Consider the following 55,663-nt stretch of genomic DNA (forward strand, 5'->3'; position numbering starts at 1 on the left):
TGGTTATGCCAGGCGACAACATCCAGTTGGAGATTGAGCTGCACACTCCAGTTGCGATGGAAAAGGGACTGCGCTTCGCGATTCGCGAAGGCGGCAGGACAGTCGGCGCGGGCGCCATCAGCGAGATTATCGCTTAAGAACAGGGAACAAAGATTGGGAAACGGGGTTAGGGCACTAACCCTTGTTTCCTGATTAGTCGGTCAAGTTTGGTTAGTCGCGACGGTGCAGAGGTTCACACTGTACGCGGGAAAGATTGAAGCACATGGTAGGACAGAGAATTCGAATTCGGCTGAAGGCATACGACTACCGGGTACTGGATACCTCGACAGGCGAAATCGTCGAGACTGCCAAGCGCACCGGAGCACAGGTCGCGGGCCCGATTCCGCTCCCGACGGTCAAGAACAAGTATTGCGTGCTGCGTTCGCCGCACGTCGACAAGAAGTCTCGCGAAGCTTTTGAGATCCGGACGCACAAGCGCCTGATCGATATTCTCGAACCCACCCAGCAGACCGTGGACGCGCTGATGAAGCTCGATCTGCCAGCCGGTGTGGATGTTGAGATCAAGGCCTTCGAGAAGTAAGAATTGCCATCCAGGCACATCCGCTTTGCGGGTAGGCCGAGGATGAAAGATGAATCCGGCGCTTAATAGGCGCTACTCACTCCGGCAGTGCCGGGTCTGGGCCATCATAGGTAAGGCCAGCCTCGCATGATGAGGAAAGGAAAATATGTCAGTCACTGGAATTTTAGGTAAAAAAATCGGCATGACACAGGTCTTCGATGAGAAGGGCGATGTGCACCCGATTACCGTTCTGCAGGCTGGTCCCTGCGTGATTACGCAGCTCAAGACCGCCGCACGCGATGGCTATGAGGCCGCGCAGATTGGCTTTGTTGAGTTCGTCAAGGCAAACCGCGTCACCAAGCCGTTGGCTGGTCACTTCGCCAAGGCAGATGCGCCACCGGTTCGCGAGATTCGCGAAGTTGGTTTGCTGGCTGTGGGCGAGGGTGAGGAAGTTGCCAAGGCGGGAGACCGCGTGTTGGTTGATATTTTCTCGGACGACAAGTTTGTGGATGTGATTGGTACTTCCAAGGGCCGTGGTTTTGCGGGCGTTGTTCGCCGTCACGGTTTCGGCGGCGGTCCCAAGTCGCACGGGCACATGTTCCAGGTGCAGGGCTCCATCGGTGCATCGAGCTTCCCGTCGCGTGTGTTTCCTGGGCAGCGTATGCCGGGTCACTTCGGCGTGGATCAGGTCACGGTGCGCAACCTGCGCATTCGCGGCATCGATGTCGAAGAGAACCTGATCATGGTTGAGGGTGCTGTACCGGGTCCTCGTGATGGATATGTGTTGATTTCGAAGGCCAAGGCTCCGCCGCGCGAGCGTCGTGGTTTCGCTGGAGCCGGCACTGTCGATCCGTTGAAGGCTTCCAAGAAGGCAATGGGAAGCAAGAAGAAGTAAGACTAGCCGTCCAGGCAAGTCGAGAAGTTTGAAACGAGATTTGACCCGGCAGCCAAAGTATTGCTGGGGAAAGAAGAAGACGATGGCAAACGTGGATGTAGTCAATCTGAACGGGGACAAAGTGGGCACCGTGGAGCTGGCCGACGAGGTATTCGCGGCCGACCAGGTGAACGAAGCTCTCCTGTGGGAAGCGGTCAAGCACTATCGCGCAGCGATACGTCAGGGCACCGCGGCCACCAAGAATCGCAAGCTGGTTGCAGGTTCGGGCAAGAAGCTTTGGAAGCAGAAGGGAACTGGCCGTGCACGTGTCGGTTCTGTGCGTTCACCTCTCTGGCGCCATGGCGGTACGGTTCACGGACCTCAGCCACGCAGCTATGATTACGCGTTCCCGCGCAAGAAGCTGCTGGGTGCTCTGCGCTCGGCTCTGGCTTCAAAGCTGGCGGACGGCAAGCTGACGATCGTTGATTCCCTGGAGATCAAGGAAGCAAAGACCAAGCTTTACCGTTCGGCCCTCGATAAGCTCGGTGCAAACCGCACCACGCTGATCGTCGAGAGCGGCAAGACGCTGACGGAGGCTCTGTTCCTGGGCGTTCGCAACCTGGATCGTGTTGAGCTGATGCTGAACAACGAAGTGCATCCCTATGATCTGCTGCGCTACGAGCGGGCGATCTTCTCGAAGGATGCTATTGAGCTGCTGGGCGAGTCGCTGAAGAAGACTGTTTCGAAGCGCAAGCTGGCTGCTGCACAGAAGGAGGTCGCATAATGCCGACACTCTACGAAGTTATTCGCCGCCCTCTCATTACTGAGAAGGGTCTGCAAGTGAAAGAGACTGAGGGGACGCTGGTATTCGACGTCGCTCCTGAGGCCAGCAAGACGGAAGTGAAGCAGGCGGTTGAGGCTCTCTTCAAGGTGAAGGTAGCTGCAGTTCGCACTGCGAACGTGCTCGGCAAGGAACGTCGCCGCGGCAAGTTCTCCGGATACAAGCCGGACTGGAAGAAGGCGTATGTTCGTCTGAAGTCTGGCGAAAAGATGCCGGAGTACGTGAACAACTACTAGCTTCCAGTTGCTGGGTGTTCAGAAAGAATTATCGGGGATGAGTTCGAGGCCCCGGAGAAACGTAAGCCTTGGGAACGGGATCTGAAAAGATCGCGGGCCTGGAAGGCCAGGGAAACAGACGATGGCAATCAAAACATACAGACCGATTACGCCGACGCTTCGCTTCAAGACTACGCTGGTGAACGATGACATCACCACGAATGTGCCGCACAAGGCGCTGGTCGTTACGCGGCCTCGCACTGGTGGACGGCGCAATCAGGGCGACCTGACGATGCGTCATCACGGTGGCGGACACAAGCGTCAGCTACGTTTGATCGACTTCAAGCGAGACAAGTACGGCATCCCTGGAACCGTTGCGACGATCGAATATGATCCCAACCGTTCTTCGCGGATTGCGCTGATTCATTACCTGGATGGCGAGAAGCGTTACATCATTCAGCCAGTTGGTTTGAAGGTTGGACAGAAGATCATGAGCGGCCCAGAGGCTGACATTCTGATCGGCAATGCGTTGCCGCTGAAGAATATCCCTTCGGGTACGGTGGTTCACAACATCGAGCTTCGTCCCGGCAAGGGCGCGCAGATGGCTCGTTCGGCAGGCGCGCAGGCGCAGCTGGTAGCGAAGGAAGGCGATTACGCTCTTCTGAAGCTGCCCTCCGGCGAGACCCGCAAGGTTCTGGTGGAGTGCATGGCGACGATTGGCCAGGTTGGCAATACGGACCATGAGAATGTTTCGATCGGCAAGGCCGGACGTAACCGCTGGAAGGGCATTCGCCCCAGCAACCGTGGTGTATCGATGAACCCTGTGGATCACCCGCATGGTGGTGGTGAGGGCAAGACCTCGGGCGGCCGTCATCCGGTCACTCCGTGGGGCCAGCCGACACGTGGCTACAAGACGCGTAACAACAAGCGGACCGACGCATTCATCGTCAGCCGCCGGCAGAAATAAGGCTAAGGGAGCTACGATTTATGGCACGTTCGACGAAAAAAGGTCCCTTTGTGGACGAGCATTTGATCAAGAAGGTGGAAGTTCTGAATGCCGCCAACGACAAAAAGGTCATCAAGACCTGGTCGCGCCGCTCTACGATCTTCCCCGAATTCATCGGTCACACCGTTGCCGTGCATAACGGTCGCAAGTTCATCCCGGTCTATGTGACGGAGAACATGGTGGGACACAAGTTTGGCGAATTTTCTCCGACCCGTACCTTCAAGGGGCACACCCAGAAGTCGTCTGAGTCGGGCGCCAAGGCCCGGTAGTTCAGGGACCAGGCATCAGGAAATAGGGATTAGCAAAGGCGGGCAGGTCGCTTAAGAGCGCCGGGTTCGCCGGAGACTGAAAGGCAGAGCAATGGCAGTCCAGACAAAAGCAGTCGAGACAAAAGAATTCCGGGCCGAGGCAAGGTTCCAGCGCGTATCGCCGCAGAAGGCGCGGTTGGTGCTGAATCTGGTCAAGGGACTGGGAGTTCAGAGGGCGCTGGAAACACTCGCCTTTACCAAGAAGCGGATCGCTCCGGTGATTCACAAGGTGCTGACCTCGGCACTGGACAATGCGAAGTATCTGTCCGATGAGCGTGGTCTGGATCTGGATGTTGACAACCTGTACGTCAAGCTGGCGATAGCGAACGAGGGACCGCGCATGAAGCGCATCCGTCCTGCGCCTATGGGCCGTGCGTTCCGGTATCAACGTCGCCTGACGCACATCATTGTTTCGGTTGCCGAGCGTGTTGAAGAAGGCGCGGAAGTGACCAAGGTTGATGTAACGCCGGCGAAGGCCAAAAAGGCCGCCAGCAAGACGGCAGCCAAGAAGGCGTCAACCAAGACAGGCAGCAAGACCAAGTCGGCCGCGTAGGCCGGAAGGATTTAAGAGGCAAAGTATGGGACAGAAAGTTCATCCTTATGGATTCCGGCTCGGAGTCAACAAGCCATGGCGCTCGCGCTGGTTTGCCACGCGCGATTACGCGAAGTTGCTGGTCGAAGATGTCAAGCTCAAGGCTGAGTTGAAGGACAAGCTGAAGGCTGCCGGCGTCAGCTCGGTAGAGATTGAGCGTCCAGGCAACAAGCTACGGTTTATCATCCGCACTGCGCGTCCGGGTATTGTTATCGGCCGCAAGGGTTCGGAGATTGAGAAGCTCAAGGGCGAGTTGGCGAAGCGCACCAATCGGGATGTCTTCATCGACATTCTCGAGGTGAACAAGCCGGAGCTGGATGCCCAGTTGGTTTCCGAGAATATCGCGTTGCAGCTTGAGAAGCGCGTTGGCTTCCGCCGCGCGATGCGCAAGAGCGTTGATTCGGCGCTGCGTTTCGGTTGCAAGGGAATCAAGGTTCGCGTTTCGGGCCGTTTGAACGGGAACGAAATCGCGCGTTCCGAGTGGTATTTGCAGGGACGTCTGCCGCTGCACACGTTGCGCGCGGACATCGATTACGGCTTCTCCGAGGCGCACACGACCTATGGAATCATTGGCGTGAAGACCTGGATTTACCGTGGCGATATCTACGAGCAGAAGCGTCGCCAGCCGGTTGTTGCGGGTGCGGGTGCTTTTCAGCTGTAGCCTGCCAACTTCTGGTCTCCAGCTACTAGTTGGAGGAACGGAAGTGAGACGGAAGAGTAAGAGCTAGAAGCTACTAGCTAAGGGCTAGTAGCTGTTTAACGAGGATTTCGCTATGTTGATGCCAAAGAAGGTCAAGTTTCGCAAGCAGCAGAAGGGCAAGATGCGCGGCAAGGCATGGCGCGGTTCGACCCTCTCGTTTGGCGAGTATGGGCTGAAGGTCATGGAATGCGGTTACATTACCGACCGTCAGATCGAAGCCAGCCGTATCGCAATGACGCGCTTTATCAAGCGTGGCGGCAAGGTCTGGCTGCGTCTGTTCCCGGACAAGCCGATCACCAAGAAGCCGGCCGAAGTTCGAATGGGTTCCGGTAAGGGTGCGTTGGATCACTGGGCGGCAGTTGTTCGTCCGGGCAAGATCCTCTTCGAGATGGAGGGAGTTACTCCTGAAATCGCGATGGAAGCGATGCGCCTGGCAGCCAACAAGCTGCCGTTGAAGACCCGCTTCGTGCAGCGTCCTGCGGTGATCAAGAACGCCCCGGCGGAAGTCGAGACGGGTACGGAAGCTGCGCAGTAAGAGTTTTGAGATTGAGGCGATCGGGGCTCGGATAGGGCTGGGACGCTGGAGAGAAGACGATGGAATTAGCAAAGATTCGTAACCTGAGCGACGAGGAATTGAAGACGACGGGAGTGCAGACTTCCGAGCAACTCTTCCGCATCCGCTTTCAGGCCAAGCTGGGGCAGAACGAAGGCATTCGCAAGCTGCGTGAGCTGCGCAAGGATGTCGCCCGCATCAAGACGATCGCCAAGGAACGCGAGCTTGGGATTCAGCGGGAAGTACCTGAGGCCAAGGCCAAGAAGGCTGCCGCTCCGGTGAAGGCCAAGAAGACAACGAAGTCGAAGAAGGAGGCCAAGTAAGTTATGGCGGCCACTAAAGAAGTTTCGCAGACAGTAGCATCGAGCACGCCGACGGCCACTCCCGCGGTTCCAGCTGAAGTTGGAGCACGCCGCAACGAGAAGGTTGGCAATGTGGTTTCGACCAAGATGCAGAAGACCATTGTGGTCGAGGTCGAGATGCGCAAGGCGCACCCGAAGTACAAGCGTATTGTGAAGAGCAACAAGAAGTTCTATGCCCATGACGAGCAGAATTCGGCGCGTGTCGGCGATGTTGTTCGCATTCGCGAAAGCCGTCCGCTGAGCAAGCTGAAGCGCTGGTCACTGGAAGAGATTGTTCGTCGCTCTTCGCTGGGTCAGTTGGAAGACGCAGCTCCGAAGGCTAGCTAAGTCTGAACAGGATTGAGCCCGATCGGTTTGTCTGAGGGACAAGTCTGAATCGGGGGAAGGAGTTGAGCAAATGGCAGTACAAATGAGAACGATGCTTGCGGTTGCCGATAATTCAGGCGCGCGCAAGTTGCAGGTAATCCTTCCCCTGGGTGGTTCTTCCGGCAAGAAGGCTGGTCTGGGCGATGTAGTTACGGCTGCGGTGAAGGAATCTTCCCCGGACGGAACAGTCAAGAAGGGTAAGGTCGTCAAGGCGGTAATTGTGCGTACGCGCAAGGAGTATCGCCGCCGGGATGGAACGTATATCCGCTTCGATGAGAATGCAGCAGTGCTGATCAACGAGTCGGGCGAGCCGGTTGGTACGCGTGTTTTCGGGCCGGTTGCCCGTGAGTTGCGCGAGAAGAAGTTTCTGAAGATTGTTTCGCTGGCTCCTGAAGTTATCTAACTTCTGCTGACTGGCAAGACGGGTGAGAGAGAAATGGCTGGATTGAATATTCATCGTAACGACAAGGTTCAGGTGCTTACCGGCGCCGATGCTGGCAAGCAGGGTCGCGTCCTTCGGGTATTCCCGGACAAGGACAAGGTTCTTGTTGAGCATGTGCGCATTGTCAAGAAGACTGTCAGTTCGAAGTCGGGCAAGAACACCAAGGGCGGCATTGCTGAGCAGGAATCCCCGCTTCACGTTTCGAACGTGGCGCTGGTATGCGTGAGCTGCGGCAAGACGACCCGTGTGGCCTTCAAGGTTGAAGGCGGCGTCAAGGTTCGCGTTTGCAAGAAGTGCGGCGCTGAGCAGCCTACCAAGTCGAAGTAGTTTTTGTAGTTGATCCCGGCCAGGGATGTTGCAAAGTCCGCTGGCCAATCACTTCCGTAACGGTATACGGCGAGTCGGAGACGATGAGCTACTCCGCAGACCGGAAGAAAGAGAGCAGAAGGAAATGGCAGAACGTACACCGGCAAGATTGAAAGAGAAGTACAACAAAGAGATTCGTGTTGCGCTCCAGAAGGAGCTTGGCCTGGACAACATCATGGCCGTGCCGAAGATCGAAAAGATTGTAATCAACATGGGTCTGGGCGAAGCTACCCAGAACACCAAGCTGCTTGACCCTCTGGTCGCCGATCTGGGAATGATCGCTGGACAGAAGCCGGTCACGACGAAGTCGAAGAAGTCGATCGCCGCATTCAAGGTGCGCGCGGGCATGTCGATTGGCGCCATGGTTACACTGCGCCAGGATGCCATGTACGAATTTCTGGACCGCCTGATCTCGACGGCTCTGCCGCGAGTACGCGATTTTCGCGGCGTGTCCACCAAGAGTTTTGATGGCCGTGGTAACTACACGCTCGGCCTGCGCGATCAGTTGATCTTCCCGGAGATTGATTACTCCAAGGTAGAGAAGCTGAAGGGCATGAACATCACCATCGTGACCACCGCCCACGATGACAACTCGGCACGCGCGCTGCTTCGGCAGTTCGGAATGCCTTTCCGTCAGGGCGCGTAAGAGCGAACCGGAAGAAACAAGGGGAACTATGGCAACCACTGCAAAACGAGTGAAAGATGCGCGCAAGCCCAAGTTTGCCTGCCGCCAACATAACCGCTGCCAGCTCTGCGGACGTCCTCGGGCGTTCCTACGCAAGTTTGGCATCTGCCGTCTATGCTTCCGCGGCCTGGCGCACAGGGGAGAGATTCCTGGCGTTGTGAAGTCGAGCTGGTAGTACTGGCCGCACGGGCGAATCCTTTGGATGGCCCAGCGGCGGTATCTGCCAAAGCATGTTTTTGAACGAAGAGAGTTTCTAGCCCGCGAGCTAGTGAACATTCCTGCTGGTTCTCTACTGGATAAGTGGAGCGAACGGGGAATGAAGGAGAAGGAATGAGTCTGACTGACCCAGTTGCAGATTTTCTGGCGCGCATCCGGAATGCTATCCGCGCACGCCACCAGAAGCTGGATGTTCCAGCTTCGAAGTTGAAGGCTGAGATTGCCCGCATCCTCAAAGAAGAGGGCTATATCTCGAACTACAAGACCCAGGAAGAAGAAGGCAAGCAGGTTCTGCGCGTGTACTTGAAGTATGGCGCGGGTTCTGAAGCTGCTATCCGCGATCTGGCTCGCATTTCGCGTCCCGGCTGCCGCGTTTATATCGGCCGCGATGAGATCAAGCGCGTCCAGGGTGGATTGGGCATCTCCATCATGACGACCCCTAAGGGTGTCATGACCGGTCGCCAGGCACGCCGTGAAGGCGTTGGCGGCGAGATCCTCTGCGAAGTCTGGTAGCACCTGCCGTGCGGGCCTCAGCCTTTGGCGGGGTCCAAATGGAATTTGTTTGATTTGTAAGTGAGAGCGGATGCTCTCAGGCTGCAGTGGAACTTCCTGGCGAATAGCTTTGAAGGGACTCGCAAGCCGTTAAGGATAAGTAATGTCGCGTATTGGCAAGAAACCGATTCCGTTGCCTGCTGGTGTGAAGTACACCATCAGTGGCAACACTGTGCTGGTTGAAGGACCGAAGGGCAAAGTTTCCGCTTTGATCGCTCCTGGCATTCAACTGGAGACCGTTGATGGCGTATTGAATGTGACGCGTGAGAGCGATAAGGCTGCTGCGTTTCACGGCCTGACCCGCGCCTTGGTTTTCAACGCGGTTCATGGTGTGACTGCTGGCTGGACGAAGGATCTGGACATCGTCGGCATTGGTTACCGTGCTGAGTTGAAGAGCAAGGCGATGGTAGTATTCACGCTTGGCTATTCGCACCCGATCGAGTTCCCACTGCCCACGGGCATTGAAGTAACGATCGATCCGAAGCAGACGCACTTGACGATCTCGGGCATTGACCGGCAGAAGGTTGGCCAGGTTGCAGCCGATATGCGTTCGCTGCGCAAGCCGGATCCGTACAAGAACAAGGGCGTTCGCTATACCGGCGAGAAGCTGAAGAAGAAGGCCGGCAAGTCAGGTTCCAAGTAGTCTTAGCCGGACGGGCTTCTGGGTTCCTAACGGAACCCAGAAGCCAGAACAAATTACCGAACGGATCTGCATGGCGGCTCCGCTGATAGGAAGAAACGACAATGATTGCAAAGACAGAACGAAATCAGGTACGCGGACGGGTTCACTTCCGCATTCGGCAGAAGATCTCCGGTACGGCGCAGCGGCCACGTCTGAACGTATATCGCTCGCTGAACCACATCTATGCGCAGGTAATCGACGACGCAACCGGCACCACACTGGCTTCGGCTTCCACATTGGCTGGCAAGATCAATGCAGGCGGCAACATTGCCGCAGCCAAGGAAGTGGGCAAGCTGGTCGCGGAGCAGGCGATCGAAAAGGGCGTCAAGAAGGTTGTGTTTGACCGTGGCGGCTACCTGTACCACGGACGCATCAAGGCGCTGGCCGATGCCGCGCGTGAAGCAGGTCTGGACTTCTAAGCATTTAGGTCAAAAGGGCCGGAAGGCCGTCTCACGGATTCGGAAGGAAACGGAAGAACAATGGCATTTACAAAGAAACTCGACGCCAACCATTTCAAGCTGACCGATCAGGTTGTGGCGATCAACCGCGTAACGAAGGTAGTCAAGGGCGGCAAAAACATGTCGTTCGCGGCTCTCGTTGTGGTGGGCGACGCGACTGCCGGAGTGGTGGGCTATGGTTCGGGCAAGGCCAAGGAAGTTCCCCAGGCGATTCGCAAGGGAATTGAGTCGGCCAAGAAGAATCTGGTCAAGATCAACCTGACCGAGACGACGATTCCGCACCAGGTTCTGGGCCGTTTTGGCTCTGGACATGTGCTGCTGAAGCCGGCTCCTGAAGGTACGGGCGTGATTGCCGGTGGCGCAGTGCGCGCGGTAATGACCTCGGCAGGCGTGCAGAACGTGCTGACGAAGTCGCTCGGCACGGCGAATCCGCACAACGTGATCAAGGCCACCTTTGATGCACTGACCCAGCTCCGTGACAAGGCTGAAGTTGCCTTGATGCGCGGCAAGACGGTTGAGGAGCTTTAATCATGGCAGACGTTAAGAAGATTCGTATTGAGTATTACCGGTCGGCGATTTCGACCCCGTTCAAGCACAAGCGGGTCATCACTGGCCTGGGCTTTACGCGGCTCAATCAGATTGTTGAGCGCGTTGATAATGAGTCGGTTCGCGGCATGGTGAAGACTGTTCCGCATCTGGTTCGCATTCTCGAAGACTAATTCGAGTAGACTAAACATACGCCCCGGCCAATGGTCGGGGCTATTACGCGAGTCGGCAGCAACTTTCAGTGCCGGCGCATGAGCGAGGAAATCATGGCAAAGAATCTTTCAAATCTCCGCGCGCCCAAGAAGGCAAACACTGGGCGCAAGCGTGTCGGTCGCGGTATGGGATCCGGCATGGGTAAGACTTCAACCCGCGGCCACAAGGGCCAGGGTTCGCGTTCGGGCTCCAGCCTGATGCGTGGCTTTGAGGGCGGCCAGATGCCGTTGCATCGCCGTCTTCCCAAGCGTGGATTTACCAACATCTTCCGCGTTGAATACACCGTCATCAACCTGACCCGCATTGCCGATCTGGCTGCCGAGCGTGGCATCTCCGAGATCGCGCTTGAGGATTACAAGAAGCTTGGTCTGGCCGGTAACAAGAAGGCTTTGATCAAGATTCTGGGTACGGGCGAATTGACCACGGCTATCTCGATTACGGCGCACCGGTTCTCGAAGACTGCGGCTGAGAAGATTGAAAAGGCTGGCGGCAAGGCGATCGTGGCTGGTGGAGTTACTGTTACGGCGGCGGAGTAATTCCGCCCCGCGCTTTTGCGCGTTTAAGGACAGGCAGGGCCTCCGGGGAATAGGATGGTTCTGCCAGCAAATTTGGGGCAAGACGGGCAGTTCGGCCTGCGGAGTGGATCCTTAAGCTATGTTTGAAAAGTTCCTCAATATCTTCCGGGTTCCCGATCTGCGTAAGCGGATTGGTTTCACACTGGGCCTGCTGGCAATTTACCGCCTGGGCGCGTTTTTGCCGACTCCAGGTGTGAACAGCAAGTTGCTGGAGCAGTTCTTCCACACGCAGGGCGGATCGGCCCTCGGCCTGCTGGATATGTTCTCAGGCGGTAACCTTCGCCGGTTTACGATCTTCGCGCTGGGCATCATGCCGTATATCACGGCGTCGATCATCTTCCAGTTGTTGACGGTGGTTTATGAGCCGTTGGCTCGCCTTCAAAAAGAAGGCGAACTGGGACGTCGCAAGATCACCCAGTGGACGCGTTATCTCACGGTTATCCTCGCGGCTTTCCAGTCGATTGCAATTGCTTTCGGATTGACCAGCCAGGGCATGGTGATCATCTCCGGACCGGCGTTTATCTTGCTGACGGTTCTGACCTTGACGACAGGTACGGCCTTCATCATGTGGCTGGGTGAGCAGATCACCGATCGCGGTATCGGCAACGGCATGAGCCTGTTGATCTTTACGGGTATCGTGGTTGGTCTGCCGCGTGGCATTGCGGACATTGTCGACAAGGTAAAGACCAATGCCTGGGGCACGTTTACGGGCGTTGCGGTTCTGCTGCTGCTGGCGGCGATGGTGGCCCTGGTGGCTTTCATCGTATTCGTCGAGCGGTCGGAGCGTCGGATACCGGTGCAGTCGGCTCGCCGTATTGTCGGCCGCAAGATGATGGGTGGACTTAGTTCGCACCTGCCGCTGAAGGTGAATTCAGGCGGTGTAATGCCGGTCATCTTTGCCAGTTCGATTCTGTCGGCTCCGCTGTTGTTCAGCCAGGTGGGTTTTGTTCAGTCGAACAAAGTGCTGTCGAACATCATGGCCGGTCTGCAGCCTGGCGAGCCGTGGTACGAGTTCCTGTACATGGCGGCGATCATCTTCTTCGCCTACTTCTACATCTCGATCGTTTTCCGTCCCGATGACATTGCGGACAACATGCGCAAGAGCGGTTCATTTATTCCGGGTATTCGTCCTGGACGCCGCACTTCGGACTACATCAACGACATTCTGACCCGCATTACGTTGGTCGGCGCTGTTTACCTGATCCTGATCTCGCTGGTGCCGACGTTCCTTCTTTCCGGCTTCCATCTGAATCATCTCTGGCTGGTGGGCGGTATCTTTGAGCATCTGCCGGCGTGGGTCACCAACGGTCTGCACATGAACTTCTACTTCGGTGGAACCTCACTGCTGATCGTGGTTGGCGTGGCGATGGATACAGCTAACCAGATTGAGTCGCAGTTGATTATGCGGCACTATGACGGATTCTCACCGCGTTCGGGTCGTGTTCGCGGAAGGAAGACCTGGTAATGGGTACGGCAGTTTCTTCAGCCGCAGGGGATAGCGGGGAAGTGGTGCATCCTGGCCACCCGGTTGTCCCTGGCCCGATCCTGCTGCTGGGTGCTCCTGGAGTTGGCAAGGGAACGCAAGCCAAGGAGCTGGTGAAGCTCTGGGGAATTCCCCAGATTTCCACTGGCGACCTGCTTCGATCGCATCGCGACCGTGGCACGGAACTAGGCAAGCTGGCGAATGAACTGATGCTTCAGGGCAAGCTGGTTCCGGACACGCTGGTCAACGACATGGTGGCGGCACGATTGGTGGAGCCGGATACCAGGAATGGATTCATCCTGGACGGGTTTCCACGGACGATTCCACAGGCGCAGTGGCTGGACAATTGGTTGGCGGAACACTGTAATGCCCTGCCGGTAGTTGCAGTTAGCATTCAGGTGGACTATACTCGATTACTGCGTCGTATTACTGGACGCCGCAACTGCCCCGTCTGCCAGACGATCTATAACATCTACCTGCAACCCCCTCGTATTGAAGGAGTTTGCGACGTAGAAGGCGCGACTCTGGTACAGCGAAGCGACGATACGGAAATGTGCTTCGATGGGCGTATGCGTACCTATGACACCCTGACTGCCCCGGTGATCGAGCATTATCGCGGATTGAGCAGGTTTGCCGAGGTCAATGGAGATCAGCCGGTAGCCGATGTGGCCGCTGGCATTGTGTCTTCTGTCGAGCGATTGCGGGCTTAACCTTTCAGGTTAAAACCCGGATTGTGTCGGCAGTTTGTGTGTTTTAAGAAGTTTTGTTGATTTGTGCAGTCGGGGAAGTGGGATTGTGGCCGTAATTCTGAAGTCAGCACGGGAAGTAGAGCACATGCGTCGCGCAGGCAAGGTCGTTCGCCTCGTGCTGGATCATGTGCGTGATCATGTGAAGCCCGGAGCTACGACTCAGGACCTGGAAAACGCAGCCGAAGCCAAGATGAACGAGCTCGGCGCGAAGGCTGCTTTCAAGGGTTATCACGGGTTTCCGGCGATCCTGTGCACCTCGATCAACAGTGAAGTGGTGCATGGAATTCCCTCCAAGAAGCGCGTACTGAAGGAAGGCGATATCGTCTCCATCGACTGCGGCGCGATTGTGGACGGGTTCTATGGCGATTCGGCGATCACGGTTCCGGTAGGTGAAAAGATCGACGAGAAGACGCTTCGCCTGCTGAGCGCGACCCAGGCTTCTTTGCGGGCGGCAATCGAGACGGTCAAGCCGGGTGCAACGCTGGGCGATATCGGCGCGGCGGTGCAGGAAGTTGTCGAGGCTGAAGGATTTTCGGTTGTTCGGGATTTTGTCGGACACGGGATTGGAACTCGGATGCACGAAGATCCGCAGGTTCCCAACTATGGCCAGCGCGGACGTGGTATGAAGCTGCGCGAGGGCATGGTGATTGCGATTGAGCCGATGGTGAACGCGGGCAAGCCGGGCGTTGAAGTATTGAAAGATGGCTGGACTGCTGTGACGGAAGACGGCAGTATGAGCGCTCATTTTGAGCATACGGTGGCTGTGACGGCTACCGGGGCGATGATCTTAACCGAGTAGCTGGCCGGTAATCGGCAAGCGATTTGGTACAACAGGCGGGACTGAACTGAGGTCCGGCGGAAGCGGAAACAGGGTTTGTCGAAGGAAGACGCGATTGAGGTAATGGCAGTAGTTGTTGAGACGCTGCCCAATGCCATGTTCAAGGTCAAGCTGGAGAATGACCACCAGGTGCTGGCTCACGTTTCAGGCCGGATGCGCAAGAACTTCATCCGCATTCTGCCCGGTGACCGCGTGGCGGTTGAACTGAGTCCGTATGACTTGAACCGCGGACGAATTGTGTACCGCTATAAATGAGTTTTTCGTGCTTTGGTCCGATACTGGCCCGGGCGCGAGGAAGAGGGAAGTAAAGCAATGAAGGTTCGTGCGTCAGTCAAGAAGATTTGTGACAAGTGCAAGGTCATCCACCGGCATGGCAAGGTGCGCGTGATCTGCGAAGTCGCAAAGCATAAGCAGCGTCAGGGATAGTTTGTCCTGATCAAGCGGAAACCTCCAACGGGTAGAAGTATTCAGGCCCAGGGGCGAGTTAGCCGAGTTGCAAGACTCATGAAGGCTTGCGATGAACCCCGGAGAGATTTTCGAGTAATCCAGTGCAGACCGGATAGATGCCGGAGCACACAACACATTTCCTGCAAGGGAAATACGAAGGAAGCACATGGCACGTATTGCTGGCGTCGATCTGCCCCGCAACAAGCAGGCACGAATCGCGCTCACGTACATTTTCGGGATCGGTAATCCCCGTGCAGCCAGGATCCTTGTCAAGGCCAACGTTGATGGCTTTAAGAAGGTTCAGGATCTGGGCGAGGACGAGGTTAACCGCATTCGTCAGGTAATTGAAGATGAAGGCAATATCGAAGGCGACCTGCGCAAGGACGTCTCGATGCACATCAAGCGCCTGATGGACATCCAAAGCTATCGCGGAACGCGCCACAAGCGTTCGCTGCCGGTTCATGGCCAGCGTACCCGCACCAACGCTCGCACCCGTAAAGGTCCTCGCAAGGGCACCGTTGCCGGCAAGAAGAAGGTGACGAAGTAATGGCAAAGCAACAGGCTAGCGCCGCTGGAAAAGCGAGCAAGAACAAGAAGTTTAAAAAGCGTGAGCGAAAGAATGTTCCATTTGGTCTTGTGTACATTCAAGCCACGTTCAACAACACCATCGTCACGATCACCGATCCAGTCGGCAACACGCTGAGCTGGAAGAGCTCGGGATCGCTGGGCTTCCGCGGTTCGCGTAAGGGCACTCCCTTCGCGGCTCAGCAGGCTGCTCAGAACGCTGCGAATGCGGCTCGCGATCATGGTTTGCGTGCAGTGGACGTTCGCGTCTCTGGTCCGGGTTCGGGCCGTGAGTCGGCGATTCGCGCACTGGCTGCGGCTGGTATCGATGTCCGCTCGATCAGGGACGTTACGCCGGTGCCGCATAACGGCTGCCGTCCGCCGAAGCGCCGTCGCGTCTAAGGTAAGAATCAGGTTTCAGGGATCGGGGTTCAGTCAGATATTTCTGAGCCCTGATCTCTGACACCTCTAACAATGGATCGCGACGAAGCGCAGCCAGCGTGTAAAGCGATCGACATCTGAAGCAGGAGAGATTCATGGCACGTTACACCGGCCCCGTATGCCGCCTTTGCCGTCGCGAAGGCACCAAGCTTTTTCTGAAAGGCACCAAGTGCCTCAGCGACAAGTGCCCCATCGAGAAGCGCAACTTTGCTCCTGGCCAGCACGGTCAGAGCCGCAAGGCCAAGATTGTTGGTTACGGCCTGCAATTGCGTGAGAAGCAGAAGGCCAAGCGCATCTACTTCACGCTCGAGAGCCAGTTCCGGGCTTATTATGAGAAGGCGAGCAAGCATACCGGCGTTACCGGTGAGTTTCTCATTCAGCAGCTCGAGCGTCGCCTCGACAACGTTGCGTTCCGTCTCGGGTTTGCGATTTCGCGTCGCCAGGCTCGCCAGATTGTTCGTCACGGACATGTGGAAGTCAACGGCCGCAAGGTGAACATCCCTTCGTTCCAAGTGGGCGTTGGGGACACGATTGCGATTCGCGAGAATGCGAAGAAGCTGGTGGTTGTGGAAGCGGCCCGTGATTACGCGGCGCAGAACCACACGCCGACATGGTTGCAGATTGATTTCGAGAATCTGACGGGCAAGGTTGTTTCATTGCCGAAGCGCGAAGAGGTTTCGCTGCCGGTCAACGAACAGCTCATCGTCGAACTGTACTCGAAGTAGCTTTGTGGTATCCCATCCTTTGTGCAAAATGCGCACGAAGGATGGGGTACCGAAGATTTGTTTTGTTACCAGTTTTTTTAAACGTAGTACAGGTTTTTCAAAACGCAGTAAAGGTAGCTGGCTCTGCCAATTACTTCAAATCAAACCGCAGGAGAACTTGCGCGGCCGTTGCAAAATGCATCGCGACGATTGCCACGCGGGAAGAGTGAATACGCTATGTTGTGGAGAGGATTTCAAAAGCCGAAGCGCCTGGCAGTCGATGCTGAAACGCTTACCGAGAAGTTTGGAAAGTTCAGTGCACAGCCCTTTGAGCGTGGTTTTGGTACCACGATCGGCAATGCGCTGCGCCGTACATTGCTGAGCTCGATTGAGGGAGCTGCCGTGACCGCCGTCCGTATCGAGGACGTGCTGCACGAGTTCCAATCGATTGGCGGAGTGGTGGAAGACGCAACCGACATCATCCTGAACTTGAAGCAGATTCCTTTCAAGTTGAATGGTGATGGGCCGAAGGCTCTGTATCTGCGCGCGGATCAGCCAGGTGTTGTTACCTCGGGCATGATCGAAGCAGACGGAGATGTCGAGATTCTGGATAAGAATGTCTACATCGCTACTGTTTCCGAAGGTGGCCGTCTGGATATGGAGATGCGTCTGAAGCGTGGACGCGGCTACATCTCTGCCGACAAGAACTTTGACGCGGATCTCGGTATTGGTTTTATCCCGGTCGATTCGGTCCACTCGCCTGTTCGCCGCGTGAACTATCTCGTGGAAGCTGCGCGTCTGGGACAGATTACCGACTACGACAAGCTCACTCTCGAAGTGTGGACGAACGGCGCGGTTCTGCCGGCGGACGCACTCGGCCTGGCTGCGAAGCTGCTCAAGGATCACATGAGCATCTTCATCAACTTTGAAGAAGAGATTGATGCAGAAGCTCACGGCGAAGCAGGCGGCATGCTGCTCCGCAATGACAATCTGAATCGTTCGGTTGAAGAACTTGAGCTTTCTGTGCGCAGCTACAACTGCCTGAAGAACGCCAACATTCAGACCATCGGCGAACTGGTACAGAAGACCGAAGCCGAGATGCTCAAGACCAAGAACTTTGGCCGCAAGAGCTTGAACGAGATCAAGGAAATCCTGGCGCAGATGGGTCTTTCGCTGGGGATGAAGATCGACGAGAACGGCAATGCTGTTCCCGGACCGACCAGCATTCTTCCTGCTGCTGCCCTGGCTGCTGGTTTCAGCCGCTTTGACGACGAGGATGAGTTGTTGGATTCCGTGGATATGCAACTGCCTACGGAAACAGAGAACTTCTAAACGAGGATGGCGGGCATTGGCTCTCGAGCCGATTCCCGCCGTTTGAGTTTGCAATACGGGTTTGTTTTTACGGGTTTAGCCGCGGCAGGCTTTGACGTTACGAGATGCGCGGCGATATTGAAATTTTGGAAAGAGAGTAACACGTCATGCGCCATCGCAATGCAGGATTTAAACTCGGACGCAACACCAGCCACCGCCGTGCGCTTCTGCGCAACCTGGTCACGTCCGTCATTATCGAAGATCGCGTCGAGACGACCATTGCGAAGGCGAAGGCTGTTCGCCCGCTGGTCGAGAAGATGATTACCCTGGGCAAGAAGGGCGATCTGCACTCGCGCCGCCAGGCACTGGCTTTCCTGATGACGGATGTCTCGGTCAAGCGGCTTTTCGACACCGTGGCTCCTCGCTACGGCGATCGTCAGGGCGGCTATCTGCGCATCGTCAAGACTGGCTTCCAAAAGGGCGATGGAGCCGAGAAGGCTTTCATCGAACTGCTGGGTGCTGAGAAGCAGCTGGACGAGAAGCGGCAGAAGCGTGCCGACCTCAAAGCCAAGAAGCGCGCCGAGCTTGAAGAAGCCATGGAAAAGCAGAAGAATGAAGCTGGCGCGGACGACGCAGCCGCTTAAGGTACTGCATAGCCTTTAGCTGATTTTGAGTTAGAAACTGGGACGGGCAAGATCATCTCTTGGAAGATGATCTCGCCCGTCTTTTTATGTTTGGGTTCAATGAAATTGACCAGCCGTACTGGCCGTAACTCAGTGCATTGCACCCTAACTCAATGCATGGCTCCGCCGCCTGCACCTGCGCCGGGCCTGTTTTTGTTTAGCAGGAAGGCGAAGAAGATCATGCCGATGGACATCCAGAAGAGCATCTTGTAGACGTCCTGATAGCCCAGCATGGCTGCCTGCTGCTGTAGCTGCCCGTAGATGCTGCCGGTGGCCATTGGGCTGCTGTTAGCCTTGCCGAAGCTCTGTGCCAGTGCCGCGCCCAGGTCTGCGGTGTGTTGTGCATACGGAATATTGAGGTTGCTCATGTGGTTTTGCAGCAGGGCCTCGTGGTGCAGGGAGCGGTTGGTGACGATGGCTCCGGTGACGGCGATGAAGATACTGCCGCCGATGTTACGCACGAAGTTGATAAGGCCGGCAACCTGGTTGCTCTGCTCTTTTGGGATGCCGACGTAAGCGGCGGTCGTAATCGGAATAAAGCAGAACGGGATCGGTGCGAGTTGAATGACACGCAGCAGGCTCGCATTGCCGAAGCTCATGTCGAGGCTTAGCTGGGTGGTGGTGAACCAGAAGGAAAATGCGAAGAAGCAGAAGCCGATTGCCGCGATGTTCCGTGCGGCAAATTTGCCTGTGGCCCAGCCGGCAAAGGGCATGACGACTACGAGGGAGAATCCGCCAGCGGTGAGTGCCTTGCCTGCATTGGTTGCGGTGTAGCCGAGCAACTGCTGAAGAAATTGCGGTTGCAGCACGGTGCTGGCGTTGAGTACTCCGCCGACCAGCATCATTAGAAAACAACAGATCGCGAAGTTCTTGTACTTGAAGATGCGGAGGTTGATGAGCGGGTCTTTTTTGCGCAGCTCCCAGACGATCAATCCGACAATGCCAACGACAAACAGAACGAGGAATGTGCGGATGAAGTTGGAGGCGAACCAGTCGTTTTCTTCGCCCTTATCCAACATGACCTGCAGGCCGCCCATGGCGAGAGTGAGGAAGGCCAGGCCCATGTAGTCCATGTTGTAGAGGTGCTTTTTGTCGGGCTTGATCCACGGTGGATCGTCGACGAGGCGGGTGACGAGAAAATAGGCGAGGATGCCGACGGGGATGTTGATATAGAAGATCCAGCGCCAGGAATAGCTGTCGGTGATCCAGCCGCCGAGGGACGGGCCGATCGATGGCGCGAGAACGGCAACGAGGCCGTAGAGAGCGAAGGCCTGGCCGCGTTTGTGCTCTTCGAAAGAGTCGGCCATGATGGCCTGTGCCATCGGTTGCAATCCGCCGCCGCCTGCGCCCTGCAATACGCGACACAAGAGCAGAATGGGCAGGGATGGAGCGATGCCGCAGAGGAAGCTGGCGATGGTGAAGATGGTGATGCAGAGCAGGAAGAAGTTCTTCCTGCCCATGAGATTCGAGGCCCATCCGCCGAGTGGAAGCACGATGGCGTTGGCTACCAGGTAGCTGGTGAGAACCCATGTGCCTTCATTGAAGCTGGCGCCGAGATTGCCCGCGATGTGGGGCAGGGCAACGTTGGCGATTGAGGTATCGAGCACTTCCATGAAGGCCGCAAGGGCGACGGTCATGGCAATCAGCCAGGGATTGGCACGAGGCTTCCACCGGGCGGGATTCGAGGCGGATGCGGAAGGGTTGTTGACTGTTTTGGTCTGAGCTGGCGAGTTGGGGATTGAATCCCCGGGACTCAGTGCTCCGGCGGAACTACCCATGCATCTCCCCTTTTAAGGTTGAACTTTGCAGAATTACCCCAGAATTGGGCGGGTGAAAGCTGGCGCATCAGGTTCTTGTATGCAGATGGTGGAAAGGGCCGCAGGGATGCATTAATCCTGCAATCAATACTGTGCAAACCCAGTGCTGTTCAAACCAGTGCGAACCAGATCCATGTGATCGGACGTCTATTCAGCGCGCTTGCGCAGGCATAGCCAGACGATCAACTGAACGACGGCGGCTCCGGTGCAGTCCAACAGTACATCCTTGGGAGTGCCTGTGCGGTTTGGCAGGAAGCTTTGGTGGAATTCGTCAGCCGATGCGACGACGAGGGTGCCGAGCATGGCGAGTCCGTGGGCTTGGCGCTGGCGGCGTATGGCTCCGGCGGTGATGCGGCTTACCGAGACGATGCGTGCAGAGACATGGCTGGAGGTGGCGCGCAGGGTCATGCGAAAGGCGCGGAACCAGGCGATGGAGAGTGTTCCATAGCCGAGGAAATGGCCAGTCTTGCGGATGTAGAAATGCCGAATCTCCCACTCGTCCGCGGAAAATTTACGGTTCAGGATGAATTCGAAGAAATGTTGAAGTGGGCCCGACGTATGGTCGGCGCCAAAAACGATGGTCGATTCGGTTGCAATGACGAGTATGCATAGAAGCACAGGAATCCATGCGCTCAACCACAATCCAATTCGGCTTCGCTCCCGGCGCGGGGCCGTACTACTCAACATGATAGTTGGGAGCCTCGCGGGTGATGATCACGTCGTGAACGTGACTCTCGCGCAAGCCAGCGCCGGTGATGCGCACAAATTTCGCATTTTCCTGGAGTTCGGTGATGCTGTTGCAGCCCAGGTAGCCCATGCCGGAGCGGAGTCCGCCGACGAGCTGGAGAACCATGCCTTCGAGAGGTCCGCGATAAGGAACACGGCCCTCGATGCCCTCGGGGACGAACTTGGCGAGGCGATTCTGGCTGCTGCGCTCGCGCTGGACGACATTCTCGACATTTGCGGAAGAGGATTCGGCTTCGTCGGGGCTCTGGAAGTAGCGTTCGCTGGAGCCGAGCGCCATAGCGGTGAGTGAGCCCATTCCGCGATAGGACTTGAAGGAGCGGCCCTGATAGAGGATGGTTTCGCCCGGGCTTTCGTCCACGCCTGCGAAGAGTGAGCCGATCATGACCGAGCTGGCGCCAGCGGCAATGGCCTTGGTGACTTCGCCGGAGTATTTGATACCGCCGTCGGCGATGACCGGGATGCCGTGTTCTTTGGCGGCGCGATAGGCTTCGGCAACCGCGGTAACCTGGGGCATTCCGGCTCCGGTAACCATGCGGGTGGTGCAAATCGAGCCTGGCCCGAAGCCGACCTTGATGGCGTCTGCGCCTGCGTCGATGAGGGCGAGTGCGCCGTCATAGGTGGCGACGTTGCCAGCGAGGAGGCCGATGTTGGGGAAGGCTTTCTTGACTTCGCGAACGGCTTCAAGAACGCGGCTGGAGTGGCCGTGGGCAGAGTCGATGGCGAGGACGTCGGCGCGGGCGCGGACAAGTTCTGCGGCGCGTTCGAGGAAGTCTCCGGTGGCTCCGATGGCTCCGCCGACGCGCAGACGGCCCTTGGAATCCTTGCTGGCGTTGGGGTATTTGAGCTTTTTCTGGATGTCCTTGACGGTGATGAGGCCCTTGAGCTCGTACTGATCGTTGACGACCAGGAGCTTTTCAACGCGGTGCTTATGCAGGATGAGTTCTGCTTCTTCCAGCGTTGTGCCAACTGGGACGGTGATCAGATCGGTCTTGGTCATCACGTCGCCGATGGGGACATCGGTGCGGGTTTCAAAGCGCAGGTCGCGGTTGGTAAGGATGCCGACGAGGCGCTTGCCGCGAGTGACGGGTACGCCGGAAATTTTATAGCGGCGCATGACTTCGAGGGCGGCAGCGATGGGCTGATCGGGCTCGATGGTGACGGGGTCAACGATCATGCCGCTTTCCGAGCGCTTTACTTTGTCGATTTCCCCGGCCTGGTCGGTGATCGACAGATTGCGATGCACGATGCCGATTCCACCCTGCTGGGCCATGGCAATCGCCATACGGGACTCAGTCACCGTGTCCATGGCAGCCGAGATCAGCGGGGTATTGAGGGTAATCGACTTGGTGAGCTGGGTCTGCGTGCTTACCTGGGTGGGCACAACGTCCGAATGAGCAGGCACGAGCAGGACATCGTCAAAGGTCAAGGCTTCGGGTAACGGGAAAGTCAGCATAGGATTCAGATGCTCCTGGGGACTCGGAGGCTTCAAAGCGAATGCTTTTGGCTTCGGAATGGCAAGAGCTTCTGGTTATTGTAGCGGAGTGGTCAAGCGGGGTGGTTGAGGTTCGGTTAAGTGGTTGTGGAAAGAACGGTGATTCGTGCGGCGATGTGCTCGCGGAGTACGCGAATTGCATTCGTGACGATCATTCGGTCGGGAGTTGCTGAAAGGGGCGGGAACTCATAGCGGTAAACCACGCCGAAACGTGTCAGCTTTCGCAACGGTATGCCTAAATCTGGAATTGGTCCGTCAATCAGCTCCACCGCTTTCGCGAGTTTTGTCAGATTATGCGTCAGTTCGAACTCTACCCCGAGTTGAGCGAGGAGTGCCTTCAAAAGTTTCTCTGCGGCCTGTTGTGCATGAAAGCCAAAGACCGCATCTGGAGCAAGGGGCCAGTTAAAGACAAGTTCATCCTCGGCTGCCTTATGCAGCAGCGTTTGCGCTTTGTCCGCGATTCGATTGCTCATACACCAGCTTTCCCTCCCGCAGAATCAGAGAGAAGATGCTGTTGATGGAGTCGCGGAAATCGCTGACAGTGCTTTCGGTAGCCATGACAAGATCGATGGACAGGGGTATCTCGTCGAGAGCTTCGAGCAGTTTCTCCTCTGTTTCGCCCGCTGTCTGGGAGGAACTGTCGGGAAGAAAAACCGCGATGTCCAGGTCGCTGTCGATAGAGGCTTTGCCGCTCGGCCAGGAACCGAAAAGAAAGATTCGTGACGGCCTGGCGATCTCGATGGCCAGGCGAATCGCTTTGTCGACTTTTTCCTGGGTCGGACGCCAGCTTTCCTGGAAGGCATCGTATTGCTGTTGGGCGGCGATCATCGCAATCTCCACTGATAGCGTAGCTGAATCGTACTGCGGCAGCCAATTAAATTGGGGCGCGGGTGATTGAGTTCCCAATTTGGTCTTTGACTTCGAGGGGATTCACCCTGCCTAAGTTGGGATAAGAGTGCGAAATTGCTCTCTTTTTATAGGTTATCCGCCAAGGATGGATAGATGGTCTTGCTCAGATAGCTTGAAAGGCAGACAGTGCGTTGAATTTCCGGGAGTTTGGACGTATTCTATGAGAGCAGACGAATTTGTCCGTCCTTGTTGCTGTGGGTATGCCGGCTGGCGGAGAGATGAGTGGGCTTACAGCCCACTTTTTCTTTGGGGCAAACTTTCTGGGCGGGTGGTACCGAGTGGCCCGCGTGAGTTTTCCTTTATCGGTTTGAATGCAGGCGAAGTGAATGTCTAGGGTGCCGGTAAGCAGGCGCTTGAGCATAAGAAGTGGCGATGGCATTGAAGTTGGACGAAATTCGGAAGGTTGCCGACCGCGTGGCTGGGTCGCTGGGACTGGACGTGGTGGACGTAGAGCTCACCGGTTCAGCGAAAAGCTGTGTTCTCTGCGTCTATCTGGAGAAGAATGCCGCAGGGCGAGCAGAGATGGTTGCCCAGGTTGTGGCGGGTTCTATCGAAGCGGAAGCGGTGCCGGAGCGGTTTGCCAAGGGCGAGCTGGATTTGAATCAGCTATCGTGGCTTACGCATGAAGATTGCGCCAGTTTCAGCCGGGATTTTGGAACGCTGCTGGATGTTGAAGATCTGGGGCCGGATGGAGAGTACACGCTTGAGGCGAGTTCTCCGGGATTGGATCGGAAACTGACGGCACGCGTGGATTTTGAACGGTTCAAGGGGTCCCTGGTAAAGATCCAGACTTTTGAGCCGATTGCCAACAACCGTCACTGGCAGGGCCGCCTGACGGCTTGCGGGCAGGACGCTTTGACGCTTGATCTGACGGCGGCAAAACAGAACAGCAAGGCGCGAAAGACCGGCGTGAGTACGGTCGAGATAGGCCTAAGCAATATCGAAAAGGCCCAACTGGTTCCGGAGTTTTAAGAGGAGCCGTTCCAAAGTTTGCTTTCGGCAATTTTTAGTTCCGAGAGCTTATCCCAAACCAGCCGCAGGCCGCAGATATTACTCGCGGACCGAGGTCGGCAAACAGAAGCCAAGGCAGGAAAGTACAAGCTATGTCGAGCGCGTTGTATCAAAGCATTGAAGCTCTGAGCCGTGAGAAGAGCATTGATCCCGGAATCGTTGTGTCAGCCGTTGAGGAAGCTATTGCCCTCGCTACCCGCAAGTACTACAAGACGCAGGAAAACATGCGCGGGGAACTGAACAAAGAGACTGGCGAGATCAATGTTTATGCCTACAAAACGGTGATGGGCGCGGAAGACGAGATTGAAGATCCCGTCAACCAGATCACGCTGGAAGAGGCGCAGGCGATGGCGCAGGGCGCAGAGCTTGAGCCGGGCAGCGAGATTCGGTTGTACAAGGACACGCGTCCGTTGGGACGTATTGCCGCGCAGTTGGCGAAGCAGGTCATCTTTCAGAAGGTGCGCGAAGCGGAGCGCGACACTGTGTTCAACGAGTACGCGCATCGCGAAAAGGAAGTGCTTTCCGCAGCCGTGAAGCGGATTGAGGGCCAGGACATCATCATCGACCTGGGCAAGGCTGAAGCACGTATGCCGAAGCGCGAGCAGTCGCGTCTGGAGTCCTTTTCAGTGGGCGAGCGGATTCGCGTCGTTCTGCTGAAGGTGGACCGTGCGGCCAAGGGGCCCCAGGTTGTGGTTTCGCGGGCCGCTCCAGAGCTGGTTTCAAACTTGTTCCAGTCGGAAGTGCCGGAGATTTACGACAACACGGTTGTCATTCGTGCCATTGCGCGCGAGGCTGGTGAGCGCACCAAGATTGCCGTCATGAGCCGCGATAAGGACGTCGATCCTGTCGGCGCCTGCGTGGGCATGAAGGGTATGCGCGTGCAGTCGATCATCCGCGAGCTGCGCGGCGAGAAGATCGACATCATCGAATACAACGAGGAGATTACGACTTTTGCGGAAAAGGCTTTGCAGCCGGCCAAGGTCAGCCGTGTTTCGATTGTGGATCTGGCGGACAAGCAACTGGAAGTGATCGTGGATGACACGCAGCTTTCGCTGGCGATCGGCAAAAAGGGGCAGAATGTGCGCCTTGCTGCCAAGCTGCTGGGCTGGAAGATCGACATCAAGAGCGAGGAAGAGAAGCGTCAGGAAGTAGAGCAGCAGATGACGGGCTTCTCCGGCGGCCCTTCGACGCCGATTGAAGCAGTTACGGAGCTGGGCGAGACGATTATCCAGAAGCTGGTGGCGGCGGGTATTACGACTGTCGAGAGCCTGGCGGATATGACTCCTGAGCAGTTGGAAGAGATTCCGGGCATTGGCGAAAAGACGCTGGAGCGCATCAGCGTGGCTGTTCGGCATTACTTTGGCCAGTACGAGGATGGGGAAGCGAATCCGAATGGAGCCGATAGCGCGGCATCCGCAGCCTCGCCTGCCGATGAAGAATCTTCTTCTGCCGGAGCAAAAGCTGTGGAAGTGGATGAGCCGGGAACTCCGGATGAGCCTGTTGAGGAAGCGACAGCAGAACTGGATTCCGATTCGAAGGAAACGGATGCCGATTCCGAGACGCGGGAAGTTGAGAATGCGGCGGATGCAGAACGGACGCATCCTGTTGAGGCGGAAGATGTTGAGCCTATCTCGACTGCAGATCTGACGGGGTTGTCTTCGGAAGCAGAGACGGAAGCCGCCTCTGAAGTTACCGATGAATCCAGCGCTGAAGAGCCTGCCCCGGCAGCGAAACCAAAGAAGGCTGCGAAGAAGAAAGCGGCCAAAGCAGTAGAAGAATCGGGCGAAGAGTCCGCAGAAACGCCAGAAATTGAGACAGCAGAGTAGTATGAGGCGCTCTGTACAGATGGAATCAGAGGATAATAGCAATAGGCATTGTCGTAATTGCCACGAGGTTGCTATGACCAGTTAACCGGCAGTGGGTAAGACAACGAAAAGAGGCGGATGAGTAAGGTTCGAATTAACGATCTGGCGCGGGAACTGGAAGTAAAGAGCAAGCAGATTCTCGATGCTCTCGCGGCTATGAATTTGGCGGATGGCAAGACTCACTCCAGCTCCATCGAGGCGGGTGAGGCAGAGCGCGTTCGCGGATATTTTGAGCGTGGATCGCGATCGGGTGGTTCCGGCGCGTCTTCGAGCTCGCGGAACGACGAGAACAAGCCCAAAATCGATCTTTCCAATATCTCCAAGCCTGGGGATGTGTTGAAGGCGATTCTGGCGCGGAAGCAGGAAGCGGAGCACCAGGCGCAGTATGGCCATCGGCCTCCTCCGGCTGCGGTAGTGGTGAAGCCACCCGCGACTTCTACTGCGTCTCCTTCTGCTACGCCTCCGGCAGCGACCGTGGTCCCTGCGCCTCGTGTTGTGACTCCGGCGTCGGTTGCAGCGGCACGACCAGAGCCGCGCAGGATTGTGCCTCAGCCACGCCAGGCGCCTCCGATTATCCAACCGCCGGTTGTTGTAACTCCAGCGATTTCGACGCGTCCGCCATCGGGCCCGGTGATTGCTCGTCCTGCGACAAGCGCGCAGGCTGGAACGACGGTAGTACGTCCGGCAGTTGCTGTTGCGCCTCCTCCGGCAGCGGTGGTGGTCAAAGCTCCGGTTGCGCCTGCTTCGACGCCAGCACCGGTGGCTACGGCTGCTACAGCTACGGTTGTGGTTGCTCCTCCGCCTGCGAAGGTGATCACGCCGGAGCCTGAGGTGAAGACTGCGCCTGTGGTTGCAGAGCCTGCGCAGCCTGTAGTTGCGGCTTCCGCTACTCCATCTACTCCCGTTGTGCCCTCTCCTGCGGTCACTGCGTCGACGGCTGAGCCGGTGGCGGCATCCACACCTGTTGCTGCGGCATCTGTTACTGCGGCACCGGTTGTTGCCGAGTCTGCTGCTCCTGTAGTCGTTGCTCCGACGCCTGAGCCGGTTGCGGAAGTTGCTGTTGTCACACCTCCCGCGCCTCCTGCACCTCCCGCGGCGCCTGCAGTCCCTGTTCGCAAAGTGGTTATGCCGCAGACCGGACCTCGTCCGGTGTACAAGGCTCCGCCACCGCCGCCACCTTCGGCTGCACCAGCCGCTGGCGCTGCCGGTGCGAACGCTGCTGGAATTCAGCGTGGCAGACCAATCTTCGATCGTCGGCCTCAGAGTGGACCGAGCAGTGGCCCGGGTGGATATCAGCAGCGTCCACAGGGCGGCGGTTTTGCTCCTGGCGGCTTCCAGAATCAAGGGGCTCCGGGACAGTTCCCGGGTGGTCCTCGCCCCAAGCATCCAACGCGTCCTGGCTTTGCCGGTTCGGCTGGTCCTGGCGGTCCGGGTGCACGTCCTGGATTTGGTGCGCGCCCTGGATTTGGCGCTCCCCGTCCGGGTGGATTTGGCGGCGCTCCTGGCTCTGCACCACCTCCGGGTGAGGCACCACGCGCTCCGCGTCCTTCGGGACCGCCGCGTGGCCGTGGGCGTCAGCAATATCCGAAGACTAAAGAAGGCCCGATGAAGGGCTTTACGCCGCCGCCTCGTTTTGGTGGCGCGTACATGGGCAACGAGCCGCCACCGATCACGCGTGAAATCACCGTGACCGAGGGAATCAGCGTAAAGGATCTGGCTGAGAAGCTGGAGATTCGCGCCAAGGATCTCGTCGGCACGTTGCTGATGCGTGGTGTATTCGTTACGGTCAACCAGTCGCTCGATGCGGAGATGGTGAAGGATGTTGCGGCACGCTTTGGCGCTGGCGCAACCGTCATCAGCTACGAAGATGAAATTGCGAATCAGGCTATCGAAGAGATCCTGGAAAGCGACAACATCGATGAGCTGGAGGTTTCGCGTTCGCCTGTGGTTACCGTCATGGGCCATGTCGATCACGGTAAGACTTCATTGCTCGACGCGATTCGCGAGACGGATGTAGCTTCCGGTGAGGCTGGCGGCATTACGCAGCACATCGGTGCGTACAAGGTTAAGTTCACCAAGGAAGGCTCTCCGGCTTCTGGCCGAGAGATCGTCTTCCTCGATACTCCGGGTCACGAGGCGTTTACACGCATGCGTGCTCGCGGAGCCAAGGTGACGGATCTCGTCGTAATCGTGGTTGCTGCGGATGACGGTCCGATGCCTCAGACCATCGAAGCTATCGATCACGCCAAGGCTGCCGGTGTACCGATTATCGTGGCGATCAACAAGATTGACCGTCCTGAAGCCGATGCGGAAAAAGTACAGAAGCAGCTTGCCGATCGTGGACTTGTTCCGGAAGAGTGGGGCGGCGATACGGTGTATGTGAAGGTCTCGGCCAAGAAGAAGATTGGTTTGGATCAGCTTCTCGAAATGATCTGCCTGGTCTCCGACGTGCAGAGTCTCAAGTCCACGCCTGGCCGCAAGGCTGTGGGTACGGTGCTTGAGGCCAAGCTGGATCGTGGCCGTGGTGCCGTGGCGACTGTGCTTGTTCAGAACGGTACTCTGCGGGTCAATGAAAGCTTCATCGTCGGCAACACGTTTGGTAAGGTTCGCGCGATGTTTGACGATCGCGGACGGGCTATTACCGAGGCTGGTCCTTCGACTCCGATCGAGGTACTGGGCCTGGAAGGTATGCCGGATTCCGGCGATACGTTCCTGGTGGTTGCGGATCGCGACAAGGCCAAGGGCATTGCGCAGTACCGCAAGATGAAGGAGCGGGAATCGCAGCTTGCGAAGAGCAGCCGCGTTTCTCTGGAAGGCCTGGCCGAACAGATTCGTACGGCTGGCGTCAAGGATCTTCCGCTCATCATCAAGGGCGACGTTACGGGCTCGGTCGAGGTCATTGCCGACTCGCTGGTTCGCATGTCGACAGAGAAGGTTCGCATCAAGGTTATCCACTCCGGTGTGGGTGCGATTACCGAGAGCGATATCCTGCTGGCGTCGGCGTCGAATGCAATCATCATTGGCTTCAACGTGCGGCCTGAGCGTAAATCGGCTGAGCTGGCGACACAGGAGAATGTTGAAATTCGCCTGCACTCGATCATCTACGAATTGCAGGACGAGATTCGCAAGGCCATGCTTGGCTTGCTCGATCCGACCTTCAAGGAGAACTTCCTGGGACGCGCGGAAATCATCAATGTCATGCGCATTCCCAAAGTGGGCACGATTGCTGGTTGCCGCGTAACGGATGGTGTTCTTCGCCGGGATGCGGAAGTCAAGATCATGCGTGGTGGCGAGCAGATTCACAAGGGCAAGATTGGCTCGCTTCGCCGCTTCAAGGACGATGTGAAGGAAGTTACGAACGGCATGGAGTGCGGTGTCGGCATAGCGAACTTCAGCGACCTGAAAGAAGGCGATGTGATCGAGGCCTTTACCACCGAGCGGATGGCCAACGACTTGGGAGCACTGGCAACGACCGTTGCCGCTGCCGCCAAGGAAGCGAAGGAAGCCGCAGCCGCCAATGCAGCCAAGGAGCAGTTGGCAGCCAAGTAAACCTGATCCAGACAAACAGAACGGCCCGCTTCTCATTCACTCCTGAATTGAGAAGCGGGCCGTTTCACTTTTGAGGGCAGGCGTCAGCTTTTTGACGCGTTGGGTGACCTGGGAAAGAAGCTGGTGATGGAACTGATGATGCTGTGAATGCCGTCTGCCCCGCCGGCGAGCAGGGTCGTCGTGATAACTACGTCAAAGTTGCGGAAGAATGCCTGCTGGCCCGGATCGACTACCTTGCCAAGGACGTCGCGAAGCGTATCCGGGTGGGCAACGAACGGCCACAGCGCGCGGACCCCGGCGATGCTGGCGCAGAGGCTCAGGAACAGGCCAATGGCGAAAGCATATTGCTGTGTCTTGCCGCGGTATTCGTCCAATGCCTCGGTAGCAGCTTGCAGGTCGGTGGCGTTGATGGCGTTTTGTAGCGGAGTGGTCGGATCGTTGGGGCGGCCTTTGATGGCGGTGACGATGCGATCCAGCTTATTGGCCTCAGTGTCGCGCCATGGACTGATGAGAATCTCAACAGCTCGCTCTATGAAGGTTGCCGCGAGAATGAGCGGGGACATGCGCGTGAGCAGTTGGTCGGGCGCGAGGGCAAGCTCGATGCCATTCCATTTCTGGAACCAGGCAAAAACGGCAAATCCCAGTGCTGAGATTATGAAGCCTAGAAGAAGTGGGCGAGCGCCTAACCTGGAAAAATTCATTGTGTCGATCCTCGTGCTGATTCCGGTGCCAATCCCTGCGTCGAGCCTAGCCGGAACGATACCTTGGAAGACCATGCAAGTCCAGAGTTTTCAGAGCTTCAGGAAATAAAAACAGCCGGCAAATAAAAATGGCGTGGACCCGAAGGTCCACGCCAGTGAGGTTGAGTTGATGCGTCTTAGAACTCGATGCGCATTGAGACCTGGCCGGTACGAGCGGTTCCAGAGGTGATCTGGCCAAAGCTCGTCGTGCTGAGATCCATGCTGGCGGGTTCGTTGAGCAGGGTGTGGTTGAGGACGTCGGTGAAGGTTCCTTCCGCCTTGAGGCGCAGGCCGTAGGGCAGAACGAAGCTCTTGCTGAGACCGGCGTTCAAATTGACCACACCAGGGCCCTCGACATTGCCAACGCCGGCATTGCCGAAGCGGCCGATAGGCAGGGGAACTGGACCATTGGCCTGCAGTGCGCCGTTGGCTCCGGTTGGGCTATATCCTGCGCCAGTGGTGCAGGGTGTACCAGGAGTCCAGGTAGGATCGCCTGGGCAGGTGTATGCAGCCGGATTGATCCAGTGAGCGCGATTCTGTCCGGATGTAGCGCTGACGCCGACGACCTTGTCTGGATTCTGGTTGCGATGGCCGCCGTCGAAGCCGCTTGTTGTGCCGTTGAGTCCCGAACCGGTACCGGAAGGATCTCCCTGGCCGGAGGGGAAATAGGGTGAGAGATACGCGCCGGTCTGGATCAGCAGGATGCTGCTGAGTCTCCATCCGCCTACGATTTCGTCGGCGATACGCGGCATGTTGGCACCGACCATCTTGCCACGACCAATGGGCAGGTCGTAGATGGCGGTGGTGTTGAAGAGGTGACGACGTGTGCCTTCGACATTACCGAAGTCAGCAGCGCGGCTTAGCACTGAGCTGGAGCGCGATCCGCCGCTCTCTCCGGCGAAGCTGCCGTTGTTGCCTGGTCCCTGGTTGTCGGCGAGCGCCTTGGCGTAGGTCCACGAGGTATCAAACGTGAATCCATGCTGGAAGCGGTGTTTTGCTTCAAGCTGGAGCGAGTGATAGCTTTCGTTGGCGCCGGTAGCGCGGGTGTTGATACGACCCCAGTTCGGGAAGAGGCGGTTGCTGAGAGGCTGGTTATTGGCCGAGGTTGTCGAAGAGAACGGCAGGGTGTTTTCGTCCGGAGCCCACACGAGGTCATGTGTCTCAGAGCCGATATAGGAGGCGCGAGCCGCGTAACCACCACCAAAGTCGTGATCCACGCTGAGCGACCATTGCTCGGTGTAGGGATCTTTCCAGTCGGTGCTGTTGGCTGTGCCGAAGTAATCCTGACCGTAGTTGGTGGTGCCGCCCGAGCTGCCGGCGCCCGCGTAAATGACAGGCCACTGGTAGCCGATGCGGGACTGTGGTGTTGCACCGTTCGGGTTGTACGAGTTGGTGTACTGCGTGGTTGCTGCCTGCAGGGTGCCGGTGAGCGAATAGAAGTTCGAACCCAGCAGCGTGATGTTGTACATGCCGAAGCCGCCGCGGATGGCCGTCTTGTCATTGTTGAAAGGGCGATAGGCGAAGCCGAAGCGAGGCATGAAGCGCAGGTGCGGAACCTTCTTCAAACCAGAAGGGAATCCTGCCGCGCTGTTGCCCTGGACAGGCATACAAGGCGAGCCGTTGATGACTGCGTCGTTGGTGTTGTGAACGCCATCCGGATCGCAGGCATTGGCGCTGGCGAGGAAGTTCTGTGCCAGCAGGCTCTGCTTGCCGTCAGGATAGATGGCGCGGCCCGAGAGAGCAACGCTGGGGTCGAAGTTGCCGATGTCGCCGTGTGGGTCGGAGTATCCAGGGTGCAGTTCATAGCGGACACCGTAGGTCAGTGTCAGGTTCTGAGTTGCTTTCCACTGGTCCTGAACGAAGGCATGATAATGCTTGGTTTTGCCGTCGTTGTCCTGCGCGACTACGTCGTAGAACGTCTGATAGGGAGTTCCGAGCAGGAAGTCGGCAAAGTCGACTCCGGTGAAGAGGCCGCTGCTGCCGCTGTTGTTGAACTGAAAGGTGCCGTAGTTGTCAGCGCCATTGAAGCCGAGCGGGGTAAGCGCTTCGATGCTGCGGATGTCGACGCCGAACTTGATGTTGTGGTTCTTGTGAGTCCAGCTCAGTGCGTCGGTGTAGACGTACGTGTTGGACGTGGTGATGGAGGAGAGACGATCTGCCGTCAGACCCTGGAGGTTATGGAAGTCAACTTCGGGAAGGCCGTTGTAGAAGAGGTTCTGCAGGCCCTGGTAGCCGAGGCTGTTGGTGTAGGCGGTACCGTTGAAGGAGTTCGCCGCACCGGAGTTGTACAGAGTAAAGCCAAAATGCGCTTCGTCGGTGATGTTGGACTTGATTGTCCATGTGGCGTTGGTGCTGAGCACCTTGGACTTGTTGGTGTTCTGGGAGGAGGGAACGAGCAGCGGTTCAGGGCTGTTGGCGGGGAAGTTCTTCCACGTGAACCGGCCCCAGAGCAGGACTTTTTGATTGGCTCCGAGGTACTGGTCGCCACGTACGTCGAACTGGTCGCTGTGCTTGCTCTGATCTTTATTCGTAACGTAGTTGTACGACTGACCATCCGTGTAGGAGCTGGTGTTGCCGAAGTTCGGATCGGGATAGAAGCTCGCGAGCAGCTTGGCTGCGATGGGGCTGATGGCGGTGCCGGGTATCTGCGTGCCATAAAGGCCACCCTGGATGGGGTTGCGGAGCGAGCCGAAGGGAACTACGGTTCCATTGGGACCGGGAACAAAGTAGCTGCTGAAGTCGCCCATCTTCATGGCTGCTGTCGGAACGACCGCCTGATAGAGGGTGGTTTGCGGGAAGCGGTAGCCTTCGTAGTCGCCGAAGAAGAAGGTCTTGTCGTGTCCGTTGTAAAGGTGAGGAATTGCAACTGGACCGGCTACCTGGCCGCCGAAGGTGTTGCCGACCTTGTGGGGCTTGGCGGTGTCGCCGAAGGGGATGGCGTCAAAAGCTGCGTTCTGGTGATACCAGAATGCTGAACCGTGGATCTTGTTGGTTCCGCCCTTGGTGATGATGGTGACTTCGCCGGGCTGGCCGAATTCCGCGTTGTTGCCGACACCGTCCGTACGTACTTCGGAGATGGCTTCGGTGGACGGGAATGCGTCTGCGATGGGGCCGCCGCCGGTGGTGTTCTGAATGGTGATGCCGTCGACCGATACTTCGGTCTGGAAGGGAAGTCCGCCCTGGAGTGAGTAGGATCCGTTTTCGGTCTGAACGCCGGGCAGGGTGGAGATGATGCTCAGGGCGCTGGTACCGGAGTTGCCGGCGCGGCTGTTGATCGGAAGATTTTCGGCGTCATCCTTGGTGTAGACGGCGCTGATGGAGTTGGATTCAGTCTCGATGGAGCTTACGGTGTCGCCGCTTACGGTGACTTCCTGCTGCACGCTGCCGATGGAGAGAACGGCGTCGAGACGGAGTTCCTGACGAGAGGCCAGATCTACGTTGGTTACCGAGAAGCTCTCAAAGCCCGGGGCGGAGACGACTATAGAGTAGTGTCCAGCCTTGGTGTTGAGGAACTGGTAGTTGCCGCTGGCGTTGCTGGAGGTAGTGCGTACGACGCCTTCGTCGGTGCTGGTGAGCGTTACCTTTGCGCTGGGAACGAGGGCTCCGTTGGAGTCCTTGACCGCGCCGAGGATGGCGCCCTGTGTCGACTGTGCCCAGCCGTTGACGCCACATAGCGCGAACGCCAGCATCAAGGCCAGGGCCGTCATTGCCCACCGCAATCGCGGTCGGTAACACGGATGGATAGCTTTTTGCATAATTACTGCCTCCTGAGATGAAACATAAGTACGGTGCGTGAAAATTACATCTCTGTGGTGGTATCGATGGTTGAAGTCTACGTCATGAATGGATCGCCGCTATGGAATTTCCCGGCGTAACCCTCCTGAACTAAAGCTTGGTCCTATATAAGATCAGTTCAACTTGAAAAGACAGGTTTTTAACGGTTCAGTGTCCGATGAATTTACTGATTTAAAATGACTTAGTAGAAATAAATTTGCACGGTGTTCATCCCTGTTTTAACTTTCCGTTAGTAAGATTCACGGTATTCAATGCGTTTTCACAGAACTTCGCTATGCTGAATACAAGTTTTATATAGGTCGAGTAGCAAAAGGAGATCTGCAATGGCTACCGCACCATCCTTGCCAAAGAGCTTCGAGGATGCAGCGCGCCGCCATCTTATCGTGGAGGAGGAACTGGAGCGTCTTTGCGCCAGTAGCCACTTCCGCACAAGCAAGCGCTCCTGCGAGTTCCTGCAATATATAGTTCGCGTCACGCTGAATGGCCGCACGGACTCGTTGAAAGAGCGCTCCATCGGCATCGATCTTTTTGGCCGGGACACTTCTTACGAGCCCAGTTCCGATGCGACGGTACGTGTGCGGGCGAACGAGGTGCGCAAGCGGCTTACTTCGTATTACGCGTCGTCGGTCGTGGCGGCGGAGATTCGGATCGACCTGCCTACGGGCAGCTATGTGCCCCATTTTCTGCCCGGCATTCCGGCGGACAGTGTTTCTGCGGCAGCTCCAGAACTGGAGACACAGGGTTTTTTGCGGGAGGCTTCTTTACAGAGCTTTCCGCAGATAAAGACGCTCACCCTGATGCGCCCTGCGTTGTTTGCTCTGCTGATCTGCACCCTGCTGCTTCGTCACCAGTTGGAGGATCGCGAGGAGTACCTGCGATTCTGGGACAGGCTGCTCGCCGGACGAAGTGCATTGCTTCTCTCGGTTACTCCACCAGACCGGGATGCGCTCGCATCGAGCCTTTATCCGCTGGTCTGGGTTGCGGGCCGGTATGGAGTGGCTACGGCGATCGATGGGGATTCGCTCACGGGTACGAGTCAGGGGGCTCTGGCCACTGTCCAGGTAAGCTATGAAACGCCTGCGCCACTTGCCACGGACGGACGCATACGATGGGCTCTGTCTGGTTCACAACCACATTTAATTGATCGCGATTCTTCTTCGGCGGGTTCGTTGGCTGCCGGGCCCTCTGTCGCAGTGCTCACGATTCTTCCGGAGGAGTCCGCAACTCTGCACGTGCAGGGAACCGATGGGGATGCGATTCGGCAGCTTCTGCAGGAACTGATTTCAGAGAAAGAATTTCCCGGCAAGATTTCAGAAGAGCTTGAAAATCGTCACACTTTCCAGATGCTGCTCTTTCACGACGCAGCAGGACAATGGCAGCGCAGGATCTTCAAGGGGAGAGCTTAAAGATGGACGCGTCTCCGCTGGAAAATTCAAAGAGCTACAACCGCTGGCGCTCAGCGGCCTTTAGCTCCAGTTGGCTGCTATACGCCGGGTATTATTTGTGCCGGGAAAATCTGCGAAGCGTGCGTTCGCTTCCCGGTTCTCTCTCCGCACAGGGCGACCTGCCCGGGCTGCTTTTCAACTTTGCACTGGCATATGTCGTTGGCCACCTGGTTGCCGGAACGGTCGCGGACCGGTACGGAGCGCGTCGGGTGGCGCTGGTCGGCGGCCTGATCTCCGCTGCCTCCACTGCGGCCATGATTTTCGTTCACGGGCCGCATGGAATGTTGATGCTGCAACTCCTGAACGGCTTTGCGCAGGGGCTGGGGTTTCCCGCTCTGGCACGCATGCTGGCTGTCTGGTTTACACGCGAGGAGCGGCCCGGAGTGTTGGCCTGGTGGAGCGCCAGTTATTCGCTGGGCGGGGTGCTGGCAGCGAGCCTTACGTTATGGTGTGCGACCACGCTGTGGATTCTGCCCAGTTGGGGCTGGCAGAGATGCTTCATGCTGCCGCCGCTGTTGCTGGCATGTATCTCCGCTTATTTTTATTGGACGACGCGCGACGATCCGCAGGCGGTTGGCCTTTTGCCGCTTAGCGAGCAGGAGCCGGAAGAGGAGCGGGCCGCAGCAGGGATTCTTTCCGGTTGGTGGATGGTGCTTTCAAATGGGCATATTCGCACCATCTCTGCGATGTACTTCTTCCTCAAAATGACGAGGTATGCGCTGTTGTTCTGGCTGCCTCTTTATCTTGTGCAGACGACGCATCTCTCGGCGAATCGCGCGGCCTCAACGGCTGCGTTGTTTGAGTTCTTCGGATTCGCGGGCGCGTTGCTGGCGGTGCATCTCTCGATTCGCTACTTCAATTCGCGCCGATATCCGGTCGCCGCGATTTTGTTGTTTTCGCTGGGATTTCTGGCGTTGGTGCAGCCGCTGATTTCGACGCTTGGCTGGTGGGCCTCGGCGGTGAGCATTGCAGCGATGGGTCTGCTCGTTTATGCGGTGGATGCGCTGATGGTCTCGGTCGCTGTTCTGGAAAAAGTGCCGCTGGGCTGCTCCGCTCGCGCCATTGCGGCAGTAAATGGAGCAGGGTCGGTTGGGCAGATGCTTTCGCCTTTATTGGTGACCTGGTTCGCGCGCCACTATGGCTGGGATAACCTGTTCAATCTCTTCCTGATTACGTCTCTCATTGCTGCTGCGATCGTTGCGCCGCGCTGGAATGACGGCGTTAGTGAACTACCAATATCAATCGTCGGCGAAGCATGAGGCCAACTCGCAATTTATACATTTGTGCAGAGCTTAGAAAATCGATATACTTCGGCTGCTTTTACTGACGCTGCGTAAAAGGCCCCAAGGAGAATTCCTTGCCCACTCTTCGCTCGCTTGCACGTCCAGCTGACTTTATTCGCATAACGTTTGTCCTCTTCGCAATTGCGTTGCAGCCTGCACATCATGCAACGGCCCAGGCTCCCGATCCAGTGCAGCAAGCCGCTACGGAGAAGGATCATCAGCAGATGATGGACCAGTTGCATATCACCGCGATTCGTCACGGTGCGGATAGCGATCCCAAGTCGCAATACGCGGCTAACTATGATGAGTCAAAGGCCAATCCATTTCCCAAACTGCCCGATCCGCTGGTGCTGAACAACGGGAAGAAAGTGATCACGGCGCGGCAGTGGTGGGAGCAGCGAAGGCCGCAGATTGTGGAGGATTTCGACCGCGAAATCTATGGCCGCGTACCTGCACATACTCCGAAAGTTCGTTGGGAAGTTACAAACACGACGAATGAAAAAGTAGGCGAGATACCGGTCATAACCAAGAAGCTTATCGGTCACGTCGATAACTCATCTTATCCGCAGGTCAAGGTAGAGATTGATCTCACGCTCACCGTTCCGGCGCAGGCCAAAGGCCCGGTTCCGGTGATGATGGAGTTCAGTTTTGATCCTGCGTTCATGGCTGCGTTGCGCAAGCGTAATCCGAATTTTGCGCCTCCGCCGGAGACTGGTCCCACGTGGCAACAGCAGGTGCTTGCCAGGGGATGGGGTTACGCGATTCTTATTCCTACAAGTGTTCAAGCAGACAATGGAGCGGGTTTGAGTGAGGGCATCATCGGCCTTATGGATAAAGGCCAGCCGCGCAAGCCAGATGCCTGGGGAGCGCTGCGTGCATGGGCCTGGGGAGCCAGTCGCGCACTCGATTATTTTGAGACGGATACATCCGTAGATGCAAAGCAGGTCGGCATCGAAGGCCACTCGCGTTACGGGAAAGCTGCCTTGGTGACGATGGCTTATGACTCGCGTTTCGCGATTGCATATATCAGTTCTTCTGGCGAGGGCGGCGCAAAACTCAATCGTCGTAACTGGGGCGAGATTGTCGAGAACGTGGCTGGTGCAGGCGAGTATCACTGGATGGCAGGAAATTTTATTAAGTACGCTGGCCCGCTGCACTGGAATGATCTTCCTGTCGATGCTCATGAACTGATCGCGTTGTGTGCTCCTCGCCCTGTCTTCATTGGCGGCGGCGCAGTAAGCGGCGATGGGTGGACCGATGCAAAGGGCATGTTCCTGGCGGCCGCAGCGGCTGGCCCAGTCTACAAAATGCTGGGCAAGAAAGACCTTGGCACGAATGAATTTCCGCCGATTGAAACGCCGTTGATCGACGGAGAGATTGCCTTCCGCCAGCACAGCGGCGGCCACACTCCTGCGCCCAATTGGCCTACATTTCTAACCTTTGCAAGTCGCTACATACATGGTCCGCAATGAGGAATGCACGTGCCTAGCTCTAGCTTTGTTGCAGCGATTCTTCAGCGCGCAATGCAAGCCCGCGAGCTACGGAAGTAAACTCATTGCCGCTGCGGACGCGGTCCGCACCGAAGCGGCGCTCGAAGATACGCCGCACGGCAGGTACGAATGAAGTGCCACCGGTGAGAAAGACGCGGTCGACATTTTTATAGTTCACGCCTGTTGTTTGAAACAGCGAGTCGATGCAGTTTTCGAGCGATAGAAGATCGTCGGCGATCCATTCTTCAAACTCGGCGCGTGTTACCAGCTTGCGTAGATCGAGCGTTCCATCGATAAAGCGAAACTCGGCTGTCTCCGATTGCGATAGCTGATATTTCAGACGCTGCACGGCCTGATGTAACTGAAAGCCCAGGTCCTCATCGACCAGTGCAATTAAGGCTTCAATCTTGTCCGGTTCCATCGCTCGTGCCCGTGCGCTCTTGAGTATCTCGGTCACGTTGCGCGTGCGGAGAAAGGACAGATAATGCCAGCGTTCAAGATTGGCGTAGATCCACGCCGGCACCGCAGGCAGCATCTTGCTCGCGGGGTGAAGCAACGTGCCCGCGCCCAGTTCAGGAGAAACAAGCTTACGGACGATGCGTGCGTCGAATGTATCTCCTGCAAGACCAAGGCCGCTGTTACCCAGCAGATCCTCAGGCTTGCGGCCGCGGCGACGAATCCCCGGCCCTACATGCAGCAATGAGAAGTCGCTGGTGCCGCCGCCGAAGTCTCCGATGAGGATCAGTTCGTCGTGATCCAGCCCGGATTCATAGGCATAGGCTGCCGCGATTGGCTCCATCTCAAAGTCGATCTTGTCGTAGCCTGCAAGCGTAAAGGCGCGGCGCAAACGTTCAAGCGCGAATGCCTCATCCTGCTCTGTCTCCGCGCCAACGAAGCGCACGGGCCTGCCCACCATCGCATAACGCACAGGCGCCCCGAACTGGTGCTCGGCATTGGTGCGCAGATCGGTGAGGATACGCGAGATGAGATTTTCAAAGGCGTAGTGGCGGCCCAGAATTTCCGTTCCAGTAAGTGCGCTGCTGCTCAGGTAGCTTTTGAGCGACTGGATGAGACGGCCCTTTTTATCCGCGTCGAGATAATGCTCGATTGCGGCAGGCCCAGTCCATGAACCGATGCGCATGTGGCCATCCTGGCGCACGCGTTCCATGTAGAGGACGGACCGGAAGGACTCCGTCTCGCCATCGCGGCGAGGAAAGCGCACCAGCTCTACCTGTGCATCTCCACTGGCCGGTGCATTGACGATGCGGGCGATCGAGCTGTTGGTGGTGCCGAAGTCGATGCCGATCGCGGGGGCGTGATTTGGCGTTTGCCGCATCTACCCATTATTTCGCATTTGGGGCTATTCCCCCAACCTGTCCTTGTGGATGTGCTTTTCCTGCGATTATCTTCTCTCGCAGATCATAGTCCGCATCGCAATCCGAAACGGATCCGAGCGTCGGCATCTACAATGGAGTCCAGAGAATAAGTCCGCAAAGCGGGTTTCGGAAATGCATTTTTAAAATGCATATTTAGGAGAGATCACAATGATCATCGGAGTACCCAGAGAAATCAAGGATCACGAAGCACGCGTCGGAGTAACTCCGGCAGGCGCAAAGGCATTGATCGAGGCAGGACATACCGTACTTGTGGAAACCAATGCAGGGGCACAGTCCGGTTTTCCTGATCATGAATACCAGGATGCAGGAGCTGAAATCGTCGGCGAAGCCGGTCATGTCTGGGGTACTGCGGAGACGGTTGTCAAGGTAAAGGAGCCTGTCGAGAAGGAGTATGTTTACTTCCGCGAAGGTCTCGTTCTCTTCACCTATCTCCACCTTGCGCCACTGCCGACGCTGACCGACGCGCTGCTCAAGTCCAAGGTGATTGGCATCGCTTATGAGACAGTGCGCGACCGCGCGAACACGCTGCCGCTGCTCACTCCGATGAGCGAAGTCGCAGGCCGCATGAGTGTTCAGGTCGGGGCAACCTATCTGGAAAAAGAACGTGGCGGGCGCGGCATTCTGCTGGGCGGAGTTCCGGGCGTTCCTCCGGCAAATGTATGCATCATCGGTGGCGGAATTGTTGGCACCAATGCGGCCAAGATCGCTGTTGGCATGGGTGCGCATGTCACTCTTGTCGACATGAATCTCAATCGTCTGCGCGAGCTCGATGACATCTTCGGCGGACGAGTGCACACGCTCGCGTCCAACAGCTACAACGTAGGCCACGCAACACGCGAGGCCGATCTGGTGATTGGCGGAGTGCTGATTCCAGGTGCGACTGCGCCCAAGATCGTGACTCGCTCCATGGTGAGCAGAATGAAGAAGGGCTCGGTCATTGTGGATGTGGCAATCGATCAGGGCGGTTGTGTTGAGACTGCCCGGCCTACTTCACATTCCGATCCCTCGTATGTTGTCGATGGCGTGGTTCACTATTGCGTTACGAACATGCCGGGTGCGGTGCCGCATACGTCCACGCTGGGGCTTACGAACGCGACGTTCCCATACCTGATGCGCCTGGCAAATCTTGGCGCAGAGGCGGCTCTGAAGCAGGATGCCGGATTGGCTGAAGGGCTGAATGTGTTCAAAGGAACGCTGACGCATCAGGGCGTTGCTGAGTCGCAGGGGCGTGAGTGGACTGCGCCAGTTAGCGTATTAGCCTAGTTATGGAGTTATCTCCGCAGGCATCCCCTGCGGAGATAACTTGCTGGCCGTCGTTGCGTACCTGTTCCGTATTTATATCCGCTACCTGAACCGGCTATCCAAAACCGGTTATCCGCCACAGGATAACGCCTCTAGGCCTATAATTCCCGCATGCCCCTCTTTGGGAGTTCGAGGCGTCGCACCATTGCATTGCTGGCCGCTGGCGCGTTTGTTATCGCCGCTGCGTTGACGGCGTTACAGGCCTTCGATACCAGCCGTGTCCCGTTTCTGACGCCGCGAACGACATGGGACATTCTGCTCTTTTCCGGCATATCGGTTGTGGCCTTCCTGCTGCTGCTGCTACTGCTGATCCTGCTGATCCGGAACATTTTAAAGCTGTTTGTCGATCAGCGAAGCCGGGCGCTGGGGTCGCGGTTGCGTACGCGTCTCGTGATTGGGGCGGCACTGATTGCGCTCGCTCCTGCTGCGTTCATGTTTCTTTTCAGTCTTGGACTGATGAATCGCTCCGTCGATCGCTGGTTTTCACAGCCGACCGCGGAGCTGCGCGAGAACTCAACGCGGGTAGTTCTCGAACTGGCGCACTACGCTACTTCAAACGCGAGGCTTGAGGCGGAAGCGATTGCGGCTTCCGGCGCGCTCGACACCAATGCCACGACCGCAAATGCGGAGCTGCGTTCGCGGCGGATTACGCTGGAGGGCGGCTTCGTCGCGGTGTATGGGCCGGACAAGCAGGGAATTCTGGGGTATCAATTACCTGCTGAAGCAAGTCATCGCAGCCTGTTGCCGTGGCTCGATGATGGTAAAGCCGAGACAGTCGTCCTGCACGGTCCGGTCTTTGCCGATTTGCTCATGATTGCGCAGAGAAGCGATGAGCCAATTCTGATTGTCGATGGCGGCGATGAGAAGCGTGAGTATGCAACGAGCATTGCCGCTACGCCTGCAGGCCGATTGATTGTAGTGGGCCTGCCAATGCCGCAGGGGCTGAGCGAGACGGCAAGCCAGATCCGCATCGGCGCCAGTGAATACTGGACGTTGTTCCGGTCCCGCAACAGTATTCGAACGACCTTCTTCTTCGTGCTTTTGCTGATCACTGCGCTGGTGTTTTTCTCCAGCATGTGGCTGGCGCTTTTCCTGTCAAAACAAATCACGCGGCCCGTCGAGGCGTTGGCGGATGCCATGGATGAAATCGCTGACGGCCGCCTGGATAAACGTGTCGCTGTTGAATCAAGTGGCGAGATGGCTGAACTGGTAAGAGCTTTTAACCACATGGCGCAGGATCTTGAGACCAGTCGCCACATGGCCGAGAGTTCTCGCGAGCAGCTTTCTGCTGCCAACCAGGCTCTTGAAGAGCGTCGCCGCGAGTTGGAGACGATTCTTGAAACCATCCCCAGTGGCGTGGTTACGCTCGATAAAAATGGCGCGATTCTGCTGGCGAATCGCGCGTTCGCCGCGCTCATGGGACTTGATGGTGGACGTGGCGAAGAGAGTCATCTGAGCGGCCGGAAGATCGATACATTATTCCCTGCCGATTGCAGCGACGATCTTGCGCGTGTTATCCGCCGCAGTTATCGTATGGGCGCAGCGTCCACCGAGGTTGAGACAACAGCTCTCGGGCGAGCCGTGCACCTGGCTGTTACAAGCGCACGCCTGGAGCTTGGGCCTGGCAAGCAAGGCGCAGTGCTCGTGGTTGAAGACACCACGGAGCTGCTGCGTGCGCAACGCCAGTTGGCATGGAAGGAAGTTGCCCAGCGTGTCGCGCATGAGATCAAGAATCCACTTACGCCCATTGCGCTTTCAGCCGAACGGATTCGCAAACATCTCGATCGCGCAACGGATGATTCTCCCAGCGTGATTCGCAAGTGCAGCGAAGTTATTCTTGGCTGCGTCGGCACACTCCGTACGCTGGTTGACCAATTCGCAGCGCTGGCACAGTTCCCCGCACCACAGCCTCGTCCATGCGATATGAATCAGATACTCGAGGACGCCATGTTGCTGTTCTCCGGGCGCATGGAGGGGATTACGATTCGACAGACACTGGAGCCGGGTCTTCCGCCGGTTATGGCTGATCCCGATGCTGTAAAGCGTGCGCTGGCGAACCTGATCGACAACGCAGCAGAGGCCATGCAGACGAGCCTTCTGCGCGTGCTCACCGTCACCACGGCGCTTAGCGAGGATGGAAGTTCAGTCGAAGTTGCCGTATCTGACACCGGTCATGGACTGACGGATGAGATTCGCGAACGCCTGTTCCTGCCCTTCTATTCGACCAAGCAGCGTGGCACCGGCCTTGGCCTTTCGATTGCGGCCAAGATTGCGCAGGAACATCACGGCTCAATCCGCGCAGAGACGAATGCGCCCAAGGGAGCGCGCTTCCTGTTATGCCTGCCGGTGATGGAGGGTTCGGTGATGAATGGCCGCACTGTCCTGACCATGCAGGCTAACCGCGAGATCAGACAAGAGAACAAACTGGATCAGAACAAACCGGCTCAGAGCAAACTGGCTCAGAACGAGCAGGGCCAGAGCGAGCCGAATCAGGACGAGCCGGAAACGATAGTAGCTGCATCCAACACACTACGATGAATCACATTCTGATAGTTGACGACGAGGCCGAGATTCGCGCTTCACTCGAAGAGATTCTGCGTGAAGAGGGATACGGCGTAGCATCCACAGGAAGTGCGGCCGAGGCCATCACTTTACTCCAGGATGCGCCATACGATGTTGTGCTGCTCGATATCTGGCTTCCCGATCGAGACGGCCTCGATGTGCTTGGGGATGTGCATGCGCTGGCTGCTGAAAGCAGACCCGAGGTGGTGATCATCTCTGGCCATGGAACCATCGAGACAGCGGTGAAAGCGACTAAGCTGGGAGCATACGATTTTCTCGAAAAGCCGCTCTCTCTGGATCGCACACTGATCGTTCTCAAGAACGCTGTCGAAGCGCGGCGGATGCGTCGAGACAATCTTGAATTCAAAAGGCAGTTCTCTGCGCAGAGTATTCTCACCGGTGAAAGTATTTCTGCCAAGGCGCTTCGCCAGCAGATTCGGCTCATGGCTCCGACGAATGGGCGCGTGTTGATCTACGGAGAATCAGGCACGGGCAAGGAGCTGATCGCGCGAGCTATTCATGCGGAAAGCTTGCGTCGTGACAGTGTTTTTGTTGAGTTGAACTGCGCCGCTATTCCCGAGGCGCATATTGAAGCGGAGCTGTTCGGCTATCGTCATGGCTCGCATCCGACTGGGCTGGCCGGCACGCCATCTGAAAAGCGCGGAACACTGGAACGCGCCGATGGCGGAACCTTGTTTCTCGACGAAGTCGGCGACATGAGCCTCAAGACCCAGGCCAAAGTGCTCTCGGCGATTGATGACCAGTTGTTTACGCCTGTCGGAGGAACGCAACCGATTCGCGTCGATGTGCGCGTGATTGCAGCGACGAACAAGAATCTGGAAGAGGAAATTCTCAAGGGCAACTTCCGTGAGGATCTCTTCTATCGTCTGAATGTCGTGCCGTTTTCCGTGCCTCCGCTGCGGGAGCGCAAGCAGGATATTCCTCCGCTGGTGCGTGAGTTTTTACGTGAATTTGGCCGCCAGTACGGACGGCCGCGCATGGAGGTGAGCGAAGAGGCATTGGATGCTCTTGCGCATCATTCGTGGCCGGGAAACGTGCGCGAACTCAAGAATCTCGTCGAGCGAATACTGATTCTCAATCCGCGAGCGCTGCGTATCGAACGCAAGCATCTGCCGCCACTGACGCAACGCTCCAATGCTCGCAGCGCAGATGATTTTTCAACACTGCAGCAGGCCCGCGACGCTTACGAGCGCGACTACATTCAAAAGAAATTGGAAGAGGCGAAGGCAAATGTCAGCCGTGCGGCTGAACTGCTGGGCCTGGAGCGGAGCCATCTTTATCGCAAGATGAAGGCGCTGGGAATCAGCGTCAGGGAATAGCCACGCCGATCAATTTGGCGCGATCTACCTGGCGTCCAGTGGCACGATCGCGGATTCGTTCACGCCCGCTCGCGGGTTCACTTGAAAATCCCAGACAGTTGCGTTCATGTCTTTTGCGGAGAGAATTTCTACCAGCGCATATTCTCCTATGGTCAGCGGCTCTTTTGGCTTGAGCTTCAGCCAGTGTTTGCCGGGCATAACCTCGACCGTCGCCGGAATCACATTCTCGTCCTGCGTGATATCGCCGTTCACGCTTACGTGTACCGTCCCGACGATGCGAACAGCCTTGCGCTCGCTCACACGAACAATCGCGAAACCGGAAGTTGCCGAAGTGGCGCCGCGTTTCGGATGGGGAACTGCGCTTGCGCCTTTCGTATCCACGGTGATGGCGTGGGAAACGATCTCATCCGCATCATCGCGCGTGTCGAGGGAGAGATAAATCGTCGGCTCATTGACGTGCAAGTGGATCTTTGCGGATGTTCCTTCGAGTTCGACGCGTGCTGTCTGCCCCTGCAGAGGCAATATCGATCGGACGCCATGCTGGCGAGCCATTTGCAGGTCTCCGGTGGAGGGAACAATCTCTACCAGTTGGGGCGTGCCAAGGTACTCGTCGAGGATGAAGACGCCATCCTGATCGGGCAGGTTCAACCCAGGGGAAACCTCGGGCCTTCGGTCCTTTTGTGCCCTGCGCAGGTCGGCCTCTTCTTTATCCAGCTCAGCCGCCTCTTTCATCGCGGGGGAGGGTTCATTCACAAGCTGATCCTGATTTTGCTCCCATTTTTTCGTGGCGGCCCAATCGACCAGGTCGTACGGCAGCTCTTCCCAATCGCCGCCGCGTTCGACCGAGATATAGCGCACGCGGTTGCCGACAACCTCATATTTGCGCACAATCTGGTAGTTGCCGTCTTTCAGGATCAGGCGATGGTTGATCTGAACTCCCGGAGTCTCCGGTTTGAGTGGCAGAGGAGTCTTCTTAGGCGGGTCCGAATCCTGCACCCAGCCGTTTAGCGCCCGGCAGGGCTGGGAAACCGATAGCAAGGCCAGCAGCACCGTTCCGGCGATCAGCAGCGTCGCCGCGCCCCGGATCTTCCCCCGTGATTTGGGCGGCCAATACATCGAACGCCAGTTTAGACCATGTGCGGCGTTCTTTGTTATGGGATCAATTTTAGATGTCTGTTCTTTAGTTTCTCTGCCAAGTCAGTTACCCCGTCCGGTGAAACCTGTGTATTCTTTAAACAGAACTGTAATCTTATGCCAACCATCCGACAGCCGCGAAGAGCAGGGGAGCGCAAGCCATGGGCTGTGCGTTCTACCACGCTTGTCTGTTTGCTGCTGCTGGCACTCCTTACGTTCATCCAGGTCGCCCACGTTCATACCGTAGCGGCCGACGCGGACCACTGCCCCATCTGCGTGGTAATGCATGCGGCGACACCTGTTGCTGCTGCGGCTCCGGCGATTGTTTTTGTGGTTACGCTCGGCTCGGTGCCGGTGCCGGTGGTGCATTCCGTATCGCGCCCGTGGCACTACACCTTGTTTAATAGACCCCCTCCAGCACAATCCTGAAAGATGCTCCGATTGACCGCAAGCTCGTCTTCAATTGCGGTTTAGCCCTTGCATATCTGACTTTTTTGGGGAGGTTGTTCTATGCCGTTTACTCGCGGCCTTATATCTCGTTTCTTTGCTCTTTTAGTATTCGTCCTTACTGCTTCGTCGCTGTTTGCCCAGTCTGGTGGCAACTCAGGCATCGTTTTCGGTACTGTGACGGATGGATCCGGCGCAGTTGTCGTAGGCGCCAAGGTAGTGATTCAAAACCCTGTCAGCGGTTATTTGCGGACGGTCGCTACCGACAGCACAGGCAAGTATGTTTTTTCTAACCTGCCCTTCAATCCTTATCATCTGACCATTTCCGCCTCTGGCTTTAGCCCCTACACGCGCGACGTGGATGTACGCTCAACCGTTGGTGTCACCCTAACCGACAACCTCTCGGCAGGCGGTGGAGCAACGACGATCAAGGTCGAAGCGAACGATCTTTTGGAGAATGACTCGACTTTCCACACCGATGTGGATCGCGGCCTGTTCCAAAAGCTCCCGCTGGAGAGCCAATCGTCTTCACTCAGCTCGTTGGTGACGATGTCGTCTCCTGGCGTGGCAGCGGACTCCAATGGACTCTTTCACGGGCTTGGCGATCATGCCTCGAACTCGTTTTCAGTCGATGGGCAGCCGATCACCGATCAGCAAAGCAAGGTATTTTCCAACCAGATTCCGTCGAATTCCGTGCAGTCGATTGAAGTGATCTCGGGTGCGCCTCCGGCAGAGTTCGGTGGTAAAACCAGCCTCGTCATCCAGGTGACAACGCGTTCCGGCCAGGGTGTTTCGACGCCGACGGGCAGTGTTACCAGCTCCTACGGTACATTTGGATCGGCAACCGGTGCGATCGACCTGAGCTACGGTGGCAAAAACTGGGGCAACTTCATCGAGATTGACGGCTTGAATACCGGTCGCTTCCTCGATCCGCCGGAGTTCAAGGTCTTCCACGACAAGGGCAACGAAGAGAATGTCTTTGACCGCGTAGATCGCAACTTTACGGACAAGGATGCGGTTCACGTAAATTTCAATTACAGCCGTTCCTGGTTTCAGACACCGAACGCGTTTGACAATTTGAATGTATCGAACGTGGTGAGTGGTGGAACAACGGCGAACCCCGTCCTGGGCAACGTTGGCGATGCAGATCAACGGTCTCAGATCGGCACCTTTGACATCGCGCCAACCTACACGCGCGTTCTCAATAATTACGCGGTATTCAACTTTGGCCCCTATGTACGCCGGGATGCCTATAACTACTATCCTAGCGGCAACCCATTAGCCGATCTCGGACCGGCCAATCTGCAGACCTCGTCCATCAGCCAGTTCCGGACGCTGACCAATGCCGGCGTTCACACGGACGTCTCTTACTCGCGCGGAATCAACGTCATCAAGATAGGCGCGAATTACTCGCAGACTTTCCTGCGGGAGAACGACAGCCTGGGCATCGTAGATCCTACGTACGAGTTCAGCGCACCCTGCGTCGATGCGAATGGCAACCCTGTGGCCGGTTTCTCGACCCCCGGAATCTGCGGAGCCAACAGCGCTAATCCGAATTATCTTTCTGTCCTAGCGCCCTATGATTTGACGCGTGGCGGCAGCAACTACAACTACGCCGGCCGTACCGATGTGAAGGAGATTGCGCTTTACGCGCAGGATCAAATCACGGCGGGTAACTGGCTCTTCAACCTCGGTATTCGCGGTGATCTCTATAACGGATTGACGATTGCTCGTCAGGCCGAGCCGCGTGTGGGTGTTTCTTACAAGATCAAGCAATCCAGCACGGTACTGCGCGTCTCGTATGCCCGCACTCTTGAAACCCCGTTCAACGAGAACCTGGTGCTTTCGAGCCAGGGATGTTCGAATGCCGTACTGAACCCGCTGCTGCTTTGCAGCCCTGGTGCGACTGGAACATTGGAGCCCGGCTTCCGCAATGAGTTCCATGCGGGCTTGCAACAGGCTTTCGGCAAGAACCTGGTCATCAGCGGCGACTATATCTGGAAGTACACGCACAATGCTTTCGATTTCAGCGTACTCGGCAATACGCCGATTACCTTCCCGATCGATTGGCACAACTCCAAGATCCCTGGATACGCGATTCGTGCGGATGTCCCGAGCTTCCACAACATTTCAGCCTTCGTGGTCATGTCATCCGTCGCGGCACGCTTCTTCCCGCCACAGACGGCTGGTGCAGGAGCTGCACCTGGCAATAGCAACTTGCCCTTCCGCATCGACCACGACGAAAAGTTCAACGAGACGACCCACGTGCAGTACCAGGTTCCTGAGAAGCTGGGCAAGGTTAACGCACCGTGGATCGGCTTTAACTGGCGCTTTGACAGCGGTCTGACGGCTGGCTCTGTGCCTTGCTACAACAACACCGGCGATCCGAACAGCCCTTGCGGTGCCTCGGCATTGCCCAATGGCACTCCGGCTATTGATCTCAGCGGTCTAACGGCAGATGAGCAGTTCCAGGCAGGGTTGACCTGCAATGGTATGCGCGCTACGCCGACCCAGGCGATTGAGTATCAGGGCACGAGCCTGTGCCCGGCCAATCTGCTCACCTCGAAGCTGGTTCAGATTCCCGCTCCGAACACGGAGAACGACGACAAGAACCCTCCACGCATTGCACCGCGTAACGTGTTTGACGCCTCCATTGGCGAGGACAACCTCTTCAATGGCGATAAGAACCGGTGGAGCCTGCGCCTTTCCGCCGTCAACCTCTCCAACAAATACGCTCTTTACAACTTTCTCTCCACCTTCAGCGGCACGCACTATCTAACACCGCGTGCGATGACGGCGGAGCTTGGGTTCCACTTCTAAAACAGAAATCTCTCATTCGGGCCTGCGGCAGGAACTCCTGCCGCAGGCCTTTTCCGTTTTGCCCCTTCCATCTGGGCCGCCAATCTGCCATACTTGATCGTGCCCCACCTGTACGGCCAATCTCAACAATCCAATCAAGAGGTCGCAGCAATGTCGGCAAAGTACATCTTTGTGACGGGCGGAGTCGTGTCCAGTTTAGGCAAGGGGCTCGCCGCAGCCTCCATCGGTTGCCTGCTGGAAAGTCGTGGTCTCAAGGTCAATCTGATGAAGTTTGACCCCTATTTGAACGTGGACCCTGGCACGATGTCGCCCTTCCAGCACGGTGAGGTCTTCGTCACCGATGACGGCGCCGAAACAGACCTCGATCTCGGTCACTACGAACGGTTTACGCACGCGCATCTCAGCCGTGAGAACAACCTGACGACCGGCCGCATCTACGAGCAGATCATCCTCAAAGAACGCCGCGGCGACTATCTGGGCAAGACCGTTCAGGTGATTCCGCACGTTACCAATGAAATCAAGAACGCCATGCGCAAAGTGGCGTCGCACGGAGCCGATGTCGTCATCGTCGAGATTGGCGGCACGGTCGGCGATATCGAATCGCTGCCGTTCCTCGAAGCCATCCGCCAGATGCGACAGGAACTGGGCCGCGAGAATACCGTTTTCGTCCACGTGACTCTCGTGCCGTGGATTGCTGCCGCACAGGAACTGAAAACCAAGCCCACGCAGCATTCCGTGAAGGAACTGCTCTCCATCGGCATTCAGGCCGATATTCTGCTTTGCCGCACGGATCGCTATCTGGCCCGCGATATGAAGTCCAAAATCGCAGCCTTCTGCAACGTCGAGGAGCGCGCTGTCGTTACGGCAAAAGATGTGCAGTCCATCTATGAGTGCCCGTTGGTCTTCGCAGAAGAAGGCGTCGATGCCCTGGCCCTGAAGTATCTGCACCTCGACGCTCCCGAACCGGAACTGACGAAGTGGAAGGATATCGTTCATCGCGCCTACAACCCCAGGGACACCGTATCCATCGCCATCGTAGGCAAGTACGTAGAGTATGAAGACAGCTACAAATCGCTCAAGGAAGCGCTGGTGCATGGCGCTCTGGCTCACAATCTCAAGCTGAGCGTTACCTGGATTGAGGCCGAAGGGCTGGAGTCGAACGAGGCAGGCGAGGCCTCTTACGAGCAGCAATTACAGGGCTTTGACGGCATTCTCGTGCCGGGCGGTTTTGGCAAGCGCGGCATTGAAGGCATGTTGAATGCGATTCGTTACGCGCGAGAGAATAAAGTTCCGTACTTCGGCATTTGCCTCGGTATGCAGACTGCCTGTATTGAATTCGCGCGCAATGTTTGTGGCCTCAAGGCAGCTAACTCCAGCGAGTTCGATCCCTCCACCGAGCATCGCGTCATCTACAAGCTGCGCGAGTTGCTGGGCGTAGAAGAGATGGGCGGAACCATGCGTCTGGGCGCGTGGGAGTGCGTCCTGCAGCCGGATTCGCTTGCATTCAAAGCCTATGGCACTACCGAGATCAGCGAACGCCATCGCCACCGCTACGAATTCAACCGCGAATACGAAGCGCTGTTGACCGGCGGAGGCTTGCGCCTCACGGGTACGACGCCTGACGCGACCTATGTTGAGATCGTCGAGATCCCGGATCATCCATTCTTCCTCGGTTGCCAGTTTCATCCAGAGTTCAAGTCGAAGCCGCTTGAGCCGCATCCCTTGTTCCGCGATTTTGTGGCAGCAAGTTACGCCAATCGCCTTTCCAGCGGAGCCAGACAGGCCGCTGAATCCGGCGCACAGAAATCGGAGTAGGCAGAGATTACGATGAAACATACCTTTGAAATTGGTCCAGTGCTGGTAGGTGCGGGCGAGCTTTTTCTGATCGCCGGACCTTGTGTGATCGAGTCTGAGGCGCATGTGCGCAAGATGGCCGACGCGATTCAGAAGATCACCTCGGACCTCGGCGTTCCGTACATCTTCAAAGCCAGCTACGACAAGGCAAATCGCACTTCGGTGAAGAGCTTTCGCGGCCCCGGCATTGTCGAGGGCACGCGGATTCTCCGTGCCGTAGCCGAAGCGACCGGCCTGCCCGTTTTGACCGATGTGCATGAAGCAGGGCACTGCGAAATCGCCGCCGAAGCTGTCGATGTTTTGCAGATTCCGGCGTTTCTCTGCCGCCAGACGGACCTGCTCGTAGCGGCTGGCAAAACCGGCCGTGCAGTCAACATCAAAAAAGGCCAGTTCGTTGCGCCCTGGGATATGCAATATCCAGTCGAAAAGACCAGATCGACGGGCAATGAACGTGTTTTTCTCACCGAGCGCGGAGCCAGCTTCGGCTACAACAACCTGGTGGTCGATTTCCGCTCTTTCCCGGTCATGAGAGAGTTCGGGCCCATTGTCTTCGACGGCACTCATTCGGTCCAGCAGCCCTCGGCAGCGAACGGCGTCAGCGGCGGTCAGCCGGAGTTCATTCCTCTGCTGGCTCGCGCGGCGGTGGCAGCCGGAGTTGACGGCCTCTTTCTCGAAGTTCACGATGACCCGGCGAATGCCAAATCCGACGGCGCAAATGCACTCGACCTGAAGAATCTCAAGCCGCTCCTGGAGAAGTTGTTGGCCATTCACGCCGCGGCAAAGTAGACCGGCCCGAGGTGATTCAGTCATAGGTTGCGTACCCACAATTTAATCCAGACAGCCCGTGCTGGTAGGATTTCGGGTATGTCGGCACCTATAAATCGCGCGTTTGTACGGCTTGGATCGTATTCTGCCGTTGCTGTCTTTAGCTCTATTACTTTCCTTCTCTGTTCGCCTATGTGCTCGCCTCTATCAGCGCAGGAGAAGCCTGCCAAAGAGCGCGTTGAAGAGGTGCTTAAGGGCATGAGGCGCGGTCATGGCGTGGGGCCGGTGGCCGTCTCACCCGATGGCTCCCTGCTGGCCTTCGTGCGCCCCAGCAAAGATGGCTCGCAGATTGAGCTGGCTCCCTTTGCCGATCCCTCGAAAACTACGCGCATCACTGCCGCCAAAAAGGACGATGCGAAGTGTGGAGAGAGCATGGTCGCCTGGTCTCCTGATTCGCGCCATCTGGCTTTCGTCGGCGACTGCCTGAGCAGTGAAGGTCAAAGCAATCCGGATGATGTTTTTATAGCCACCATCAACGGCGATTTGGCCAAAGGCAAGATCAAAGCTGATGTCCAGCGGCTCACCGAGGCAAGGGGCGAAGTCGGCTTCCCGACCTTTTCTCCCGATGGATCTCACATCGCTTTCCTCTATGTAGAAGGCGCAACCCGCGCCGCCGGAGCCCTGGCCGCGATGAAGCCCTGGGCAGGCGTCATTGGTGAAGATGGCGTTGAAATCCAGCGCGTTGCTGTCATCGACGCCACGGCACACAAAGCCAGCACGCCGCAGCAGGCAACTCCTGCAAACCTGCATGTGTATGAATTTGACTGGTCGCCGGATTCGAAATCACTCGCTTATGTTGCAGCGAATCCGCCGGGAGAAAACAACTGGTGGGTTGCCAAGCTATACACGCAGGCTCTCGGTGCGGAGCCGAAGGCAATTCTCGCTCCGTCTGAAGTCGCAGGCGCGCTGCATGGATTGCAGATCGCGGTGCCCCGTTGGTCTCCGAACGGCGAAAAGATCGCGTTCATCGGCGGCCTGATGAGCGACCAGGGATCGACCGGCGGCGACGTCTGGACCATCCAGTCCGACGGTAGCAATCTGACGAATGTAACTCCAGAACGAAAAGCCAGTCCCGCATGGATCACCTGGGCCTCCGACTCAAAGCTGTTCCTCAGCGAGCTGGCTGGCGGCAACGCCCAGTTGGTGAGCCTAGACCTGGGCGCGGGCGGTGGCACTTTTTCGGCGCCGGTTTATAGTTTCCCCGGTTCCGCTGGCGATGGCCGCCTGGAGCTGAGCCTCTCTACCACCAAAGATCATTCGGTCTTCGTATTCAATGCGAGTTCGTTCGAACACGCCGTAGAAACCTATGCCGCCAGGCCTGGCGCGGCGACGATCACCAGTGTCGCCGGTTTGCAGCAACTGTCGCATCTCAACGACGGCATCGAGCCCGCCTGGGGAAAAGTGCAATCCCTCCGTTGGCAGAATGAAGGCTTCGATGTGCAGGGTTGGCTGCATTTTCCAGTGGGCTATGATCCGGCAAAGAAGTATGCCCTCATCGTGCTGGTACACGGTGGGCCAGCCGCAGCCGCAACTGCGCGCTGGGGTGGTGGCAGTCTGAGTGCTGCTGCGTTTTCAGCGCTTGGATACTTCGTTCTCGAACCGAACCCGCGCGGCAGCTTTGGCCAGGGAGAGGCGTTCACGGCAGCCAATCGCAAGGACTTCGGTTATGGCGATCTGCGTGACATTCTCGCCGGAGTGGATACAGTCGTTGCCAAATACCCCGTGGACTCGGCGCGTGTCGGGCTCACCGGTTGGAGCTACGGCGGATTCATGACCATGTTCGCTGTGACCCAGACCAATCGTTTCAAGGCCGCCGTTGCAGGCGCAGGTATCTCGGACTGGGAGAGCTATTACGGGGAAAACTCAATCGACCAGTGGATGACTCCCTACTTTGGCACGTCGGTCTACAAAGACCCAGCGGTCTACGCGAAAAGCTCGGCGATTAATTTCATCGAAAAGGTGAAGACGCCGACGCTGGCCGTAGTTGGCGATCGCGATGGGGAATGCCCCGCTCCGCAATCCTTCGAGTTCTGGCATGCCCTGCGCGATCAGCATGTGCCTACGCAACTGGTGGTCTATCCAAACGAGGGTCACGGGTTTGTCGATCCCGAGCATCGTACGGATGTGATGGTGCGAGCAATCGACTGGTTTGCAAAATACATGCCCGCCAGCGAATAAGAAATTCGCCGCAGGTTGGCGCTCAGCTTTTGTGATTATGGAGTCCGGACAGCGATGGGAAGTTTTTCGCTCTCCGGACTTTCCGTTTTTTCAACGACAACATTTCCTTCTACATCGCGACGTTGTAGCTTGCGAAACGAGACCAGTCCATCTGCCGCGCAAACCATCTGCCACAGTTCGCCGGTAGATTGATTGAGTAGAAATGTATGGACCTGCAATCCGTGGTTCGTCTTGTGGGCCGCGGAGTAGACAATCTCATAGTGCATGGCAGGAGCCGCAGGCCTGGCATCGTTCCCCGCAGGAGGCTTGGCTCCTGCAGCGTCTTGAAACGGCCTGCACGTAGCGAAGAGCGCCATCGAAAGTACCGCCAGGGCCAGGAAGATATAAGAAAAATTGGCAGCAGCCTTGATCTTCCAGATTCGCTTCGGGCGGCTGTCCCACTCCTCTTGTGTCGCTGTCTCCAGGTTTTTGACGGTGACGTTTGGGTCGGGGAGACCTTTGTCGGCAACGCAAAGATAACGATCCAGCATGGCGGGCACAGCAAGAGCGCAGAGAGCGGACAAGGCCAGAAGTCCAACCGTTACGATGACGATGCAAGTTGCAAAGAACGACAGATGCGCTTCGAGCAGCTTGGATGAGGCTGCTCCGATAAAGGCAAGCAGTGCGGCGCAAACTGCGACAACTGTTTTGGAGTAGTCATTGATGACCATCCATCGGTTCGGCGGCTCCCCGGGATGCTTTTCCGGCATACGCTTACTCCTTGCCTACTCTTTGTTGAAAAGGAAACCCAGGATCTGACTTTCCGCGAGCAATTCGGGCCATCGGGGATTCATCCAGTGAATGATGTCGATCGAGGTGATAGCTTCCTCTCGGGGGCGGTTTTCCAACTCTCTGGATCGGTTCAGAAGCTGCGTCAAAACGACCGGCAGTTCCTGGGCCACGAAATAGGCCGCGCGTCCTTGACGGTCACCGGGAGCCCTGTCTCGACCTTCATAGTTTCGACCCTCATAGTCGCGGCCCTCATAAATCCACGCGTTGAGCAGCGTGGCCAGTAACGTAGACGCCAGAGGTGATAGCTGCAGTTCGGGGGGATATGGATTCGCTCTCAGCCCATTTTGAATATCGTCGGCAGTTAACAAAGTTCTCCTCCTTCATCAGGGGTAGTCGTGGGGGTGCGCGAATCATAACTCAACTTCATTGCCGCCGGACATCGTTTTTTGCGATTTTTCATGGTCTTGTATGAGGAGTTTTGAGAGACACTCGTCCGTGAGCAAAGGATTCGCCCGGATTGAGAAACCTTGCCCTGGCCCACTCCGCAAGCGCGGCCATA

Annotated in this window: 57 protein-coding genes; 46 read left to right on the top strand and 11 right to left on the bottom strand. The window is 57.0% G+C overall.

What is annotated here, in order from left to right:
- The 32 genes from OHL19_RS06390 to rplQ form a co-directional block, all read left to right on the top strand.
- The coding region (locus OHL19_RS06390) for an EF-Tu C-terminal domain-related protein (protein WP_449701828.1) at positions 1 to 137 on the top strand (137 nt) is incomplete at its 5' end.
- 125 nt (positions 138 to 262) lie between these two features.
- On the top strand, positions 263 to 580 hold the full coding sequence (gene rpsJ / locus OHL19_RS06395) for a 30S ribosomal protein S10 (protein ID WP_263354137.1): 318 nt from the start codon (positions 263 to 265) through the stop codon (positions 578 to 580).
- Between the two features lie 145 nt (positions 581 to 725).
- Positions 726 to 1,454 (top strand): 50S ribosomal protein L3, encoded by a 729-nt coding sequence (rplC, locus tag OHL19_RS06400; RefSeq protein WP_263356813.1) that lies wholly within the window; start codon positions 726 to 728, stop codon positions 1,452 to 1,454.
- An 82-nt stretch (positions 1,455 to 1,536) separates the two neighbouring features.
- Positions 1,537 to 2,217 carry a 50S ribosomal protein L4 gene (gene rplD, locus OHL19_RS06405; protein WP_263356814.1) on the top strand — a complete coding sequence of 227 codons (681 nt, stop codon included), beginning with the start codon at positions 1,537 to 1,539 and terminating at the stop codon, positions 2,215 to 2,217.
- A complete protein-coding gene (locus tag OHL19_RS06410; RefSeq protein WP_263356815.1) occupies positions 2,217 to 2,510 on the top strand; it encodes a 50S ribosomal protein L23 in 294 nt (97 codons plus the stop codon). Before rplD ends, OHL19_RS06410 begins: the two co-directional genes overlap by 1 nt.
- A gap of 121 nt (positions 2,511 to 2,631) precedes the next feature.
- Complete coding sequence (gene rplB, locus OHL19_RS06415; RefSeq protein ID WP_263356816.1) at positions 2,632 to 3,456, top strand: 50S ribosomal protein L2; 825 nt, start codon at positions 2,632 to 2,634, stop codon at positions 3,454 to 3,456.
- A 20-nt stretch (positions 3,457 to 3,476) separates the two neighbouring features.
- On the top strand, positions 3,477 to 3,764 hold the full coding sequence (rpsS, locus tag OHL19_RS06420; protein WP_263356817.1) for a 30S ribosomal protein S19: 288 nt from the start codon (positions 3,477 to 3,479) through the stop codon (positions 3,762 to 3,764).
- Positions 3,765 to 3,855: 91 nt separating this feature from the next.
- Positions 3,856 to 4,356, top strand: coding sequence for a 50S ribosomal protein L22 (gene rplV, locus OHL19_RS06425; protein ID WP_263356818.1), 501 nt, complete (start codon positions 3,856 to 3,858; stop codon positions 4,354 to 4,356).
- Between the two features lie 25 nt (positions 4,357 to 4,381).
- Positions 4,382 to 5,056, top strand: a complete 675-nt coding sequence (gene rpsC, locus OHL19_RS06430) for a 30S ribosomal protein S3 (protein ID WP_263356819.1) — start codon at positions 4,382 to 4,384, stop codon at positions 5,054 to 5,056.
- A gap of 112 nt (positions 5,057 to 5,168) precedes the next feature.
- Positions 5,169 to 5,630 carry a 50S ribosomal protein L16 gene (gene rplP / locus OHL19_RS06435; protein WP_263356820.1) on the top strand — a complete coding sequence of 154 codons (462 nt, stop codon included), beginning with the start codon at positions 5,169 to 5,171 and terminating at the stop codon, positions 5,628 to 5,630.
- Positions 5,631 to 5,689: 59 nt separating this feature from the next.
- Entirely contained in the window at positions 5,690 to 5,971 is a 282-nt protein-coding gene (gene rpmC, locus OHL19_RS06440) for a 50S ribosomal protein L29 (protein ID WP_263356821.1), read from the top strand.
- A 3-nt stretch (positions 5,972 to 5,974) separates the two neighbouring features.
- On the top strand, positions 5,975 to 6,337 hold the full coding sequence (rpsQ, locus tag OHL19_RS06445) for a 30S ribosomal protein S17 (protein WP_263356822.1): 363 nt from the start codon (positions 5,975 to 5,977) through the stop codon (positions 6,335 to 6,337).
- Between the two features lie 70 nt (positions 6,338 to 6,407).
- Entirely contained in the window at positions 6,408 to 6,779 is a 372-nt protein-coding gene (rplN, locus tag OHL19_RS06450; RefSeq protein ID WP_263356823.1) for a 50S ribosomal protein L14, read from the top strand.
- A gap of 33 nt (positions 6,780 to 6,812) precedes the next feature.
- Positions 6,813 to 7,145 (top strand): 50S ribosomal protein L24, encoded by a 333-nt coding sequence (gene rplX, locus OHL19_RS06455; RefSeq protein ID WP_263356824.1) that lies wholly within the window; start codon positions 6,813 to 6,815, stop codon positions 7,143 to 7,145.
- Positions 7,146 to 7,269: 124 nt separating this feature from the next.
- On the top strand, positions 7,270 to 7,830 hold the full coding sequence (gene rplE / locus OHL19_RS06460; protein ID WP_263356825.1) for a 50S ribosomal protein L5: 561 nt from the start codon (positions 7,270 to 7,272) through the stop codon (positions 7,828 to 7,830).
- A 28-nt stretch (positions 7,831 to 7,858) separates the two neighbouring features.
- Positions 7,859 to 8,044, top strand: a complete 186-nt coding sequence (locus tag OHL19_RS06465; protein ID WP_263356826.1) for a type Z 30S ribosomal protein S14 — start codon at positions 7,859 to 7,861, stop codon at positions 8,042 to 8,044.
- Between the two features lie 155 nt (positions 8,045 to 8,199).
- On the top strand, positions 8,200 to 8,598 hold the full coding sequence (gene rpsH / locus OHL19_RS06470) for a 30S ribosomal protein S8 (protein ID WP_263356827.1): 399 nt from the start codon (positions 8,200 to 8,202) through the stop codon (positions 8,596 to 8,598).
- A 142-nt stretch (positions 8,599 to 8,740) separates the two neighbouring features.
- On the top strand, positions 8,741 to 9,280 hold the full coding sequence (rplF, locus tag OHL19_RS06475; protein WP_263356828.1) for a 50S ribosomal protein L6: 540 nt from the start codon (positions 8,741 to 8,743) through the stop codon (positions 9,278 to 9,280).
- Between the two features lie 101 nt (positions 9,281 to 9,381).
- Positions 9,382 to 9,738 carry a 50S ribosomal protein L18 gene (gene rplR / locus OHL19_RS06480; protein ID WP_263356829.1) on the top strand — a complete coding sequence of 119 codons (357 nt, stop codon included), beginning with the start codon at positions 9,382 to 9,384 and terminating at the stop codon, positions 9,736 to 9,738.
- Positions 9,739 to 9,798: 60 nt separating this feature from the next.
- Entirely contained in the window at positions 9,799 to 10,305 is a 507-nt protein-coding gene (rpsE, locus tag OHL19_RS06485; protein ID WP_263356830.1) for a 30S ribosomal protein S5, read from the top strand.
- 2 nt (positions 10,306 to 10,307) lie between these two features.
- Positions 10,308 to 10,496 carry a 50S ribosomal protein L30 gene (gene rpmD, locus OHL19_RS06490; RefSeq protein WP_263356831.1) on the top strand — a complete coding sequence of 63 codons (189 nt, stop codon included), beginning with the start codon at positions 10,308 to 10,310 and terminating at the stop codon, positions 10,494 to 10,496.
- A gap of 93 nt (positions 10,497 to 10,589) precedes the next feature.
- Entirely contained in the window at positions 10,590 to 11,072 is a 483-nt protein-coding gene (gene rplO, locus OHL19_RS06495) for a 50S ribosomal protein L15 (RefSeq protein WP_263356832.1), read from the top strand.
- A 118-nt stretch (positions 11,073 to 11,190) separates the two neighbouring features.
- Entirely contained in the window at positions 11,191 to 12,576 is a 1,386-nt protein-coding gene (gene secY, locus OHL19_RS06500; RefSeq protein ID WP_263356833.1) for a preprotein translocase subunit SecY, read from the top strand.
- On the top strand, positions 12,576 to 13,304 hold the full coding sequence (locus tag OHL19_RS06505; RefSeq protein ID WP_263356834.1) for an adenylate kinase: 729 nt from the start codon (positions 12,576 to 12,578) through the stop codon (positions 13,302 to 13,304). The genes secY and OHL19_RS06505 overlap by 1 nt, the downstream gene beginning before the upstream one ends.
- An 85-nt stretch (positions 13,305 to 13,389) precedes the next feature.
- Positions 13,390 to 14,142 (top strand): type I methionyl aminopeptidase, encoded by a 753-nt coding sequence (gene map / locus OHL19_RS06510; RefSeq protein WP_263356835.1) that lies wholly within the window; start codon positions 13,390 to 13,392, stop codon positions 14,140 to 14,142.
- A gap of 75 nt (positions 14,143 to 14,217) precedes the next feature.
- Complete coding sequence (gene infA, locus OHL19_RS06515; RefSeq protein WP_263356836.1) at positions 14,218 to 14,436, top strand: translation initiation factor IF-1; 219 nt, start codon at positions 14,218 to 14,220, stop codon at positions 14,434 to 14,436.
- Positions 14,437 to 14,493: 57 nt separating this feature from the next.
- Complete coding sequence (rpmJ, locus tag OHL19_RS06520) at positions 14,494 to 14,607, top strand: 50S ribosomal protein L36 (RefSeq protein ID WP_263356837.1); 114 nt, start codon at positions 14,494 to 14,496, stop codon at positions 14,605 to 14,607.
- Positions 14,608 to 14,794: 187 nt separating this feature from the next.
- Positions 14,795 to 15,175 carry a 30S ribosomal protein S13 gene (gene rpsM, locus OHL19_RS06525; RefSeq protein WP_263356838.1) on the top strand — a complete coding sequence of 127 codons (381 nt, stop codon included), beginning with the start codon at positions 14,795 to 14,797 and terminating at the stop codon, positions 15,173 to 15,175.
- Positions 15,175 to 15,594 (top strand): 30S ribosomal protein S11, encoded by a 420-nt coding sequence (gene rpsK, locus OHL19_RS06530; RefSeq protein WP_263356839.1) that lies wholly within the window; start codon positions 15,175 to 15,177, stop codon positions 15,592 to 15,594. Before rpsM ends, rpsK begins: the two co-directional genes overlap by 1 nt.
- Positions 15,595 to 15,728: 134 nt before the next feature.
- Positions 15,729 to 16,358 (top strand): 30S ribosomal protein S4, encoded by a 630-nt coding sequence (gene rpsD / locus OHL19_RS06535; RefSeq protein ID WP_263356840.1) that lies wholly within the window; start codon positions 15,729 to 15,731, stop codon positions 16,356 to 16,358.
- Between the two features lie 216 nt (positions 16,359 to 16,574).
- Positions 16,575 to 17,669, top strand: a complete 1,095-nt coding sequence (locus OHL19_RS06540) for a DNA-directed RNA polymerase subunit alpha (protein WP_263357619.1) — start codon at positions 16,575 to 16,577, stop codon at positions 17,667 to 17,669.
- A 146-nt stretch (positions 17,670 to 17,815) separates the two neighbouring features.
- Positions 17,816 to 18,292 (top strand): 50S ribosomal protein L17, encoded by a 477-nt coding sequence (gene rplQ / locus OHL19_RS06545; protein ID WP_317890545.1) that lies wholly within the window; start codon positions 17,816 to 17,818, stop codon positions 18,290 to 18,292.
- 149 nt (positions 18,293 to 18,441) lie between these two features.
- On the opposite strand, the gene OHL19_RS06550 is transcribed toward rplQ, so the two are convergent.
- From OHL19_RS06550 to OHL19_RS06570, 5 genes are all read right to left on the bottom strand, one after another.
- Entirely contained in the window at positions 18,442 to 19,968 is a 1,527-nt protein-coding gene (locus OHL19_RS06550) for a DHA2 family efflux MFS transporter permease subunit (protein WP_396126745.1), read from the bottom strand.
- A 327-nt stretch (positions 19,969 to 20,295) separates the two neighbouring features.
- Positions 20,296 to 20,784, bottom strand: a complete 489-nt coding sequence (locus OHL19_RS06555; RefSeq protein WP_263356842.1) for a VanZ family protein — start codon at positions 20,782 to 20,784, stop codon at positions 20,296 to 20,298.
- 40 nt (positions 20,785 to 20,824) lie between these two features.
- Positions 20,825 to 22,348 carry an IMP dehydrogenase gene (gene guaB / locus OHL19_RS06560; protein ID WP_263356843.1) on the bottom strand — a complete coding sequence of 508 codons (1,524 nt, stop codon included), beginning with the start codon at positions 22,346 to 22,348 and terminating at the stop codon, positions 20,825 to 20,827.
- A gap of 116 nt (positions 22,349 to 22,464) precedes the next feature.
- The gene (locus tag OHL19_RS06565) at positions 22,465 to 22,860 is read right to left on the bottom strand and encodes a HEPN domain-containing protein (RefSeq protein ID WP_263356844.1); all 396 of its coding nucleotides are present in this window, start codon (positions 22,858 to 22,860) and stop codon (positions 22,465 to 22,467) included.
- Positions 22,817 to 23,215 carry a nucleotidyltransferase domain-containing protein gene (locus tag OHL19_RS06570; RefSeq protein WP_263356845.1) on the bottom strand — a complete coding sequence of 133 codons (399 nt, stop codon included), beginning with the start codon at positions 23,213 to 23,215 and terminating at the stop codon, positions 22,817 to 22,819. Before OHL19_RS06570 ends, OHL19_RS06565 begins: the two co-directional genes overlap by 44 nt.
- A 453-nt stretch (positions 23,216 to 23,668) precedes the next feature.
- On the opposite strand from OHL19_RS06570, the gene OHL19_RS06575 reads away from it, so the two are divergent.
- The 3 genes from OHL19_RS06575 to infB all read left to right on the top strand — a co-directional run bounded on the left by OHL19_RS06575 (position 23,669) and on the right by infB (position 29,721).
- On the top strand, positions 23,669 to 24,268 hold the full coding sequence (locus OHL19_RS06575; RefSeq protein ID WP_263356846.1) for a ribosome maturation factor RimP: 600 nt from the start codon (positions 23,669 to 23,671) through the stop codon (positions 24,266 to 24,268).
- Positions 24,269 to 24,399: 131 nt separating this feature from the next.
- Positions 24,400 to 26,133, top strand: a complete 1,734-nt coding sequence (nusA, locus tag OHL19_RS06580) for a transcription termination factor NusA (RefSeq protein ID WP_263356847.1) — start codon at positions 24,400 to 24,402, stop codon at positions 26,131 to 26,133.
- Between the two features lie 117 nt (positions 26,134 to 26,250).
- A complete protein-coding gene (infB, locus tag OHL19_RS06585) occupies positions 26,251 to 29,721 on the top strand; it encodes a translation initiation factor IF-2 (RefSeq protein ID WP_263356848.1) in 3,471 nt (1,156 codons plus the stop codon).
- Between the two features lie 83 nt (positions 29,722 to 29,804).
- Here infB and OHL19_RS06590 read toward each other — a convergent pair whose 3' ends face one another.
- Both OHL19_RS06590 and OHL19_RS06595 read right to left on the bottom strand, forming a co-directional pair.
- Entirely contained in the window at positions 29,805 to 30,422 is a 618-nt protein-coding gene (locus OHL19_RS06590) for a hypothetical protein (protein WP_263356849.1), read from the bottom strand.
- A 176-nt stretch (positions 30,423 to 30,598) separates the two neighbouring features.
- A complete protein-coding gene (locus OHL19_RS06595; RefSeq protein WP_263356850.1) occupies positions 30,599 to 34,216 on the bottom strand; it encodes a TonB-dependent receptor in 3,618 nt (1,205 codons plus the stop codon).
- A 363-nt stretch (positions 34,217 to 34,579) separates the two neighbouring features.
- Here OHL19_RS06595 and OHL19_RS06600 point away from each other — a divergent pair, with 363 nt between their 5' ends.
- From OHL19_RS06600 to OHL19_RS06610, 3 genes are all read left to right on the top strand, one after another.
- Positions 34,580 to 35,662: a hypothetical protein gene (locus OHL19_RS06600; protein ID WP_263356851.1), complete on the top strand. Its 1,083-nt coding sequence runs from the start codon at positions 34,580 to 34,582 to the stop codon at positions 35,660 to 35,662.
- A gap of 2 nt (positions 35,663 to 35,664) precedes the next feature.
- Positions 35,665 to 36,960, top strand: a complete 1,296-nt coding sequence (locus OHL19_RS06605) for an MFS transporter (protein ID WP_263356852.1) — start codon at positions 35,665 to 35,667, stop codon at positions 36,958 to 36,960.
- A gap of 98 nt (positions 36,961 to 37,058) precedes the next feature.
- Positions 37,059 to 38,456: a glucuronyl esterase domain-containing protein gene (locus OHL19_RS06610; protein WP_263356853.1), complete on the top strand. Its 1,398-nt coding sequence runs from the start codon at positions 37,059 to 37,061 to the stop codon at positions 38,454 to 38,456.
- Positions 38,457 to 38,475: 19 nt separating this feature from the next.
- Here the strand turns inward: OHL19_RS06610 and OHL19_RS06615 are convergent, their stop codons facing one another.
- The gene (locus tag OHL19_RS06615) at positions 38,476 to 39,810 is read right to left on the bottom strand and encodes an Hsp70 family protein (protein ID WP_263356854.1); all 1,335 of its coding nucleotides are present in this window, start codon (positions 39,808 to 39,810) and stop codon (positions 38,476 to 38,478) included.
- A gap of 208 nt (positions 39,811 to 40,018) precedes the next feature.
- Here OHL19_RS06615 and ald point away from each other — a divergent pair, with 208 nt between their 5' ends.
- From ald to OHL19_RS06630, 3 genes are all read left to right on the top strand, one after another.
- Positions 40,019 to 41,134, top strand: a complete 1,116-nt coding sequence (gene ald, locus OHL19_RS06620) for an alanine dehydrogenase (RefSeq protein WP_263356855.1) — start codon at positions 40,019 to 40,021, stop codon at positions 41,132 to 41,134.
- 150 nt (positions 41,135 to 41,284) lie between these two features.
- The gene (locus tag OHL19_RS06625; protein WP_263356856.1) at positions 41,285 to 43,711 is read left to right on the top strand and encodes a sensor histidine kinase; all 2,427 of its coding nucleotides are present in this window, start codon (positions 41,285 to 41,287) and stop codon (positions 43,709 to 43,711) included.
- Positions 43,708 to 45,075, top strand: coding sequence for a sigma-54-dependent transcriptional regulator (locus OHL19_RS06630; protein WP_263356857.1), 1,368 nt, complete (start codon positions 43,708 to 43,710; stop codon positions 45,073 to 45,075). Before OHL19_RS06625 ends, OHL19_RS06630 begins: the two co-directional genes overlap by 4 nt.
- A gap of 24 nt (positions 45,076 to 45,099) precedes the next feature.
- Here the strand turns inward: OHL19_RS06630 and OHL19_RS06635 are convergent, their stop codons facing one another.
- Positions 45,100 to 46,191, bottom strand: coding sequence for a hypothetical protein (locus OHL19_RS06635; RefSeq protein ID WP_263356858.1), 1,092 nt, complete (start codon positions 46,189 to 46,191; stop codon positions 45,100 to 45,102).
- A 135-nt stretch (positions 46,192 to 46,326) separates the two neighbouring features.
- On the opposite strand from OHL19_RS06635, the gene OHL19_RS06640 reads away from it, so the two are divergent.
- From OHL19_RS06640 to OHL19_RS06660, 5 genes are all read left to right on the top strand, one after another.
- Complete coding sequence (locus OHL19_RS06640; protein WP_263356859.1) at positions 46,327 to 46,638, top strand: hypothetical protein; 312 nt, start codon at positions 46,327 to 46,329, stop codon at positions 46,636 to 46,638.
- A gap of 81 nt (positions 46,639 to 46,719) precedes the next feature.
- Positions 46,720 to 49,476 (top strand): TonB-dependent receptor, encoded by a 2,757-nt coding sequence (locus OHL19_RS06645; protein ID WP_263356860.1) that lies wholly within the window; start codon positions 46,720 to 46,722, stop codon positions 49,474 to 49,476.
- Positions 49,477 to 49,626: 150 nt separating this feature from the next.
- Positions 49,627 to 51,291 (top strand): CTP synthase, encoded by a 1,665-nt coding sequence (locus OHL19_RS06650; RefSeq protein WP_263356861.1) that lies wholly within the window; start codon positions 49,627 to 49,629, stop codon positions 51,289 to 51,291.
- 12 nt (positions 51,292 to 51,303) lie between these two features.
- The gene (gene kdsA, locus OHL19_RS06655) at positions 51,304 to 52,116 is read left to right on the top strand and encodes a 3-deoxy-8-phosphooctulonate synthase (protein WP_263356862.1); all 813 of its coding nucleotides are present in this window, start codon (positions 51,304 to 51,306) and stop codon (positions 52,114 to 52,116) included.
- Between the two features lie 78 nt (positions 52,117 to 52,194).
- Positions 52,195 to 54,333 (top strand): S9 family peptidase, encoded by a 2,139-nt coding sequence (locus OHL19_RS06660; RefSeq protein ID WP_263356863.1) that lies wholly within the window; start codon positions 52,195 to 52,197, stop codon positions 54,331 to 54,333.
- Between the two features lie 35 nt (positions 54,334 to 54,368).
- Here OHL19_RS06660 and OHL19_RS06665 read toward each other — a convergent pair whose 3' ends face one another.
- A complete protein-coding gene (locus OHL19_RS06665) occupies positions 54,369 to 55,082 on the bottom strand; it encodes a hypothetical protein (RefSeq protein WP_263356864.1) in 714 nt (237 codons plus the stop codon).
- A 15-nt stretch (positions 55,083 to 55,097) separates the two neighbouring features.
- On the bottom strand, positions 55,098 to 55,472 hold the full coding sequence (locus OHL19_RS06670; RefSeq protein WP_263356865.1) for a hypothetical protein: 375 nt from the start codon (positions 55,470 to 55,472) through the stop codon (positions 55,098 to 55,100).
- Positions 55,473 to 55,663 lie beyond the last annotated feature (191 nt).

This window comes from Acidicapsa ligni (assembly GCF_025685655.1).
Lineage (GTDB): Bacteria > Acidobacteriota > Terriglobia > Terriglobales > Acidobacteriaceae > Acidicapsa > Acidicapsa ligni.

What these genes read in the sequence shown, in the direction of transcription:
- guaB (WP_263356843.1), bottom strand. Translation starts at nt 22,348, where the DNA reads ATGCTGACTTTCCCGTTACCCGAAGCCTTGACCTTTGACGATGTCCTG.
- OHL19_RS06660 (WP_263356863.1), top strand. Translation starts at nt 52,195, where the DNA reads ATGTCGGCACCTATAAATCGCGCGTTTGTACGGCTTGGATCGTATTCT.
- rpsE (WP_263356830.1), top strand. Translation starts at nt 9,799, where the DNA reads ATGGCATTTACAAAGAAACTCGACGCCAACCATTTCAAGCTGACCGAT.
- OHL19_RS06600 (WP_263356851.1), top strand. Translation starts at nt 34,580, where the DNA reads ATGGCTACCGCACCATCCTTGCCAAAGAGCTTCGAGGATGCAGCGCGC.
- OHL19_RS06410 (WP_263356815.1), top strand. Translation starts at nt 2,217, where the DNA reads ATGCCGACACTCTACGAAGTTATTCGCCGCCCTCTCATTACTGAGAAG.
- OHL19_RS06595 (WP_263356850.1), bottom strand. Translation starts at nt 34,216, where the DNA reads ATGCAAAAAGCTATCCATCCGTGTTACCGACCGCGATTGCGGTGGGCA.
- OHL19_RS06565 (WP_263356844.1), bottom strand. Translation starts at nt 22,860, where the DNA reads ATGAGCAATCGAATCGCGGACAAAGCGCAAACGCTGCTGCATAAGGCA.
- rpsK (WP_263356839.1), top strand. Translation starts at nt 15,175, where the DNA reads ATGGCAAAGCAACAGGCTAGCGCCGCTGGAAAAGCGAGCAAGAACAAG.
- OHL19_RS06635 (WP_263356858.1), bottom strand. Translation starts at nt 46,191, where the DNA reads ATGTATTGGCCGCCCAAATCACGGGGGAAGATCCGGGGCGCGGCGACG.
- rpsD (WP_263356840.1), top strand. Translation starts at nt 15,729, where the DNA reads ATGGCACGTTACACCGGCCCCGTATGCCGCCTTTGCCGTCGCGAAGGC.
- rplD (WP_263356814.1), top strand. Translation starts at nt 1,537, where the DNA reads ATGGCAAACGTGGATGTAGTCAATCTGAACGGGGACAAAGTGGGCACC.
- OHL19_RS06665 (WP_263356864.1), bottom strand. Translation starts at nt 55,082, where the DNA reads ATGCCGGAAAAGCATCCCGGGGAGCCGCCGAACCGATGGATGGTCATC.
- OHL19_RS06570 (WP_263356845.1), bottom strand. Translation starts at nt 23,215, where the DNA reads ATGATCGCCGCCCAACAGCAATACGATGCCTTCCAGGAAAGCTGGCGT.
- OHL19_RS06575 (WP_263356846.1), top strand. Translation starts at nt 23,669, where the DNA reads ATGGCATTGAAGTTGGACGAAATTCGGAAGGTTGCCGACCGCGTGGCT.
- OHL19_RS06625 (WP_263356856.1), top strand. Translation starts at nt 41,285, where the DNA reads ATGCCCCTCTTTGGGAGTTCGAGGCGTCGCACCATTGCATTGCTGGCC.
- rplO (WP_263356832.1), top strand. Translation starts at nt 10,590, where the DNA reads ATGGCAAAGAATCTTTCAAATCTCCGCGCGCCCAAGAAGGCAAACACT.
- OHL19_RS06590 (WP_263356849.1), bottom strand. Translation starts at nt 30,422, where the DNA reads ATGAATTTTTCCAGGTTAGGCGCTCGCCCACTTCTTCTAGGCTTCATA.
- OHL19_RS06605 (WP_263356852.1), top strand. Translation starts at nt 35,665, where the DNA reads ATGGACGCGTCTCCGCTGGAAAATTCAAAGAGCTACAACCGCTGGCGC.
- OHL19_RS06540 (WP_263357619.1), top strand. Translation starts at nt 16,575, where the DNA reads ATGTTGTGGAGAGGATTTCAAAAGCCGAAGCGCCTGGCAGTCGATGCT.
- ald (WP_263356855.1), top strand. Translation starts at nt 40,019, where the DNA reads ATGATCATCGGAGTACCCAGAGAAATCAAGGATCACGAAGCACGCGTC.
- rplP (WP_263356820.1), top strand. Translation starts at nt 5,169, where the DNA reads ATGTTGATGCCAAAGAAGGTCAAGTTTCGCAAGCAGCAGAAGGGCAAG.
- OHL19_RS06630 (WP_263356857.1), top strand. Translation starts at nt 43,708, where the DNA reads ATGAATCACATTCTGATAGTTGACGACGAGGCCGAGATTCGCGCTTCA.
- rpmC (WP_263356821.1), top strand. Translation starts at nt 5,690, where the DNA reads ATGGAATTAGCAAAGATTCGTAACCTGAGCGACGAGGAATTGAAGACG.
- OHL19_RS06505 (WP_263356834.1), top strand. Translation starts at nt 12,576, where the DNA reads ATGGGTACGGCAGTTTCTTCAGCCGCAGGGGATAGCGGGGAAGTGGTG.
- OHL19_RS06550 (WP_396126745.1), bottom strand. Translation starts at nt 19,968, where the DNA reads ATGACCGTCGCCCTTGCGGCCTTCATGGAAGTGCTCGATACCTCAATC.
- rpsH (WP_263356827.1), top strand. Translation starts at nt 8,200, where the DNA reads ATGAGTCTGACTGACCCAGTTGCAGATTTTCTGGCGCGCATCCGGAAT.
- rplC (WP_263356813.1), top strand. Translation starts at nt 726, where the DNA reads ATGTCAGTCACTGGAATTTTAGGTAAAAAAATCGGCATGACACAGGTC.
- OHL19_RS06615 (WP_263356854.1), bottom strand. Translation starts at nt 39,810, where the DNA reads ATGCGGCAAACGCCAAATCACGCCCCCGCGATCGGCATCGACTTCGGC.
- rpsS (WP_263356817.1), top strand. Translation starts at nt 3,477, where the DNA reads ATGGCACGTTCGACGAAAAAAGGTCCCTTTGTGGACGAGCATTTGATC.
- rplB (WP_263356816.1), top strand. Translation starts at nt 2,632, where the DNA reads ATGGCAATCAAAACATACAGACCGATTACGCCGACGCTTCGCTTCAAG.
- OHL19_RS06640 (WP_263356859.1), top strand. Translation starts at nt 46,327, where the DNA reads ATGCCAACCATCCGACAGCCGCGAAGAGCAGGGGAGCGCAAGCCATGG.
- rplQ (WP_317890545.1), top strand. Translation starts at nt 17,816, where the DNA reads ATGCGCCATCGCAATGCAGGATTTAAACTCGGACGCAACACCAGCCAC.
- rplF (WP_263356828.1), top strand. Translation starts at nt 8,741, where the DNA reads ATGTCGCGTATTGGCAAGAAACCGATTCCGTTGCCTGCTGGTGTGAAG.
- OHL19_RS06645 (WP_263356860.1), top strand. Translation starts at nt 46,720, where the DNA reads ATGCCGTTTACTCGCGGCCTTATATCTCGTTTCTTTGCTCTTTTAGTA.
- rpsM (WP_263356838.1), top strand. Translation starts at nt 14,795, where the DNA reads ATGGCACGTATTGCTGGCGTCGATCTGCCCCGCAACAAGCAGGCACGA.
- kdsA (WP_263356862.1), top strand. Translation starts at nt 51,304, where the DNA reads ATGAAACATACCTTTGAAATTGGTCCAGTGCTGGTAGGTGCGGGCGAG.
- infB (WP_263356848.1), top strand. Translation starts at nt 26,251, where the DNA reads ATGAGTAAGGTTCGAATTAACGATCTGGCGCGGGAACTGGAAGTAAAG.
- rpsJ (WP_263354137.1), top strand. Translation starts at nt 263, where the DNA reads ATGGTAGGACAGAGAATTCGAATTCGGCTGAAGGCATACGACTACCGG.
- OHL19_RS06465 (WP_263356826.1), top strand. Translation starts at nt 7,859, where the DNA reads ATGGCAACCACTGCAAAACGAGTGAAAGATGCGCGCAAGCCCAAGTTT.
- rplV (WP_263356818.1), top strand. Translation starts at nt 3,856, where the DNA reads ATGGCAGTCCAGACAAAAGCAGTCGAGACAAAAGAATTCCGGGCCGAG.
- rpsC (WP_263356819.1), top strand. Translation starts at nt 4,382, where the DNA reads ATGGGACAGAAAGTTCATCCTTATGGATTCCGGCTCGGAGTCAACAAG.
- rpsQ (WP_263356822.1), top strand. Translation starts at nt 5,975, where the DNA reads ATGGCGGCCACTAAAGAAGTTTCGCAGACAGTAGCATCGAGCACGCCG.
- nusA (WP_263356847.1), top strand. Translation starts at nt 24,400, where the DNA reads ATGTCGAGCGCGTTGTATCAAAGCATTGAAGCTCTGAGCCGTGAGAAG.
- rpmD (WP_263356831.1), top strand. Translation starts at nt 10,308, where the DNA reads ATGGCAGACGTTAAGAAGATTCGTATTGAGTATTACCGGTCGGCGATT.
- secY (WP_263356833.1), top strand. Translation starts at nt 11,191, where the DNA reads ATGTTTGAAAAGTTCCTCAATATCTTCCGGGTTCCCGATCTGCGTAAG.
- OHL19_RS06650 (WP_263356861.1), top strand. Translation starts at nt 49,627, where the DNA reads ATGTCGGCAAAGTACATCTTTGTGACGGGCGGAGTCGTGTCCAGTTTA.
- rplN (WP_263356823.1), top strand. Translation starts at nt 6,408, where the DNA reads ATGGCAGTACAAATGAGAACGATGCTTGCGGTTGCCGATAATTCAGGC.
- rplX (WP_263356824.1), top strand. Translation starts at nt 6,813, where the DNA reads ATGGCTGGATTGAATATTCATCGTAACGACAAGGTTCAGGTGCTTACC.
- rplR (WP_263356829.1), top strand. Translation starts at nt 9,382, where the DNA reads ATGATTGCAAAGACAGAACGAAATCAGGTACGCGGACGGGTTCACTTC.
- rplE (WP_263356825.1), top strand. Translation starts at nt 7,270, where the DNA reads ATGGCAGAACGTACACCGGCAAGATTGAAAGAGAAGTACAACAAAGAG.
- rpmJ (WP_263356837.1), top strand. Translation starts at nt 14,494, where the DNA reads ATGAAGGTTCGTGCGTCAGTCAAGAAGATTTGTGACAAGTGCAAGGTC.